Annotated in this window: 39 protein-coding genes, 1 tRNA gene, 1 other RNA gene, 1 pseudogene and 1 riboswitch (2 of these 43 cut by a window edge); of the genes and pseudogenes, 7 read left to right on the forward strand and 35 right to left on the reverse strand. The window is 73.8% G+C overall.

Going from position 1 to position 57,671, the window contains the following annotated elements; all coding sequences use genetic code 11:
* The 3 genes from AB0442_RS15030 to AB0442_RS15040 form a co-directional block, all read right to left on the reverse strand.
* Positions 1 to 1,729: the 5' portion of a DUF2156 domain-containing protein gene (locus tag AB0442_RS15030; RefSeq protein ID WP_366163070.1), read on the reverse strand. 800 nt of this gene lie to the left of the window's left edge; only the first 1,729 of its 2,529 coding nucleotides appear in the window; its start codon is at positions 1,727 to 1,729; its stop codon lies beyond the left edge, outside the window.
* 103 nt (positions 1,730 to 1,832) lie between these two features.
* The gene (locus tag AB0442_RS15035; protein WP_366163072.1) at positions 1,833 to 2,459 is read right to left on the reverse strand and encodes a class F sortase; all 627 of its coding nucleotides are present in this window, start codon (positions 2,457 to 2,459) and stop codon (positions 1,833 to 1,835) included.
* Between the two features lie 55 nt (positions 2,460 to 2,514).
* Entirely contained in the window at positions 2,515 to 5,256 is a 2,742-nt protein-coding gene (locus AB0442_RS15040; RefSeq protein WP_366163074.1) for a phosphatidylglycerol lysyltransferase domain-containing protein, read from the reverse strand.
* Positions 5,257 to 5,479: 223 nt separating this feature from the next.
* Here AB0442_RS15040 and AB0442_RS15045 point away from each other — a divergent pair, with 223 nt between their 5' ends.
* Positions 5,480 to 6,745 carry a hypothetical protein gene (locus tag AB0442_RS15045; RefSeq protein ID WP_366163076.1) on the forward strand — a complete coding sequence of 422 codons (1,266 nt, stop codon included), beginning with the start codon at positions 5,480 to 5,482 and terminating at the stop codon, positions 6,743 to 6,745.
* 58 nt (positions 6,746 to 6,803) lie between these two features.
* Here AB0442_RS15045 and AB0442_RS15050 read toward each other — a convergent pair whose 3' ends face one another.
* Both AB0442_RS15050 and AB0442_RS15055 read right to left on the reverse strand, forming a co-directional pair.
* Positions 6,804 to 8,282: an MFS transporter gene (locus tag AB0442_RS15050; protein WP_366163078.1), complete on the reverse strand. Its 1,479-nt coding sequence runs from the start codon at positions 8,280 to 8,282 to the stop codon at positions 6,804 to 6,806.
* A gap of 95 nt (positions 8,283 to 8,377) precedes the next feature.
* Positions 8,378 to 8,692, reverse strand: a complete 315-nt coding sequence (locus AB0442_RS15055; protein ID WP_344623426.1) for an SMR family transporter — start codon at positions 8,690 to 8,692, stop codon at positions 8,378 to 8,380.
* 50 nt (positions 8,693 to 8,742) lie between these two features.
* Positions 8,743 to 8,805: riboswitch (guanidine-III (ykkC-III) riboswitch) on the reverse strand.
* A gap of 286 nt (positions 8,806 to 9,091) precedes the next feature.
* Here AB0442_RS15055 and AB0442_RS15060 point away from each other — a divergent pair.
* A tRNA-Cys gene (locus tag AB0442_RS15060) sits at positions 9,092 to 9,166 on the forward strand.
* 154 nt (positions 9,167 to 9,320) lie between these two features.
* Here AB0442_RS15060 and AB0442_RS15065 read toward each other — a convergent pair.
* The 9 genes and pseudogenes from AB0442_RS15065 to AB0442_RS15105 all read right to left on the reverse strand — a co-directional run bounded on the left by AB0442_RS15065 (position 9,321) and on the right by AB0442_RS15105 (position 19,995).
* Positions 9,321 to 10,784 (reverse strand): WXG100 family type VII secretion target, encoded by a 1,464-nt coding sequence (locus tag AB0442_RS15065; protein ID WP_366163080.1) that lies wholly within the window; start codon positions 10,782 to 10,784, stop codon positions 9,321 to 9,323.
* A gap of 1 nt (position 10,785) precedes the next feature.
* Positions 10,786 to 11,115 carry a hypothetical protein gene (locus AB0442_RS15070; RefSeq protein ID WP_366163082.1) on the reverse strand — a complete coding sequence of 110 codons (330 nt, stop codon included), beginning with the start codon at positions 11,113 to 11,115 and terminating at the stop codon, positions 10,786 to 10,788.
* Positions 11,116 to 11,235: 120 nt separating this feature from the next.
* A complete protein-coding gene (locus tag AB0442_RS15075; RefSeq protein WP_366163084.1) occupies positions 11,236 to 12,537 on the reverse strand; it encodes a S8 family serine peptidase in 1,302 nt (433 codons plus the stop codon).
* Positions 12,538 to 12,683: 146 nt separating this feature from the next.
* Positions 12,684 to 14,954 carry a xanthine dehydrogenase family protein molybdopterin-binding subunit gene (locus tag AB0442_RS15080; protein ID WP_363545170.1) on the reverse strand — a complete coding sequence of 757 codons (2,271 nt, stop codon included), beginning with the start codon at positions 14,952 to 14,954 and terminating at the stop codon, positions 12,684 to 12,686.
* A gap of 719 nt (positions 14,955 to 15,673) precedes the next feature.
* Positions 15,674 to 16,138: pseudogene (locus AB0442_RS15085) on the reverse strand ((2Fe-2S)-binding protein); the annotation flags it as partial.
* 38 nt (positions 16,139 to 16,176) lie between these two features.
* A complete protein-coding gene (locus AB0442_RS15090) occupies positions 16,177 to 17,043 on the reverse strand; it encodes an FAD binding domain-containing protein (protein WP_366163136.1) in 867 nt (288 codons plus the stop codon).
* Positions 17,044 to 17,369: 326 nt separating this feature from the next.
* The gene (locus AB0442_RS15095; protein ID WP_366163086.1) at positions 17,370 to 19,013 is read right to left on the reverse strand and encodes a beta-N-acetylhexosaminidase; all 1,644 of its coding nucleotides are present in this window, start codon (positions 19,011 to 19,013) and stop codon (positions 17,370 to 17,372) included.
* A gap of 60 nt (positions 19,014 to 19,073) precedes the next feature.
* On the reverse strand, positions 19,074 to 19,352 hold the full coding sequence (locus tag AB0442_RS15100; protein ID WP_344623420.1) for a DUF3039 domain-containing protein: 279 nt from the start codon (positions 19,350 to 19,352) through the stop codon (positions 19,074 to 19,076).
* 73 nt (positions 19,353 to 19,425) lie between these two features.
* A complete protein-coding gene (locus AB0442_RS15105; RefSeq protein WP_344623419.1) occupies positions 19,426 to 19,995 on the reverse strand; it encodes a YqgE/AlgH family protein in 570 nt (189 codons plus the stop codon).
* 305 nt (positions 19,996 to 20,300) lie between these two features.
* Between AB0442_RS15105 and murA the strand changes: the two genes are divergently transcribed.
* Entirely contained in the window at positions 20,301 to 21,641 is a 1,341-nt protein-coding gene (murA, locus tag AB0442_RS15110; protein ID WP_263105159.1) for a UDP-N-acetylglucosamine 1-carboxyvinyltransferase, read from the forward strand.
* A gap of 85 nt (positions 21,642 to 21,726) precedes the next feature.
* On the opposite strand, the gene AB0442_RS15115 is transcribed toward murA, so the two are convergent.
* From AB0442_RS15115 to ftsE, 10 genes are all read right to left on the reverse strand, one after another.
* Entirely contained in the window at positions 21,727 to 22,008 is a 282-nt protein-coding gene (locus tag AB0442_RS15115; RefSeq protein WP_030271959.1) for an HU family DNA-binding protein, read from the reverse strand.
* 481 nt (positions 22,009 to 22,489) lie between these two features.
* Entirely contained in the window at positions 22,490 to 23,965 is a 1,476-nt protein-coding gene (locus tag AB0442_RS15120; RefSeq protein WP_363545180.1) for an NAD-dependent malic enzyme, read from the reverse strand.
* Between the two features lie 400 nt (positions 23,966 to 24,365).
* Entirely contained in the window at positions 24,366 to 26,654 is a 2,289-nt protein-coding gene (locus AB0442_RS15125) for a UvrD-helicase domain-containing protein (protein WP_366163089.1), read from the reverse strand.
* 118 nt (positions 26,655 to 26,772) lie between these two features.
* A complete protein-coding gene (locus tag AB0442_RS15130) occupies positions 26,773 to 27,960 on the reverse strand; it encodes a uroporphyrinogen-III synthase (protein WP_366163091.1) in 1,188 nt (395 codons plus the stop codon).
* Positions 27,961 to 28,172: 212 nt separating this feature from the next.
* Positions 28,173 to 29,540 carry a nitrate/nitrite transporter gene (locus AB0442_RS15135; protein WP_366163093.1) on the reverse strand — a complete coding sequence of 456 codons (1,368 nt, stop codon included), beginning with the start codon at positions 29,538 to 29,540 and terminating at the stop codon, positions 28,173 to 28,175.
* A gap of 198 nt (positions 29,541 to 29,738) precedes the next feature.
* Positions 29,739 to 30,116, reverse strand: a transfer-messenger RNA (tmRNA) gene (gene ssrA, locus AB0442_RS15140).
* A 147-nt stretch (positions 30,117 to 30,263) separates the two neighbouring features.
* Positions 30,264 to 30,746 (reverse strand): SsrA-binding protein SmpB, encoded by a 483-nt coding sequence (gene smpB, locus AB0442_RS15145; protein WP_363545192.1) that lies wholly within the window; start codon positions 30,744 to 30,746, stop codon positions 30,264 to 30,266.
* Between the two features lie 141 nt (positions 30,747 to 30,887).
* On the reverse strand, positions 30,888 to 32,003 hold the full coding sequence (locus AB0442_RS15150) for a S41 family peptidase (protein ID WP_366163094.1): 1,116 nt from the start codon (positions 32,001 to 32,003) through the stop codon (positions 30,888 to 30,890).
* Between the two features lie 110 nt (positions 32,004 to 32,113).
* On the reverse strand, positions 32,114 to 33,025 hold the full coding sequence (gene ftsX / locus AB0442_RS15155; protein WP_344623413.1) for a permease-like cell division protein FtsX: 912 nt from the start codon (positions 33,023 to 33,025) through the stop codon (positions 32,114 to 32,116).
* Positions 33,026 to 33,084: 59 nt separating this feature from the next.
* Entirely contained in the window at positions 33,085 to 33,774 is a 690-nt protein-coding gene (gene ftsE, locus AB0442_RS15160) for a cell division ATP-binding protein FtsE (protein WP_344623412.1), read from the reverse strand.
* A gap of 337 nt (positions 33,775 to 34,111) precedes the next feature.
* Between ftsE and AB0442_RS15165 the strand changes: the two genes are divergently transcribed.
* A complete protein-coding gene (locus tag AB0442_RS15165) occupies positions 34,112 to 34,306 on the forward strand; it encodes a hypothetical protein (protein WP_263105151.1) in 195 nt (64 codons plus the stop codon).
* Positions 34,307 to 34,368: 62 nt separating this feature from the next.
* Here the strand turns inward: AB0442_RS15165 and prfB are convergent, their stop codons facing one another.
* The 3 genes from prfB to AB0442_RS15180 all read right to left on the reverse strand — a co-directional run bounded on the left by prfB (position 34,369) and on the right by AB0442_RS15180 (position 38,755).
* A complete protein-coding gene (prfB, locus tag AB0442_RS15170) occupies positions 34,369 to 35,478 on the reverse strand; it encodes a peptide chain release factor 2 (RefSeq protein ID WP_363545199.1) in 1,110 nt (369 codons plus the stop codon).
* Positions 35,479 to 35,512: 34 nt separating this feature from the next.
* On the reverse strand, positions 35,513 to 36,772 hold the full coding sequence (locus AB0442_RS15175) for a protein kinase (RefSeq protein WP_366163095.1): 1,260 nt from the start codon (positions 36,770 to 36,772) through the stop codon (positions 35,513 to 35,515).
* A gap of 162 nt (positions 36,773 to 36,934) precedes the next feature.
* On the reverse strand, positions 36,935 to 38,755 hold the full coding sequence (locus AB0442_RS15180; RefSeq protein ID WP_366163097.1) for a serine/threonine-protein kinase: 1,821 nt from the start codon (positions 38,753 to 38,755) through the stop codon (positions 36,935 to 36,937).
* Between the two features lie 289 nt (positions 38,756 to 39,044).
* Here AB0442_RS15180 and AB0442_RS15185 point away from each other — a divergent pair, with 289 nt between their 5' ends.
* Positions 39,045 to 41,792, forward strand: a complete 2,748-nt coding sequence (locus tag AB0442_RS15185; RefSeq protein ID WP_366163099.1) for an FHA domain-containing protein — start codon at positions 39,045 to 39,047, stop codon at positions 41,790 to 41,792.
* Between the two features lie 118 nt (positions 41,793 to 41,910).
* Here the strand turns inward: AB0442_RS15185 and AB0442_RS15190 are convergent, their stop codons facing one another.
* From AB0442_RS15190 to AB0442_RS15210, 5 genes are all read right to left on the reverse strand, one after another.
* Positions 41,911 to 46,851 (reverse strand): NAD-glutamate dehydrogenase, encoded by a 4,941-nt coding sequence (locus tag AB0442_RS15190; RefSeq protein ID WP_366163101.1) that lies wholly within the window; start codon positions 46,849 to 46,851, stop codon positions 41,911 to 41,913.
* A 316-nt stretch (positions 46,852 to 47,167) separates the two neighbouring features.
* A complete protein-coding gene (locus AB0442_RS15195; protein ID WP_366163137.1) occupies positions 47,168 to 48,748 on the reverse strand; it encodes an aldehyde dehydrogenase family protein in 1,581 nt (526 codons plus the stop codon).
* 129 nt (positions 48,749 to 48,877) lie between these two features.
* On the reverse strand, positions 48,878 to 49,537 hold the full coding sequence (locus AB0442_RS15200) for an HAD family hydrolase (RefSeq protein ID WP_366163103.1): 660 nt from the start codon (positions 49,535 to 49,537) through the stop codon (positions 48,878 to 48,880).
* A 30-nt stretch (positions 49,538 to 49,567) separates the two neighbouring features.
* The gene (locus tag AB0442_RS15205; protein ID WP_366163105.1) at positions 49,568 to 50,077 is read right to left on the reverse strand and encodes a hypothetical protein; all 510 of its coding nucleotides are present in this window, start codon (positions 50,075 to 50,077) and stop codon (positions 49,568 to 49,570) included.
* Between the two features lie 131 nt (positions 50,078 to 50,208).
* Positions 50,209 to 51,270 carry a patatin-like phospholipase family protein gene (locus AB0442_RS15210; protein ID WP_366163107.1) on the reverse strand — a complete coding sequence of 354 codons (1,062 nt, stop codon included), beginning with the start codon at positions 51,268 to 51,270 and terminating at the stop codon, positions 50,209 to 50,211.
* Positions 51,271 to 51,584: 314 nt separating this feature from the next.
* Here AB0442_RS15210 and AB0442_RS15215 point away from each other — a divergent pair, with 314 nt between their 5' ends.
* Positions 51,585 to 52,166: an Rv3235 family protein gene (locus AB0442_RS15215; protein ID WP_366163108.1), complete on the forward strand. Its 582-nt coding sequence runs from the start codon at positions 51,585 to 51,587 to the stop codon at positions 52,164 to 52,166.
* 79 nt (positions 52,167 to 52,245) lie between these two features.
* Here the strand turns inward: AB0442_RS15215 and secA are convergent, their stop codons facing one another.
* The gene (gene secA / locus AB0442_RS15220; RefSeq protein WP_366163110.1) at positions 52,246 to 54,999 is read right to left on the reverse strand and encodes a preprotein translocase subunit SecA; all 2,754 of its coding nucleotides are present in this window, start codon (positions 54,997 to 54,999) and stop codon (positions 52,246 to 52,248) included.
* A gap of 267 nt (positions 55,000 to 55,266) precedes the next feature.
* Between secA and AB0442_RS15225 the strand changes: the two genes are divergently transcribed.
* Entirely contained in the window at positions 55,267 to 56,412 is a 1,146-nt protein-coding gene (locus AB0442_RS15225) for a crosslink repair DNA glycosylase YcaQ family protein (protein WP_366163112.1), read from the forward strand.
* Positions 56,413 to 56,428: 16 nt separating this feature from the next.
* On the opposite strand, the gene AB0442_RS15230 is transcribed toward AB0442_RS15225, so the two are convergent.
* Positions 56,429 to 57,166 carry a response regulator transcription factor gene (locus AB0442_RS15230; protein WP_344623458.1) on the reverse strand — a complete coding sequence of 246 codons (738 nt, stop codon included), beginning with the start codon at positions 57,164 to 57,166 and terminating at the stop codon, positions 56,429 to 56,431.
* A gap of 175 nt (positions 57,167 to 57,341) precedes the next feature.
* Positions 57,342 to 57,671: the end of a ribosome-associated translation inhibitor RaiA gene (gene raiA / locus AB0442_RS15235; RefSeq protein WP_344623395.1), read on the reverse strand. 357 nt of this gene lie beyond the right edge of the window; only the last 330 of its 687 coding nucleotides appear in the window; its start codon lies off the right edge, out of view; its stop codon occupies positions 57,342 to 57,344.

A 57,671-nucleotide genomic window follows, 5' to 3' on the forward strand; every position in this document is an offset into this window, starting at 1 on the left:
AGCCCCGGGCGTCGCAGTACCGGGCGAAGCCCGCGACCGCCCGCCGCCGGGCCTCCGGCTCGCCGAACGGGTCCCCGGTGGTGAGCGCCACGGTGGCGATCACCCGGTACGGCACCACGGCCCGGCCGTCCCCGTCGAACCAGTAGTGGTTGCCGTCCCAGGTGGAGATGAAGGAGAGCGTGGAACCGCCGTACTCGGTGAGCAGCGCGCGGGCCCGGGCCGCGTCCTCGGCCTCCGCGTGCACCACCGGGCGGCGGAAGGCCACCAGCAGCGCGGTCAGCGCCACCGCCCAGAACACCAGGCCCACCGCGATCTCCAGGGCCTGCGCACCGCCGCCCGCGGCGATCGGCCGGTCCGGCAGCAGCTCGTCGTAGGCGGGCGGCAGCAGCACCGAGGGCAGGCCCGCGGCCAACCCGGCGGCCGTGGCGTCCGGCTCGTACTGGTCGCGGATCAGCCAGCCGATGCCGACGTACGCGGCGCAGCAGACGGCCAGGGCGCCGCCGACGACCGCGGCCAGCCGGTCGCGCACCCGCGGCGCCGTCCGCTGGTCGAAGCTGCGCCGGGTGACCGCCTGCAGCACCAGCATCGCGACGGGCAGCAGCAGCGCCTCGCCGACGAGTTCGAAGAGCAGGCCGGTGCCGCCGTCGGCGGCGAAGTCGTCGTAGTTGATCGACAGCAGCCAGCAGAGCACGCCGACCCAGGCGAGCTCGGTGAGCACGGTGAGCCACCAGGCGAGCCGCAGTCCGCGGCGCAGCCCCTCGGCGAGGACGAGCAGCAGGACGGGTACCAGGGCGGCCATCAGCCGGCCCGGGGAGTCGAAGTAGCGGACGGCCGAGTGCGCGTGGGCGCAGGCCCTGGCCGACCCGGCGCAGGCGTCGGCGACCTCCGCCGAGGAGGGGACGTGCGAGAAGTACAGGTCGGCGAGGGTGTTGAACGGGCCGATGGCGTCCCGGTAGAGCGAGGCGACCAGCGGCCCGAGCGCGGTGGCGGCCAGGGTGAGCGCCACCAGCACCCGGGTCTCGGTGTGCGAGGCGCGGTGCGGGCGGTGTCCGCGGTGGCGGTGCATCAGGGTGCCGGCGGCCAGTCCGGCGAGCACCGCGGCGACCCGCTGGACGCCCTGCAGGTAGCCGACGTAGAGCATCAGCACCAGCGGCACCAGCACGACGACCAGCCGCAGCCGGCGCCGCCACAGCGCGGTCAACCGGAAGCTGACGACCGCGCCGAGGGCGAACACCCCGATGGTCGGGCCCACGGCGATCTGGTCCTGGATCGCCTTCGTCCAGCCGAGGTCGGCGGACACGCCGAGCCGGACGGCGGCGGTGCCGAGCAGGGTGCCGGCGATCTGCCCGCCGAGCAGCACGGCCGCCGCGAGCGCGGTGCCGAGCCGCAGTTCGGCGAACGGCCCGAACACCGCCAGCAGCAGGGTGGTGACCACGTACGAGCCGATGCCGGAGCACCAGAACAGCGAGCTCACCGGTGTCCACCAGTGGCCGTCGGCGAGGCTCGGGATGCCGACGCCGACGTACGGCAGCAGGGAGTCGGACGGCCCGGTGCCGAGGCTGCGGGTGGCCGCGCCGACCACCCAGAGCACGGCGATCAGCGCGAGGGTGAGCGGTGCCCTGCGCAGTTGGGCGAGGGCGGCCGCGGCGAGCCGGGCGGGGCGGCCGCCCGGCTCGGGCGCCGGCCGGACGGGGGCCCGGTCGGTGTCCGCGGTGGTGGGGTCGGTCATGTGATCAGTCCCGTCTGCTGGGCGAGCCAGGTCACGTTGTCGGCGAGTCCGGCGCGGAAGGTGTTCCAGTCGTGGCCGCCCGGAACGGTCATGGAGCGGGCCTTCAGGCCGCGGTGGCGCGGACGAGGTGGGCGTAGACGACCACGTTGCCGTCGTAGCCGTGCTGCCGGGTGAAGCCGCCGCCGCAGGTGATCAGCCGCAGTTGGGCGTTGGGCGAGGCGCCGTAGACCTTCCGGTCGGGGAAGTCCTTCTTCGGGTAGACCTCCACGCCGTCGACGGCGAAGTGGGCGGTGGTGCGGTCGGCCCGGACGACCTCCACCTGGTCGCCGCGGTGCAGGGTGCCGAGCCGGTAGAAGACGGCCGGGCCGTCGGCGGTGTCGACGTGTCCGGCCAGCACGGCGGTGCCGCTCTCGCCGGGGGCGGTGCCGGCCGCGTACCAGCCGGCCAGGTCGTCGTCGTCCTCGGGCGGCGGCTGCAGCCGGCCGTCGTCGTCGAGGGCGAGGCCGGTGACGGGCGCGTCGACGCCGGCGCTGCGGATCCGGATCCTGGTCGGCGCGGAACGGGGCATCGGCGGGGCGACGACCATGGGCAGCCCGAGGGCGTCGACGCCCTGTTCGGCGGTGGGCAGCGGGGGCAGGATGCCGCCGCCGTGCAGCATCCAGGCACCGAGCACCAGGGCGGCGCCGGCCGCCAGCGTGCCCGGCCAGGGGCTCCTGCGCTGTCCGCCCAACCCGCGCTCCCGTCCGTCGGTCCGCCCTGCGCGGCCCGTCTCAAGTGAAGGGCCGTCAGCCGCCCGGGGCATCCGCCGCTGCCCCGCCCGGGTGAGGCCCGTTCCGGCGGCGGCGCACGGCGGGCAGCCGCGGGCGGGTGACGAAGCCCTCGGCCATCGCGTTGGCCAGGCCGATCGCGAACAGCTCGGTGGACTTCTCGTAGAGCAGGTAGCGCGGCTGCCAGTCGGGCCGGTACTTGGCGTTGGCCCGGTACAGCGACTCCAGCTGCCACCAGCGGGAGAGGAAGCGCAGGACGGCCCGCCACAGCCGCAGCACCGGCCCGGCACCGAGCCGGCCGCCCTCCTCGAAGACCGCCCGGAACATGGCGAAGTTCAGCGAGACCCGGGCGACCTGCAGCTCGCCGGCGGCGCCGCGCAGCAGCAGCTCGGTGACCATGAACTCGACCAGGCCGTTGTCGGACTCCCGGTCACGGCGCATCAGGTCCAGGGAGAGCCCGTGCCCGCCCCAGGGGACGAAGCTGAGCAGGGCGCAGGTGCGGTCGTTCTCGTCCCGGCACTCGACCATCAGGCAGTCGCCGTCGGCGGGGTCGCCGAGCCGGCCGAGCGCCATCGAGAAGCCGCGTTCGGTGCGGCCGTGCCGCCAGGCGTCGGCGAGCCGGATCAGGTCGGCCATCTCGCCGTCGGGGATGTCGCGGTGGTGGCGGACGACGGCGCGGTACCCGGCCTTGCGGACCCGGCTGTGCGCCTGCCGCAGCGGCCGCATGGCGCGGCCCTCCAGGGTGAAGCCGGCCGTCTCGACGACCGCCTCGTCGCCGAACTCCAGGGCGCGCAGCCCGGCGACCCGGGTGTAGGCGGTGGCGGCGGCCTCCCCGGCGCCGGTGACGGCCGGGATCCAGCCCTGCTCGCGCAGCCGGCGGTGCCAGACCTCGATCGCCTGCGGCCAGGCCTCCGGGTCGCCGATCGGGTCGCCGGAGGCGAGGGCGACGCCGTTGACCACCCGGTGCAGCACGGCGGCCTTGCCGGACGGGGACCAGCAGACCGCCTTGTCGGGGCGGAGCGCGAAGTAGCCGAGCGAGTCGCGGGCGCCGTGCCGGGCGAGCAGGTCGCGCAGCCGCTGCTCGTCCTCGGGCTGCTGCGCGACGTGGCCGCGCGGGGAGCGGAACAGCACCCGCAGGGCGATCAGCAGCAGCGCGGCGCCGAACAGGTTGATCCCGAGGTCGACCCAGCCGGGCACGTCCACGTCGGCGACCTGGACGACCCCGGAGAGGGTGAGCAGGCGCAGCAGCACGTACAGCGAGGCGTCGACCCAGTCGGGCGGGGTGTCGGGGTAGGTGGCGCGGACGACCGCGGCGCCGAGCACGGTCAGCAGGGCCCCGCCGGCCACCAGGACGACGGCGGCCAGCACCACGTTGCCCCGGGTGCCGCGGGCGGTGAAGACGGGCCGGCCGATCAGCAGCGCGACGAGCAGGGCCACGGTGATCAGGGCGGAGATCCAGTTGAAGGGGTGTTCGCTGTAGTCGACGTAGGCGAGCGCCCAGCCGAACAGCGCGGTGTAGATCGCCACCAGGACGGTGGTGACCGTCCAGGCGGCCCGCTTGCGGCGGCGGAGCATGACGGCGAGCAGCCCGGCGAAGAGCGCGCCGGTGAAGCCGGAGGCGACCAGGACGGGCGTGAAGAAGTCCCCGCGGTTGGCCCGCTGGACCTGCTGGCGGAAGGGCTCGATCAGCCCGGCGACCAGGTTGAGCAGCGCGACCACCCGGACGTACCACTCGGCGCCGGCGGCGAACCGGCGGCGCCAGAGGGGCACCGGCGGGGCGGGCCCGGCCCCGGCCCCGGGCGCGGCCGCCCTGCCGCGGTCGCGGTCGGGCGCCGGGGCCTTCGGCCCGGGCTCCGGGGCCGGGGCCGGCTCCGGGCGGGGGGCCGACGGGGCGGGCGGGGCGGGCGGGCCGTCAGCCGGTGCGGCGCCGGCGGGCGGGGCGCCGGCGGGCGGGGCGCCGGCGGGTGCGGCCTCGGCGTCGGGGGCGCCGGCCAGCACGTTGTAGAAGGAGGTCTTGGCGGCGACGATCCGTCCGTGGATCCGGGCGTCCCGGCGTTCGGCGCGGGCCATCCGCTTGGGCCGGGTGCGGTAGCGCCAGCGCGCCCAGGGGCTCTGCGGCCGGGCCAGCCGGACGGCGCCGACCATGGCCAGCGGCGGCAGCATCACCCCGAGCAGGCCGATCCAGATCTTGCCCTTGAAGAGACTGATCCCGACCAGCAGCAGCAGGATTCCTGCGCCGACGAACTGTCCGGCCGTCAGCCGGGAGCTGAAGCCGCCGAGCGGCAGCTCGCCGACCAGCAGCAGGGCGATGACGGCGACCGCCAGGATCACCGCGTCCACGGACTTGCGGCCCTGCTCGCTCCAGTAGACGTCCTGGAGGTGCAGGACGAGCGCGAACTCGTCGAGCACCAGGCCGGCGCCGATGCCGAAGCCGAACGCGAGGACGTTCCACAGCTGGCCGCCGTTGCCGCGGACGGTGAAGGCCCCCACGCCGCAGATCAGCACCAGGGCCTGGCCGAACACCACGTGGTGGATGTGCAGGCCGCCGGGGGTGACGTTGCCTGGCCACCAGCTGGTGCCGCGCCGGATCATCCGGACGCTGAAGCGGATGAAGAGGAAGGAGGCCAGCAGTCCCACCAGCAGCAGGAACAGCGGCTCGCGTCCGGTGTCGACGATCCGCTCCCGGTACGCGTCGAGCAGCGACTGCCACATGGCGTACGGGACCTCCGGGAGGCGGCGCGGCGGGACGGTTCCCACCATCTGACGACGGCTCAGCCGGGCTCCGCCACTCGATGCCGCGTGCGATGGTCCGAACGGGCGAGCGTTTCGGGCGACCCAGCCGGGTTCACTCCGCGTTCCCCGGCAGGGGCCCTCCGGCGTGCCATGCTGTGGGCCGCACCCACCCCGGACCGTCCATCCGACTGTCGGACTGTCAGCCCGTGCGGTCCCGCTGCGAACAGACCCCACCCGAACGGAGACGACCATGGACGCTCTCTCCCGCAGGACCTTGCTGGCCGGCGGCGCCGCCACCGCGGCCGCGCTCGCCGCCGGCTGCGCGAGCGGCGGCGGCCGGGGCGGCGAGCAGGCCGGCCCGCCCGTCCGGGCCTCGGGAGCGGCCGACGGCGGCTCGGGCACCCCCAAGCCGCCCGCCTCGCTGATCGGCGACGGGTCGACCTCCGACTCCGGGCCGCAGCCGCACCAGCCCGAGGCGGTGCCGCTGGAGCTGGGCGAGCGCCCCCCGCAGTTCGTGGTGTTCTCCTGGGACGGCGCCGGCGAACTCGACAACGGGCTGTTCTCGCGGTTCCGGCAGCTCGCCAAGGACCACGACGCCAAGATGACGTTCTTCCTCAGCGGCATCTACACGCTGCCCGAGTCCAAGCGGGACCTGTACCGGCCGCCGCAGCACCCGGTCGGCGCCTCCGACATCGGCTACCTGAGCGACGAGCACATCCGCGAGACCATCAGCCAGGTCGGCGACGCCTGGCTGGAGGGCCACGAGATCGGCACCCACTTCAACGGGCACTTCTGCGGCCCCACCGGCGGCGGCCGGTGGTCCCCCGAGGACTGGGACAGCGAGATCCAGCAGGCCATGGACTTCGTCATGAACTGGCGGACCAACACCGGCCTCACCGACCTCCCGCCGCTGCCCTTCGACTACCGCAAGGAGCTGATCGGCGGCCGCACCCCCTGCCTGGAGGGCCAGCGCGGCCTGCTGCCGACCGCCGCCAAGCGGGGCTGGAAGTACGACAGCAGCGGCCCCGGCGGGCTCCAGGTGTGGCCGCAGAAGTTCCAGGGCGGGGCGCTGTGGGACATGCCGCTGCAGTCCATCCCCTTCCCGGGGCACAGCTTCCAGGTGCTCTCGATGGACTACAACATCATGTACAACCAGTCCGGCAACAGCACCAAGGGCGACACCGCGCGGTACGGCGCCTGGCAGACCCAGGCCCGCGACTCCTACCTGGCGGGCTTCGAGCGCGCGTACAACACCAACCGGGCACCGATGATCATCGGCAACCACTTCGAGCAGTGGAACGGCGGCATCTACATGAACGCCGTCGAGGAGGCCCTCAAGGCCATCGCCGGCCGCCCGGAGGTCCGGCTGGTGTCCTTCCGGCAGCTGGTCGAGTGGCTGGAGGTGCAGGACCCGGCGGTGCTGCGCAAGCTGCAGTCGCTGGCGCCCGGCGAGTCCCCGGCCGGCGGCTGGAAGTCCTTCCTCGGCGGGGCCGCCCAGGCGGCGCCCTCGACCTGAGGAGCGGGGCGGTTTCGGCCGGGGCCGGCGCGGAGGGTCCGCGCCGGCCCCGCCGCCGTCAGCCCTCGGCGAGCGCCGGAGCCTCGGCCACCGCCACGGGCTCGCGCCCCGCACCGGTGCGGCCCGACACCAGGGCGCCCAGCAGGGCCACCCCGGTCATCACCAGGAAGATCACCGCGAACGGGCCGGCCGGCGCCGTCGCCCCCTCGGCGGCCGCCACCGAACCGCCGCCGAGCCCGGCGAACAGCACACCCGCCAGACCGATCAGCAGCACGTTGCCGAGCGCGTCGCTCAGCTGGATCGCCGCCGAGTTGGCGCCGGTGTCCTCCGGCGCCGACAGCTTCATCATCAGGACGCTGATGCTGGCCACCGCCAGGCCCATCCCGACGCCGCCGACCGCCCAGAACACCGCCGCCGTCCAGGCCGGCACCGCGGGCACCAGCACCAGCGCGGCCCCGGCGATCGCCACCGCGGTCAGCACGAAGCCCACCCGGATCAGCGCCTCCCGGTGCCGGTCCGCCCACGGCCGCCCCTGCAGCCAGGAGCCGAGCGCCCACGACAGGCCGCCACTGGTCAGCGTCAGGCCCGCCAGGGTCGGCGACAGGTCCCGCCGGGTCACCATCATCAGCGGGACGAAGGCCTCCGCCGCGAAGAACGCACCCGCCGCGACGCCGCGCAGCAGGATCACCGTCGGCAGCCCGCGGGCCGCCCGCAGCGTGCCCGGCGGCAGCAGCCGCACCACGGCCGGCACCAGCAGCGCCGCGCCCAGCGCGGCCGGCAGCAGACCCGGCAGGTCCAGGCGCTGGCCCGCGTACTGCAGCAGCCCGGCGCCCAGCGCCGCCAGCGCCGCGCACCAGGTGCGGCGCCGGTCGAACGGCGTGGGCCGCAGCGGCGGCTGCGCCCGCTCCGCCCGGCGCAGCGCCGGGCCCATCACGGCGAGCGGCAGCAGGATCAGCACCGGCACGGCCAGGAACACCCAGCGCCAGCCGAGGTGCTGGGTCACCGCGCCGGAGACCAGCGGCCCGACGATCGACGGCAGCACCCAGGCCGCCGAGAACGCCGCGAACACCGACGGCCGCAGCCGCTCCGGGAAGGCCCGGCCCACCACGACGTACAGCGCGACGATCACCAGTCCGCCGCCGAGCCCCTGGACCGCCCGGCCGGCCACGAAGGGCCACATGCCGACCGCCGTGCCGGCCACCACCAGGCCCGCCCCGAACACCGCGATGCCGGTGAACAGCGGTGCCAGCGGGCCCCGCCGGTCGCACCACTGGCCGGAGACCACCAGGGCGAACAGCGTCGTCGTGAAGTAGCCGGAGAAGGCGAAGGCGTACAGGCCGAGCCCGTCGAGCTGCCTGGCGGCGACCGGCATCGCCGTGTTCACCGCCGTCGCCTCGAAGGCGAGCAGCAGCACCACCGAGACGATCCCCAGCGTCAGCGCCCGGTACGGCCCGCTCATCACTCCCCCGGTGTCGGGGGCGGTGTCGGGCACGGGCTCGGCGCGGTCGACCGGGGTCGAGGAGGAGGTGGTGGCCATGCCTGCCATCGTAAGGCGCTCGGGCGCCGGTGACTCCTGACCATCGGTCGGTGATCGCCCGGGACCTCCGACCTGGGCCTCCGGTGACCTACGGCTCAGTGCAGCACCTTGAGTCCGATCACGCCGCCGAGGATCAGCAACAGGCAGGTCACCCGGGCCGCGGTCAGCGCGTCGCCCAGCGCCGCCATCCCGTACAGCGCCGTCCCGACCGCGCCGATGCCCACCCAGACCACGTACCCGGTGCCCAGCGGGATGCTCCGCAGCGCGTACGCCAGCCCGCCCATCGACAGCACCAGCGCCACCGCGAACACCGCGCTAGGCAACGGGCGCGAGAACCCCTTGGCCGCCTCCAGCGACACCGCCCAGACGGTCTCCAGCACGCCCGCCACGATCAACACCAGCCACGCCACGACGGCACCTCCGCAGTAGAGGGCGGCAGCTCCGTCGCTGCCGCCGCAGTACCGCGCCGTCTTGTCCTGCCGGGTACGACGCACCTCGTCCGGGGCGCTCGATCACGCCACCCCTCGAACGTAACACACGACGACACACGGAATTCATACTCGAATATTGACGCGCCCCTCCCCGCTCCCCCTAAGATGAATTCACCAGCACGGCGGAGACCGAATACCGGGCCCGCCGCCCACGACAGTGACGACAGGAGTCGGCCATGAGCAGGAAGACGGCGGCGATCGCAGCGCCCCGCACCTGTGCCGCCTGTTGTCCCGGCTGTCGCTGTTCCCGCCGCGCCTGACGCGCGCCACGCTCCATCCCTCTCACGACGGGCCCGCACGGGCGTCTCCGTCGTCCCCGGCCGTGTGCCCGAGTGGTTCAGGGAGCCGCCTGCAAAGCGGTTTACGTGGGTTCAATTCCCGCCACGGCCTCCATTTCCGTACCACCGGACGGCGAATTCCGCCGCCCGGTGGCACGGCATTTCCTTTTCCGCCCGGCGGGGGTTTTCCCGATTTTCTCCGCACATGCGGAACGGCGCGGACCGCCCCGTCGTCCGGGGTGGTCCGCGCCGTTCGGGGTGCGGGACGGTCAGTCGATCACCGGCGGGAGGGCGGTGCCTCCGCGCCAGGTCTCCTCGTCCTCGACCAGGTAGTCGGGGCGCTGGCCGTTGTTGTTCTTGTCCTTCTTCTTGCCCGCCGCACCGGGACCGCCGTGCATGCCGCCGCCGCCGGGGGCACCGTTCTGTCCGGCCCGGCCCTTGCCGATCCCGGAGCCGCCCTCGGTGAACGACCGGCCGCCGGTGCCGCCCTTGGCACCGCCGATCACCCCGCCACCGCGGCGGACCAGGCCGCTGCCGCCCTTGCCACCGGCGCCGGCCCCGGCACCCTTGCCGCCCGCGCCGCCCAGGCCGGGCATGCCGCCCATGCCGGGCGTCCCCTGGCGGCCGGCGCCACCGACACCCGTACCGCCGGCGCCGCTGCCCCCGGTACGACCGCCGGCACCGCCGCCGGGCCCGGTGGCCCCGCCGCGGCCCGCGCCGGACGTCCCGCCGCGGCCGGGCAGCGAACCGCCGCCGAGACCGCCGGGGATGTATCCACCGCCCCCACCGAGGCCGCCGCCACCGCCCAGGCCACCGCCACCACCGAGACCGCCGCCCCCACCGGGGCCGGTCGGCAGCGTGCCGGTGCCACCTCCGCCGGGGGTCGGGTGCGTCCCGACCGGCGGCAGGCTGTCGATCCCCGTGCGCGGCGGAACGACCGGGTGGCTCGGGGTCGGCATCGACCCCGGCGGGACGTCGCCCGGCAGCGGGGTCGGCGTGTGCGGCGAACCCGGGATCGTCTGCTTCGGTCCCTGCGGGTCCGTCTGCCCCGGCTTGCCCGACGGGTCGTCCGGCACGCCGTTCGGGTACTTCGGCGAGGGCGGCGGCGGGGCGACGATCGCGGGCGGAACGGGGTTCTCGGGCTCCGGCGGGAACGGCTTGGACGGGTCGTGCCGGTTCTCCTTCGCCGGCGGCTTCAGGTACCCGGCGGCCTGGTTGTATTGCGGTGCGAGGTGCTCCATGACGCCGATGGCGTACTGGTGGGAGATCTCGGTCGCCGAGAGCTCGCTGTAGTTCTTGTTGACCGCGCTGATCCGGTCCATGCCGCCGGCCAGGTCGGCCTTGAACTGGGCGTCCGAGCGGTCGAAACCGTCGCCGAGCAGCTTCGCGCCGCGGTCGAAGGTGCTGGGCACCTGGATCTGCGCCATGGTGGCCTTGCTCTGCTGCAGGGCGTCCCCGGCGAACTTCATCGCCGAGGAGGTGTTCTGCGCATGGGCGGCCGTGTTGGTCATGCTCGCCTGAAGCGTGGTCGCCCGCTTGGTGAAGCCGTCGGCGGCCGCACCCTCCCAGTTGGCGGTGGCGTGCTGCACCGCCCGCTGCAGATCGGCCACGGCCTGCTCCAGCTCCTGGTGGACGTTGGTCCAGTGCTGGCTGACCTCGTGGAGTCGCTCGGGCCGTGAGTGCTCCAGCATCCGCTTGAGCGGGATCAGGTCCTCGTGTTCGAACTGGCTCATCTCACGCCCTCCCGGACTGCATGGACTTCGTCGAGGCGACGAACTCGTCCTCGCGCGCCCGGTAGGCGGTGTTCACCGTGTGCGTCTTGTCACCGAAGTCGTTGATCAGCGAGTCGAGCTCCTGGATGTGCTGGCTCAGGAACTCCTGCATCTGCGCGTGTGCGGCGAAGAGCTGCTTCGCCTCCGCGAAGTTGGCACCGAAGTCGTCGCTGACGAGGACGGTGTTGTACTTCGCCTTGTTGCCGCACTCGCTGAGGCCCTGCTGGAGGGCCCGCAGTCGCTTCACGACCGCTTCCAACTCGCCGGTGTTGACGCGGTATCCGTCGGCCATCTCACTCCTCCCCCTGGAGTCCGTACTTCCCCGTTGTTGCTGCACCCCGTACGCAACGGGGCATGACGCCCTGACAGGGCGTTCGATCGTATCGCCTCTAGGCCGTGTACTGACACACCGTCATCGCGGCGGGTTACCGCCCTGGTAGGGGTTCTGGTACGGCTGCTGCTGGGGGTACCCGGGAGGCGGCGGCTGGGTGCCGTAGGGCTGCTGCGCGGGCGGCCAGCCGGGGGCCGCGCCGTACGGGGCCTGGCCCTGCGGGGGCACCGGGGCGGCCTGCGGCCGGCGGCGGTTGCGGGTCGCCGCGGCGATCACCACGACGAGCAGCACCACCACGACGGCGAGGGCGCCGAGGACCATCAGCGGCGTGATGCCGCCGAAGACGGAGGTCTTGGTCACGGGCTGCGACACCGGGGCGTCCGAGGCGGCACCCGGTGCGGCCGCACCCCCCGGCGCGGTCAGCGGGCCTTCCTTGCTGCCCGCCGGGATGTCCATGGTCAGCGCCTCGTAGGGCCGGATCACGCCGTACCCGAAGTGCGGGTCGGGCAGCTTGGCACCACTGGCCGACGCCGGGACGGCAGCCGACTTGGCCAGGCGGTTGGCCACCTGACCGGCGGTGAGCTGCGGGTACTTGGCGCGGACGAGCGCCGCGGCAGCGGACACGTAGGCGGCCGCGTCCGAACTGCCACTGCCGATGCAGTACTGGCTGGAGCCGCACTTGCCCGCGGTGACGACGTCGACACCGGGCGCGGCGAGCCGGACCTCCGGTCCGAAGCTGGAGTCGGCCCACACCTCGCCGTCCTTGCCCGCGGCCGCGACCGCGAGCACGCCCGGTAGGTTGGCAGGGTTGTCGACCGCCGAGCCGTTGTTGCCCGCGGCAGCGACCACCAGGACGTCGTGCTGGTAGGCGTACGCGATCGCGGCCGGCATGTCGGGGTTCGCGAAGGACGAGCCCTGCGAGATGTTGATCACCTTGGCGCCGTGGTCCACGGCCCACTTGACGCCCTGCGGGATGGCGTCCGAGTCCTGCGCGTCGGCCTTGTAGACGGGGAGGATCTTGGCGCCCGGGGCCAGGCCGACCACTCCGGCGTTGCTGCCGTGGCCGCGGCCCGCGATCTCCGCGGCCATCCCCGTGCCGTGCGAGTCCGTCGGCCTGGTGTTGAGGTTCTTCCCGCTCTGGTCGTAGCCGGGCAGGACCTGGCCGGTGAGGTCGGGGTGGGTGGCGTCGACGCCGCTGTCGATGACGGCGACGATCACGTTGTCGCCCTTGCTGACGGACCAGACCTTGTCGAGCTTGAAGTACTGGTTGGCCCACTGCCCGTCCCGGACCTGGTCCGCGGACGCCCCGGGGGCGGCCGCCAGCAGGAGTGCACCTGCCAATGTCGTGGTGCCGAGCACCCGCATGGCCCTGGTCAGCGTCATCACTACCCCGTCAGTCGTCTGCTGCTGCCCGTACGTTGTCGCAACGCCCCCGCGTGCACAGGGCGCTTCGATCGTATCGTCTGTCCGGGCGCGGACTGACGCGGCATCGGCCGACCGGCCTGCCGGAACGACACCCGGACGGCGTGTCAGACGGCGGCGATGGCGTCCTCGGGGAGGATCGGCAGGCGGCCGACCGGCATGCCGGTGGCGGCGCGGACGGCGGCGGCGACCGCCGCGGGCGCGACGACCGCGGGCACCGCGCTGACCGCCTTGGCGCCGAAGGTGGCGACCACGTCGCGCTCCTCGAGCAGGGCGGCGATCCGGATGTCGGGGGTGTCGAGGGCGGTCGGCAGCCGGTAGCCGGTGAGCGAGGCGTTGACCGGACGGCCGCCCTCGGTGCGCAGGTTCTCCATCAGGGCGAGGCCGACGCCCTGGGCGACGGCGCCCTCGATGCGGTCCTCGATCTGGCGGGGGTTCAGGGCGCGGCCGACGTCCTGGGCGACGGTGACGTCCACCACCCGGACGGCGCCGAGTTCGATGTCGACGTCGACGACGGCCCGCATGGCGCAGAAGGCGATGGAGACGAAGGCGTCGCCCTGCGCGTTCTCGTCCAGCGGCTCGGTGGGGTGCGGACGGCACTGGGCGGTGGCCCAGAGCTCCTTGCCCTCCAGGGCCTCGGCGACCGGCATGCCGAGCACGCCGTCATAGGAGGTGATCTTGCCGTCGGCGATCGAGAGCAGTTCGACGGACATGCCGAAGTTGGCCGCGATCGGCTGCAGCAGCTGGTGGCGGACCATCAGCGCGGCCTTCTCGACGGCGCCGCCGGACACCCAGGTGTGCCGGCCGCGGGCGGAGGGGCCGGCCGCGGGCTGGTCGCTGTCGACGGGGGCGACGTACACCTCGGAGACGCCGAGGGTGGTCTGCACGATCTGCCGGGCGAGGGTGGCGAAGCCCTGGCCGGCGTCGACGGCGGCGCAGATGACGGTGGCGTGGTCGCCGCTGACCCGCACGGTGGCGGTGGAGACCTCGTCCTCGCCCTCGGCGCCGAGCATGTGCACCATGCCGACGGCGTAGCCGATGCCGCGGCGGACGGCCGCCGGGTCGCCGGCGCCGCCGGGCCCGCCGGGGAGCAGCCAGTCGGCCTCGGGGTCGTCGACCGGGAGGGCGGGCAGCGGGAGTTCGGTGACCGCGTCGAGCAGCGCCTCGACCGGGGCCGGGCAGGTGACGGCCTGGCCGGTGGGCAGCGGGTCGCCGGTGGCCATGGCGTTGCGGCGGCGGATCTCCAGCGGGTCGATGCCGACCTGCTTGGCCAGCTGGTCGAGCTGGGACTCGTGGGCGAAGCAGGTCTGCAGGGCGCCCTCGCCGCGCATCCGGCCGGCCGGCGGGTTGTTGGTGCGCACCGCCCAGGCGTCGACGAAGACGTTGGGGCAGGTGTACGGGCCGACGGAGAAGGCGGTGGCGGCGGCGAGCGCCTCGGCGGAGACGTCCGCGTAGGCGCCGCCGTCGAGCAGGATCTGCGCCTCGACCTTGACCAGCTTGCCCTCGGCGTCGGCGTGGTGGCGGTAGCGCAGCAGGGCGGGGTGCCGGGAGGTGTGGGTGTGGAAGGACTCCTCGCGGGTGAGGGTCATCTTCACCGGGCGGCCGGTGCGCAGGGCCAGCAGGGCGAGGAGCACCTGGAAGGAGAGCGCCTCGCGGTCGGTGGCGGCGCCGGGGACGCCGGTGACGACGGTGCGCACCCGGTCGGGGTCGAGGCCGAGGCAGGCGGCGGTGCGGTCGCGGTCGCCGTGCGGGTCGGTGGTGGAGAGGTGGAGTTCGACGCCGCCGTCGGGGCGGGGCACGGCGAGGCCGGCCTCGGCGCCGATCGGGGCCGGGTCCTGCCGGCCGACCTGGTAGAGGCCCTCGACGACGAACTCGCCGACCGCCTCCGGGTCGCCGGTGCGCAGCGGGAGGTGTCGGAAGAGGTTGCCGTCGGGGTGCAGCGGCGCGGCGTTGAAGGCGGCCTCGGGGTCGGTGACGGCCTCCAGCACCTCGTACTCGACGGCGACGAGGGAGGCGGCCAGCCGGGCGGTGTCCGGGGTCTCGGCGGCGACGGCGGCGATCGGCTCGCCGTGGTGGCGGACGACCTCGGAGGCGAGGACCGGCCGGTCGCCGGGGACGGGGCAGGAGGCCAGGTCGGCGGCGGTGACGACGGCGTGCACGCCGGGCAGGGCGAGCGCGGCGGAGGTGTCGACGGAGACGATCCGGGCGTGGGCGTGCGGAGAGCGCAGCACGGCACCCCAGAGCAGGCCCTCGGCCCAGAGGTCGGCGGCGTAGGGGTAGATGCCGAGCGCCTTGGGGAGGGCGTCGGTGCGCAGCGGGGAGCTGCCGAGGCCGAACGGTTCGGGCGCCGGGGTGTCCTGCTCGGTGGGCGCGGTCATGCGTTCTCGTCCTCGGGGAGCCTGATGCCGTGGGCGGGGGTGGTGCCGTCGTAGCCGGCCGGGCCGGTGTGGCCCGGGTGGCCGTGGTGGCCGGTGGCGGTGTCGTAGCCGGTCTCGTAGACCGGGCTGTCGTAGCCGGCCGGGGTGACGTACACCTGGCCGGTGTCGTAGCCGCCCTCGTAGACGGGGGCGCCGTCGTAGTGGGCCTGGTCCGGCAGCGGGATGCCGTGCGGCGGGGTGGCGCCGTAGGGGGCGGCCTCGTAGGAGGTGCCGTGCGCGGGCGTGGGGATGTACGGGGTGCCGTGCGCGGGCGTGGTGTCGTGGGCCGGGCCGTCGTGGGCGGTGCCGTGGGCCGGGGTGGCCTCGTAGAGCCCGGTGTCGTACGGGGCCGCCTCGTGTCCGGGGACCTGGGCGGGTGCCGGAACGTAGCCGAGGTAGCCCTCGGCGGGCTGCGGCGGCTGGTAGTACCCCTCGGGGCCCGGGGCGGCGGCGGGCTGCTCGGGCGCCTGGGGCCGGTGGGCGGCGGCGTACTGGTCGGCCTCGACCCAGAGTTCGGAGTCGGCGTAGAGCGGGAGTTCGCCGGTGAGCGGGAGGTCGGCGGCGGACTGCTGGCCGGCCGCCGCGGGCGGCGCGGCGGTGGCGCCGTCGGCGGGTGCGGCCGCGTCGGCGTCGGCCTGTTCGGCGGCGGCCTCGGCGGCCTCCAGCTCGGCCTCCAGCTCGGCCTCGCGGGCCTGGGCGACGGTCTGCACGGCGGCGAGGACGCCGCGGTAGCCGGTGCAGCGGCAGAGGTTGCCGCACAGGGCCTGGCGGGCCTCGACGTCGGTGGGGCGGTGGTTGCGCTGGAGCAGGTCGTGGACGGCCATGGCGAGGCCGGGGGTGCAGTAGCCGCACTGGACGGCGCCGGACTCGGCGAGCGCCTGCTGGACGTCGCTGGCGGTGCCGGCGCCGGAGAGGCCCTCGACGGTGGCGATCTCGCTGTCGGCGGCGAGCGCGGCGGGCACCAGGCAGCCGGCGACCAGCTGGCCGTCGACCTGGACGGTGCAGGCACCGCACTCGCCCTGCTCGCAGCCGTCCTTGGCGCCGGCCAGGCCGAGCCGCTCGCGGAGCACGTAGAGCAGGCTCTCGCCGATCCAGGCGTCGTTGACCGGCCGTTCGAAGCCGTTGACCCGCAGCGTGTACGAGGCGCAGGGGCGCACGTCGCCGAGGCCGTTGAGTTCGTCCGTCACTTCAGCGCCCTTCCCAGTGCCCGGCGGGCCAGCACCGCCACGGTACGCCGCTGGCGCACGAGGGTGGCCGCCGCCCCCTCGCCGGCGCCCTCCAGGGCGGCGTCGGGGATGCAGGCGGCGGCGACGTACTCGCCGAAGGCGGCGAGCGCGGCGGGGTCGATGGGCTGGGCGCCGTCCTCGCCGCGGACGTCCCAGTCGATGCAGCCGGCCACCCAGGCCTCGGCCTCGTGCGGGCGCAGCGGCACGGGGGCGACGGCGCCGACGGCGCAGCGCACGGCGCGCCGGGCGGGGTCGAGGACGAGGGCGACGGAGGCGGCGGCGCGGGCGGGGCCGCTGCGGCCGCCGGCCTTGAGGAAGACCTGCGGGGCGTGCAGCAGCGGGACGCGCACCCAGGTGAGGAGCTCGCCGGGGCGCAGCGGGTCGAGGCCGGTGAGCAGGTGGGTGACCGGGACGTCGCGGGTGGCGCCGGACCGGGCGAGGGTGGCGGTGGCCTCCAGCGCGGCGAGCACCGGCAGGGTGTCGCCGACGGCCGCGGCGGTGGCGATGTTGCCGCCGAGGGTGCCGACGTTGCGGACCTGCGGGGGGCCCGCGGTACGGGCGGCGTCGGCGAGGGCGGGGATGAGGGCGGCGAAGTCGGGGCGGTCCATCCGGGCGTGGGTGAGTCCGGCGCCGAGCACGGCGGTGCCGCCGTCCTCGTAGCGCCAGCCGCGCAGCTCGGTGATCCGGCCGAGGCCGATCAGTGCGGCGGGGCGCAGCCGGCCCGCGTTGACCGCCTCCATGAGGTCGGTCGCGCCGGCCACCGGGACGGCTCCCGGGGTCGCGGCCAGCGCGTCGACGGCCTCGTCGACCGAGGCCGGCAGCATGATCGTCCGGTTCACCAGGATTCCACCGTGCTCCACTTGCTCATCAACTGCCCTGCCCTCCCCACCGGCAGTGCGGCCTGGCCCGTAGGGTACGGGCGATCGGGCCGGGTTGGGCAACTCTGGCACACAATGCCGGATGATCACTTGCCGGGCGGTCCGGCGGTGAGGGCAATACCGGACGAATCAGGCCACAAAACCGAGCGAACCGGAAGGGCTCCGCCCGGATGTTCATCGGATATTGACCTGACGCGGCAGCAGGTCCGGCGGGGTCCGCAGGGTGCGGACGCCCCCGCGCACGCGGTTGACGCGCGCGGGGCGCGGCGGCGTCAGGGGCCCTCCGCGGGCCGTCCGGCGACCCCGGGGCGGCGCTGCCAGGGGTGCGGGCCACCGGGCGGCCGGTACTCGACCCCGAGGGCGTCCAGGCGCGGGTAGTGGCCGGCCATCCGGCGCTCGAACCCGGCCCAGTCCCGCTCCGCCGGGTCGCGCGGCAGGTCGGACCAGGCGACCTCGGCGAACGCGGCGAGCCGCGGGAAGGCCCGGTAGTCGACGTCGCGGGCGCTCGTCATGAACTCGGTCCACAGGTTGGCCTGGGTGCCGATCACCCGGGCGGCCGCGGCGCCGTCCAGCTCCGGCGGCACGGGCTCGAAGCGGTAGACGTCCTCCAGGGTGCGGACGTAGCCGACCGGGATCGGCTCGTCCCCGCCCGGGGCCTGCCGGTGGTCGAGGTAGACGTGCTGCTCCGGGCACATCACCACGTCGTGGCCGGCCCGGGCGGCGGCGATGCCGCCCTCGTAGCCGCGCCAGGAGGAGACGGCGGCGCCCGGGGGGAGGCCGCCCTCCAGGATCTCGTCCCAGCCGATCAGGCGGCGGCCGCGGTCGGCCAGCCAGCGGTCGAAGTGGCGGATGAACCAGCTCTGCAGCCCGTCCTCGCCGTCGACGCCGAGTTCGGCGATCCGGGCCTGCGCGGCGGGGCTGGCCCGCCACTGGTCCTTGGGGCACTCGTCGCCGCCGAGGTGGACGAACTCGGACGGGAAGACCTCCAGGACCTCCTCCAGCACCTCCTCGAAGAACCGCAGGGTGCCGTCGGCGACGTTCAGCACGTTGGGGTTGATCCCCCAGTCCGTCCAGACGCCGAGCGCCGAGGTGTCCACCGCGTCGGTGTTGCCGAGCTCGGGGTACGCGGCGATCGCCGCCTGGGAGTGTCCGGGCAGGTCGATCTCCGGGACGACGGTGACGTGCCGGTCGGCGGCGTACGCGACGATCTCGCGCAGGTCGTCCTGGGTGTAGTGGCCGCCGTGCGGACGGTCGTCGCGGTGGTCCGCGGAGCGGTGGCCGACCATGGACCGCTCCCGCCAGGAACCGACCGCGGTGAGCCGCGGGTGGCGCCGGATCTCGATCCGCCAGCCCTGGTCGTCGGTGAGGTGCAGGTGCAGGACGTTCAGCTTGTGCGCCGCCATCAGGTCGAGGAAGCGCAGGACGTCGGCCTTGGGCAGGAAGTGCCGGGCGACGTCCAGCAGCACGCCGCGCCAGCCGAAGCGGGGCGCGTCCTCGATCCGCACCGGGGGCAGCACCCAGTCGGTGCCGGGCAGCGGGGCGCGGCGGTAGATCCGCGGGTCGAACAGCTGGCGCAGCGTCTGCGCGGCGTGGGACAGGCCGGGGCCGGCGCCGCCGCGCAGCACGGCGCCGTACTCGTGCACCGTCAGCGCGTACGCCTCGGGACCGCCCGCGGCCAGCAGCTCCGGGTCCGTCCGCAGGGTGATCGTCTGCCGCAGCAGGCGGCCCTGCTCCTCGGTGCACGCGTCGAGGGCGAAGCCGGTCGCGGCGGAGAGCTCGGCGCGCAGCCGGCGGGCGACGGCCTGCGCCGCCGGGTCGTCGGCGGCGATCCTGGTCCCGGGGTGCAGCCGGAAGCTCCAGGGGCCGGGCGCCCCGTCGTCGGCCTTCAGGTGCCGGGGGGCGGGGATGAGGTCCATGCGGGCCATCCTGCCCCGTCGCCCGGCAGTGGTACAGACCACTGCCGGACCGACTCGGTGCTACTTGTCGTCGCCGCCGCCGTCGCCGCCCTGGCCGAGACCGTCGAAGATCTCCTTGCACATCGGGCAGACCGGGTACTTCTTCGGGTCGCGGCCCGGGACCCAGACCTTGCCGCACAGCGCCACCACGGGGGACCCGGAGAGGGCGCTCTCCATGATCTTGTCCTTCTGGACGTAGTGCGCGAAGCGCTCGTGGTCGCCGTCCCCGTGGGACACCTGGGGAACGGGCTCGACCAGGGTGCCGGTGCCGAGTCCGCGCTCGGGCTCAAGAGTGCTCATGGGTGCCAAGTCTATGGGCGCCGCTCCGAAGCGGGCCAGTAGCGCACCGGACGACCGGCCGCGGCCGCCGGGCTCAGTTCATGGTGGGGTCGTCCGGGTAGGTGGCGAGCATCGCCAGCGGGCCGCGCTGGCGGCGCAGCACCGACCGCCAGAGCCGCTCGGGCTCCGGGCTGGAGACGTCGCCGGGCTCGCAGTCGACCAGGTACCAGGCGCCCTCGGCGATCTCCGCCTCCAGCTGCCCGGGCGACCAGCCGGAGTAGCCGGCGAAGACCCGCATCGCGCCGAGCTCCCCGGCCAGCACCTCGGGCGGCGCCTCCAGGTCGACCAGGCCGATCGCGCCGTGCACCCGCCGCCAGCCGATCGGCTCGCCGTGGCCGGGCTCGCCGGGCACCACCGCGAGGGCGAGCGCCGAGTCCAGCGCCACCGGGCCGCCCTGGAAGACGACCGCGGGCTGGCCGGTCAGGTCGGCCCAGCCGTCCAGGACGGTCGACACCTCCACCGGGGTCGGCCGGTTCAGCACCACCCCGAGGGCCCCCTGGTCGTCGTGGTCGAGCAGCAGCACCACCGCTCGCGCGAAGTTCGGGTCGGTGAGCACGGGCGTCGCGACGAGCAGTCGGCCGGTGTGGGAGGGGGCCGCGGTCATGCCCACATGATCCCGCAGGACGGCCCGGGAGGGGCGTCCCAACACGAAACCTCCTCGCCCCGTCCCCGCAGGCCCGCCGGGACGCACCCGCACCACCCGGACGGCCCTGCCCACCGGGCGCCGGGGAGCCCCCGCAGCCCCCGCGGAACATGATCACCAAAGGGGCACACGGGAACCAATCGCCCACCCTCTACCATCTATGGATGGTGGAAGGGCTTTCGCCGACGGTGGAAGGACCTTCCACTCGCGTCTCCCCCTGCCCCGCAGCCGTAAGAACCCCCTGCGCACCCCGGATTGCGAGAACGATGACCGACGACCTCCTGCTGGTCCACGGCGGTAACCCGCTCGAAGGCGAGATCCAGATCCGCGGTGCCAAGAACCTGGTGCCCAAGGCCATGGTCGCCGCACTGCTCGGCCAGGGCCCCAGCCGGCTGCGCAACGTGCCGGACATCCGCGACGTCAAGGTCGTGCGGGGCCTCCTGCAGCTGCACGGCGTGACCGTCCGCACCGGCGACGAGGACGGCGAGCTGATCCTCGACCCCTCGCACGTCGAGAGCGCCAACGTGGCGGACATCGACGCGCACGCCGGCTCCTCGCGCATCCCGATCCTGTTCTGCGGCCCGCTGCTGCACAGGCTCGGCCACGCGTTCATCCCGGGCCTGGGCGGCTGCGACATCGGCGGCCGGCCGGTCGACTTCCACTTCGAGGTGCTGCGCCAGTTCGGCGCCACCATCGAGAAGCACCCGCAGGGCACCTACCTGGTCGCCCCGCAGCGCCTGCACGGCACCAAGATCGAGCTGCCCTACCCGTCGGTCGGCGCGACCGAGCAGGTGCTGCTGACGGCGGTGCTCGCCGAGGGCGTCACCGAGCTGCGCAACGCGGCCGTCGAGCCGGAGATCGTCGACCTCATCTGCGTGCTGCAGAAGATGGGCGCGATCATCTCGATGGGCACCGACCGCACCATCCTGATCACCGGTGTGGACGAGCTGGGCGGCTACAACCACAAGGCGCTGCCGGACCGCCTGGAGGCGGCGTCCTGGGCGTGCGCCGCGCTGGCCACCAAGGGCGACATCTACGTCCGCGGCGCCCGCCAGATCGAGATGATGACCTTCCTGAACACCTTCCGGAAGGTCGGCGGCGCCTTCGAGGTCGACGACGAGGGCATCCGCTTCTGGCACCCGGGCGGCGAGCTCAAGGCGATCGCCCTGGAGACCGACGTGCACCCCGGCTTCCAGACCGACTGGCAGCAGCCGCTGGTCGTCGCGCTGACCCAGGCCAACGGCCTGTCCATCGTCCACGAGACGGTGTACGAGTCGCGGCTCGGCTTCACCGGCGCGCTCAACCAGATGGGCGCGCACATCCAGCTCTACCGCGAGTGCCTCGGCGGCACCCCCTGCCGCTTCGGCGCCCGCAACTTCCGGCACTCCGCGGTGGTCTCCGGCCCGTCCAAGCTGATCGGCTCCGAGCTGGTCATCCCGGACCTGCGCGGCGGCTTCTCGTACCTGATCGCGGCGCTGGCGGCCGAGGGCACCTCGACCGTGCACGGCATCGACCTGATCAACCGCGGCTACGAGAACTTCATGTCCAAGCTGCGGGACCTCGGCGCGCACGTCGAGCTGCCCGCCGAGCAGCCCGTGACCGTCTGACGGGCCCGCACGGGCACCTGAACGCCGATGGCCGGCCTCCCCGAGGGGAGGCCGGCCATCGCGTCGTCCGGGCTGCTGCCGGGGCTCAGGCGCCCTTGGCGGCTTCCTTCAGCTTGGAACCGGCGCTGACCTTGGCGCTGTAGCCGGCCGGGATCTGGATCGGGTCACCGGTCTGCGGGTTGCGGGCGGTGCGCGCGGCGCGGTGGGTCCGCTCGAAGGTCAGGAAGCCGGGGATGGTGACCTTCTCGTCACCCTTGGCGACGACCTCGCCGACGACCTCGGCGAAGGCGGCCAGCACGGCGTCGGCGTCCTTGCGGGTCACCTCGGCGCGCTCGGCCAGCGCGGCCACCAGCTCACTGCGGTTCATGTGTACTCCTGTGGTCTGTTGCTTGCGGCGTGCGGGGGCCCCATCGGTCGCCCCCTCCGGGGGAACCCGGATGGGCCGCTGGTCCGCACACTGGTGCTCGTTCAGGCGAGGGGTGGTCAGAGGCCGGGCTCCGGCCCCGAAGCGCCGCAAACCGCCCGCCCGGGTACGAATCCTGCCCCGACCGGCACTGAGAAAGCCAATCGGCCACCGGCGGTGTTGACCCGAACAGATCCCGCCCGGCGGAGGTGTGACGCTCCGTCGGCCCAGGAGGGCCGGACCGGGCGGCGGTCGGGACGACACGCCGGAAAGCCCGGAGGGACGTTCCGTACTTGTCGGACACGCCACCCCCGTGCAGGGCTACCGTACGCCCTGGCACCGACAAGCCCAAACACGCCCCTTCCCCTTGTGTCGCAAGGGGAAGGGGCGGTCCGGCGCCCGGCGCACCGTTCGCACACCTGAGCGATCGAGAACGACACTCCGGTCAGATGCCGACGACCGGGAAGGAGGAGGTGTCGAGGGTGCCCACGATGCCCGCGGTCGGGCGCACCGGAACGGGCTCCTGGCCCTCCCGCGCGGCCAGCGCGACCTCGCGCACGGCCGCCGCCACGGTCTTCGCGACGTCCGGGTGGAAGACGCTCGGGATGATGTAGTTGGCGTTGAGCTGGTCGTCCGCGACCGTGGTGGCCAGCGCCCGGGCCGCGGCGATCATCATCGCGGTGTCGACCGTCCGGCTCTGCGCGTCCAGCAGGCCGCGGAAGACGCCCGGGAAGACCAGCACGTTGTTGATCTGGTTCGGGAAGTCGCTGCGGCCGGTGGCGACCACCGCGGCGGTCTGCCGGGCCACCGCCGGGTCGACCTCCGGGTCCGGGTTGGCCAGCGCGAAGACGACCGCGTCCTCCGCCATGGTGGCCAGGTCGTCGCCGTCCAGCACGTTCGGGGCCGAGACGCCGATGAACACGTCGGCGCCGGCCACCGCCTCCTTGAGGCTGCCGGTGCGGCCGGAGCGGTTGGTGTGCTCGGCGATCCAGCGCAGGCTGTCGTTGAGGTCCTCGCGGCCGCTGTGGACGACGCCGTGCACGTCGGCCACGGTGGCGTGCTCCACGCCGGCGGCCAGCAGCAGCTTGAGGATCGCGGTGCCCGCGGCGCCGGCGCCCGACATCACCACCCGGATGTCGGCGATGTCCTTGCCGACCACCTTGAGCGCGTTGGTCAGCGCCGCGAGGACGACGATGGCGGTGCCGTGCTGGTCGTCGTGGAAGACCGGGATGTCCAGGGCCTCGCGCAGCCGGGCCTCGATCTCGAAGCAGCGCGGCGCGGAGATGTCCTCCAGGTTGATGCCGGCGAAGCCGGGGGCGATCGCCTTCACGATCGCGACGATCTCGTCGGCGTCCTGGGTGTCCAGGCAGATCGGCCAGGCGTCGATGCCCGCGAAGCGCTTGAAGAGGGCCGCCTTGCCCTCCATGACCGGCAGCGCGGCCTTCGGGCCGATGTTGCCCAGGCCCAGCACCGCGGAGCCGTCGGTGACCACCGCGACGCTGTTGCGCTTGATGGTGAGGCGGCGGGCGTCCTCGGGGTTCTCGGCGATCGCCATGCAGACCCGGGCGACGCCCGGGGTGTAGATCATCGAGAGGTCGTCGCGGTTGCGGATCGGCAGCTTCGAGGACATCTCGATCTTGCCGCCGAGGTGCATCAGGAAGGTGCGGTCCGAGACCTTGCCGATGCTGACGCCGTCGATCGTCCGCAGCTTCTCGACGATCTCCTCGCCGTGGGCCACCGACGACGCGGCGACGGTCACGTCGATGCGCAGCGACTCCAGGCCGGAGGCGGTGACGTCGAGACCGGTGACCGAACCCCCGGAGGACTCGACGGCCGTGGTGATCGCGCTGACGGCGTTGCCCCGGGCCGGGACCTCCAGCCGCACCGTGATCGAGTTGGAGACACTGGGCACCGTCGCCATCGACGTCCTTCTTCCGTCCGCTCTTGAGGGTCGTTCCGGTCTCGATCGTCGCACTTACCGGTCGGTAGCCAGAAATAAAGTTCATTGAGTGTGCAGAACCCACAAACGGCACGGGCCGCCGCACTGGGCCGGTCGTGTGCTCCGCCGAAAATCTCCCGCCGCGGCCTTGGCGTCCCGAGCCGATGCGTTACATTGGACGGGACACCGGCTCGATCCAAGCCCCCGGGCCCAACCTTCGTCGCTTCGAGCGACCACTTGCCGCGAGGCGAGCATGGCGGGTCGGTGTCATTGACGTGAGAAGGCCCCCACCTCCGGGTGGGGGCCTTCGTCGTACCGCGGCGCCGGCACACCGCCGCGCCGCGGTGCGCCGGCCGGGCGGGCGGCCCGGCCGGCGCCCGCGTCAGCCGTGCAGCAGGGCGGGCACGCCGTCCGCGTCCGGCAGGTCGTCCGGGCCGGAGAGCACCGTGAGGCGCTGGGTGGCCCGGGTGAGCGCCACGTACAGCACCCGCAGACCCGCCTCCGACTCCCCCGCGATGCCGGTCGGGTCGGCGACCACCGTCGCGTCGTACTCCAGGCCCTTGGCCTCCAGGCTGCCCAGCGCCACCACGCGGTCGCCCAGGCCCTCCGCCCAGCCGGCCGCCTCCGCCCGGCGGTCCATCGGCACGACCACCGCCACGGTGCCGTCCACCTCGCCCAGCAGCCGCTCCAGCTCGACCCGGGCGGCCCGGTCGAAGGCCTCCGCCCCGGCCTCCCGGACGGCCGCGAACCGCGGCACGACGCCCGTCGACCGCACCGCGCTCGGCGAGGGCGTGCCCGGCGCCGCCAGCGCCAGCACCTTCGCCGCCACCTCGGCGATCTCGGCGGGGTTCCGGTAGTTCACGGTCAGCGTGTGACGGCGGCGCGGCTTGCCGGCGAGCACCTCGTCCATCGCGGACTGCGCCTCCTGCGGGAACGGCCAGGAGGACTGCGCCGGGTCGCCGACGATCGTCCAGGTCGCCATCCGCGCCCGGCGGCCGATCATCCGCCACTGCATCGGGGTGAGGTCCTGCGCCTCGTCCACGATCACGTGCGCGTACTCGGTGCGCTCCACCGGGACGCGCTCGCGCCGGCCGTAGGAGCGCTCCGCGTACGTGGTGAGCTCGTCCAGCCCGGACAGCATGTCGACGGCGTCCACCTCGCGCACCTTCGGCCGGGCCGGCTCGCCGAGCAGCACCTGCAGCTCGTCCACCAGCGCCACGTCGTGCGCCGACAGGGCGCCCCCGCCGCGGGCGTCCAGGTGCCGCCAGGAAGCGGCCAGCAGCCGGGCCTCCTCCGGGGTCACCGCACGCCGGGCGATCCGGTTGGTGTGCCGCGGGTGGCGCAGGGTCGCCAGCACCCGGCGCGGGGTCACCGGCGCCCACCAGGCGTCCAGGAAGTCCAGGAACGCCGACTCGTCCGAGACGTACTCGTCGAAGGCCTCCCGCTCGTCCTGGCGCTGCTCCCGCTCCGAGTGGGTGGTCGGCTTCGGCAGGTGCCGGGTGAGGTCCTGCCACAGGGCGTCCAGCAGCAGCCGGCGGGCCCTCGGGCGCAGCAGGTTCAGCGGAGTGCCGCCACCGCCGACGACGGTCGCGCGCAGCGCCTTCAGCCGGCCGGCGTCCAACCGCAGCGACTCACCGCGGGCGAAGACCCGCAGCTCGGTCGGCGCGTCCAGCTCCAGGGCCGCCCGGGCCGCCCGGCGCAGCAGCTGGACCATCCGGCCCGACCCCTTGATCCGGGCCGTCTCCGGGGTGTCGTAGCGCTCCGCCTCGATGCCGTCGACCAGGCTGCCGACCGCCCGGATCGCCACCTGTCCCTCCTCGCCCAGCGAGGGCAGCACGCCCTCGGTGTACGAGACCAGCAGCGGGGTGGGGCTGACCACCAGGATGCCGCCCGCGTACCGGCGGCGGTCCTGGTAGAGCAGGAACGCGGCCCGGTGCAGGGCGACCGCGGTCTTGCCGGTGCCCGGACCGCCGGTCACCAGGGTGGCGCCGGCCGCGGCGGCCCGGATGACCTCGTCCTGCTCCTTCTGGATCGAGGAGACGATGTCGCGCATGGTGTGACTGCGGGCCCGGCCCAGCGAGGCCATCAGGGCGCCGTCGCCGACCACCGCCAGCTCCCGGCCGTCCAGGGTGGGGGTCAGGTCGGGGCGCAGCAGGTCGTCCTCGACGCCGATCACCTTGCGGCCGCGGGAACGGATCACCCGGCGGCGGATCACCCGGCCCGGCTCCAGCGGGGTGGACCGGTAGAACGGCGCCGCGGCCGGCGCCCGCCAGTCGATCACCAACGGGCCGTACTCGGCGTCGAGCACGCCGAGGCGGCCGATGTGCAGGGTCTCCGCGACGGCCGGGTCGGCCGGGTCCATCGGGGTCTGCGAGGGGATGCCGTGCTCCTCGGGCGCGTCCGCCTGCTGGAGGTCGATCCGGCCGAACAGGAAGTCCTCGAACTCGCTGTTCAGCCGCTGCAGGTGCGCACCGGCCCGGTAGACCTGGGCGTCGCGCTCGGCGAGCGCGCCGGGGGTGCCGACCTGCACGCGCTTGGCGGCGTCCTCGAGGATGTACTCGGCCTCGGCGAGCTTCTCCTCCAGACGCCGGTAGACGGTGTCGAGGTGGCTCTGCTCCTCGGCGATCTCGCGGTCGCGGACGGAGTCGGTGGTCTCTGGTGTGGTGTGCATGGGCCTCGGGGGGTACGGCGCGGGCGGGAGCGGCGGACGGAAGATCCTACTCCTTGCCGCCCGGGGAACCCGCACAGGCCCGGGCGAGCCCGACCAGGGGCGCCTCCCTTCCCCCGGGCTAGTCCTCGTCGCCGTACTTGGTGTCCGGGGCCGGGACGGGGTCGACGGCGAGGCGGTAGCCGCGTTTGACGACGGTGGCGATCAGGCGGGGCGTGCCGAGGGCGGCCCGCAGCCGCGCCATCGCCGTCTCCACCGCGTGCTCGTCGTCCCCGCTGCCCGGCAGCGCCCGCAGCAGTTCGCTCCGCGGCACCACCCACCCCGGCCGCCGCGCGAGCGCCCGCAGCAGGGCCATTCCGGCGGGCGGCACCGGCCGCAGGTCGCCGTCGACGAGGGCGGCCTGGCCGCGCAGTTCGAGGGTGTGTCCGGCGACGGCGAGCCGGCGGGCCCGGTCGGGGAGTCGGGCGGTGAGGGTCTGCACCATGGCCCCGAGCCGCATCCGTTCGGGCCAGACGGTGGCGATGTCGAGTTCTTCGAGCGGGGCGGCGGTGACCGGTCCGACGCAGACCGGCAGGACGTCGCGCCGCAGCGCGTGCAGCAGCTCGGCGGTCTGGCCGCGTTCGGCGGCGCGGTCGAGGAGGCCGAGGGCGGCGGGGGCGGAGGTGAAGGTGACGGCGTCGAGGGAGCCGCTGCAGGTGGCGTCGAGGAGCCGGTCGACGGGTCCGAGGTCGAGCGGCGGCAGCCAGCGGTAGACGGGGACCTCGACGACCTCGGCACCGGCGGTCGTGAGCGAGTCGACGAAGTCGCGCAGCGGGGCGCCGTGCAGCTGGACGGCGATCCGGCGGCCGTCGACGCCCTGGTCGAGGAGCCGTTCGAGCACCTCGACGGAGGACTCCGACTCGGCGGACCAGGCTTCGCGCAGTCCGGCGGCGCGGATGGCGCCCTTGGCCTTGGGGCCGCGGGCCAGCGTCTCGGCCTTGGCGAGACTGCCGACGAGGTCGTCGAACAGGTTCCAGCCCTCGGCGGCCTCGATCCAGCCGCGGAAGCCGATGCCGGTGGTGGCGACGGCGATGTCCGGCGGGTCGGCGATCAGGGCGCGGGTGGCGGCGAGGAGTTCGGTGTCGTCCGCGAGCGGGACGATCCGCAGGGCGGGTGCGCGCAGCACGGTGGCGCCGCGGCGCTGGAGGAGGGCGGCGAGCTCGTCGGCGCGGCGGGCGGCGGTGATGCCGATGGTGTAGCCGGCCAGTGGCGGGGCGGTGTCCTGCGACGGTACGAGGGCGGCGGTCGCGACGGCGGTGCGGTCGGCCATGGGCTGACGTCCTTCGTGGAGCGCCCCGGGGCCGTCGGCGTGCCCTCGGGGGCGTGCCGCTCGCTCCGGTCCCTGCGGGCCGTGGCGGGCGGCGGGTGGGTGGGTGGACAGTCATCGTCCCGTGCCGGGGTGTCACCGCCGGGTCGGTCCGATTTCCGGCTTGTTTCGCAGGTGAGGGCCGGTCCGCGGTGTGGACCGGCCCTCGGTGGCGATCAGACCCGGGCGAGTGCCGGGGCCTGGGTGCCGGTGGGGGCGGCGCTCGGGCGACGCAGGTAGACCGCCCAGGTGAGGGCGAAGCAGACGGCGTAGGCGGCGAGGAAGGAGACGAAGGCGGGGGTGCCGCTCTTGGTGGTGAGGAAGGACTGGCGGAAGGCGAGGTTGATGAACAGGCCGCCGAGGGCGCCGACCGCACCGATCACGCCGATCGCGGCGCCGGACATCCGGCGGGACCAGGCGGCCGCGTCCTCCGCGGTGTCGCCGGCGGCGATCCGGTCCTGGGCCTTGGCCTCGAAGATGCCGGGGATCATCTTGTAGGTGGAGCCGTTGCCGATGCCGGCGAAGACGAAGAGCGCGATGAAGCCGACGAGGAAGACCGGCAGCGACTTGATCGAGGAGGCGTAGGTCACCACCGAGGCGGCGGCGGCCATCGCGACGAAGTTCCAGAAGGTGATCCGGGAGCCGCCCCAGCGGTCGGCCAGCCAGCCGCCGACCGGGCGGATGACCGAGCCGAGCAGCGGGCCGATGAAGGTGAGCTGGGCGGCCTGCAGCGGGGTGCGGCCGAACTGGTTCTGCAGGACGAGGCCGAAGGCGAAGGAGAAGCCGATGAAGGAGCCGAAGGTGCCGATGTAGAGCACCGACATCAGCCAGGTGTGCCTCTCCTTGAGGATGGCCTTGAAGGTGCCGGTGTCGTTGCTGAGCTGGGCCAGGTTGTCCATGAACAGGGCCGAGCAGAGCGCGGCGACGGCGATCAGCGGGATGTAGATGCCGAGCACCAGGCGGGGCGAGGTGGCACCGGCCCAGGTGATCACGCCGAGGCCGATCAGCTGGATGACGGGGACGCCGATGTTGCCGCCGCCCGCGTTGAGGCCGAGCGCCCAGCCCTTCTTCCGGAGCGGGAAGAAGGCGTTGATGTTGGTCATGGAGGAGGCGAAGTTGCCGCCGCCGACACCGGTGAGGGCCGCGACCACCATGAAGGTGGTGTAGGAGGTGCCGGGGTGCATCACGTACGCCGCGGCGATGCTCGGGACGAGGAGCAGCAGCGCGGAGACGATCGTCCAGTTCCGGCCGCCGAAGCGGGCGACGGCGAAGGTGTAGGGGATCCGGACGAAGGAGCCGACCAGGGTGGGCATGGCCACCAGGAAGAATTTGCCGGCCGGGTCGATGCCGTAGCCCTTGCCCATGAAGAGGACCATGACCGACCACAGGCTCCAGATCGAGAAGCCGATGTGCTCGGAGAAGACCGAGAAGATCAGGTTCCGGTTGGCCACCTTGCGGCCGGTGCGCTCCCAGAATCCGGTGTCCTCGGGCCGCCATTCCTGGATCCAGCGGCCGCCTGTTCTGCGCTGGGCTGTGTCGCTCATCGGTCTCCCCTTGCGTGCCGGTGCCTGCCCTGCCCGTGCTGTCATCGATGACGCTAGGAGCCCATGGTTTCGGGATCGTTGTGGTCTGTGAAGCCTGCGGAACCGTCCTCTCACCCGCCGCCGTCCGTCGGTGTGAGGCTCCGGAGACACACGAAGGCCGCCCTCCGGGAGTGGAGGACGGCCTGGGTGCACATGGGATGGTGGAGATGCCGGGAATCGAACCCGGGTCCGATGGAGTGGATTCAGGACTTCTCCGAGCGCAGTCCGCTGTGCTTTTCTCGGCCCCGGCAGTCACGCGGACAAGCCGCCGACGGGCCCAGCTACTGTTTGGTTTCCCTCCCGTCCCCGTAGCCGGGGCGGTTGGTTGAGTTCCCTAGATTATGCCAGGGTCCGGGTCGGGAACTCCCCGGTCTGACACCCTATTCGCTCGCTGATCAGGCAGCGAGAGCGAACTGCGGGGTATCGCGCTTGGTGTTGGCGATTATTTTTTTGCGACACGTGGTTAACGAGATCATTGCCGCGTTCCTCGGCTCGCTTCTCCTGTTTCGACTACCACCGTCGAAACCGATCATCCCCATGTTGATTTGACAAACAGCTCCGGTGGGCGGGGCCCTCCGGCGGTGCGAGTGCCATGGTACGCGGTCGGCCCCCGGAGGGTCCAGCGCATTACCGGGCGGCGGGGCGGGGCCCCTCCGACGGGCCGGGCCGGAGGCCGGGCCGGGGTCAGACCGCGCGCTGCCTGCGGCGGGCCGCGGCGATCGCGCGGTCCGACTCGCGCCGGTCCTGCTGCTCGCGCAGCGTCTGGCGCTTGTCGTACAGCTTCTTGCCGACCGCCAGGGCGATCTCCAGCTTGACCCGGCCGTCCTTGAAGTACAGGGAGAGCGGGACGAGCGTGTGGCCCGTCTCCTTCACCTTCGACTCCAGCTTGCGGATCTCCAGCTTGTGCAGCAGGAGCTTGCGCTTGCGCTTCGCCGAGTGGTTCGTCCAGGTGCCCTGGGTGTACTCCGGGATGAACAGGTTGTCGACCCAGGCCTCGTGCCCCTGGATGTAGGCGTACCCGTCGACGATGTTCGCCCGGCCCTCGCGGAGGGACTTCACCTCGGTACCGGTCAGCACCATGCCGCACTCGTAGGTGTCGAGGATGGTGTACTCGTGCCGCGCCCGCTTGTTCTGCGCGATGACCTTGTTGCCCTTTTCCTTTGCCATAGCGCCGACATTCTCGCACCTCGGCGACGTCGGGGGCAGTCCTTTTGCGCGCGGGTGGCGGGCGCGCCGGGCCGGCGGGGCCGCCTGAGGGCCGGTACGGGCCACCGGCACGCCGCTGCGGGGCCGCGGCGGCCCGGCGGATCAGCGGCGTGCGCCCAGGCCCGCGAGGACGTGCAGGGCGAGGTCGGCGGCGCCCTCCGGGGCGGCCGAGACGTCGGGCTGCAGGCCGGTGCCGTCGGGCGAGCGGCCCTCGGGGGTGTAGTAGCGGCCCACGGTGAGCTCCACCACGCCGCCGTCCGCCAGCCGGCTGGGCTGCTGCACGGTGCCCTTGCCGAAGGTCCTGGCGCCCACCAGGACGGCCCGGCAGCGGTCCTGCAGGGCGCCGGCGAGCAGTTCGGCGGCGCTCATCGTCCCGCCGTCCACCAGCACCACCAGCGGGGTGGCGGTGTCCCCGCCGGACGCGGCCGCCAGCTCGCGCCGCACCCCGCGGGACTCGTAGGAGGCGACCGGCCCGCCGTCCAGGAAGACCGAGGCGGTGCCGACCGCCTCGTCGACCAGGCCGCCGGAGCTGCCGCGCAGGTCCAGCACGACCGCCCGGGCCCCCTGGGCCGCGATCCGGACCTGTTCGGCCACGCCGCTGGTGAAGGCCCGCACGGCGATCCGCGTCACGCCGTCGGGCAGCCGCTCGACACCGACCTCCTGGGCGGCCAGTAAGGCCCGCCCCAGCACGACCTCGCGCGGGGCCGCCGAGCCGCGCGAGACGGTGAGCGCCACCGTGCGGTCGGTCGGGGCGCCGGCGCTGCCGCGCAGCCGGGCCACCACCTCCGTCACCGGCAGGCCGTCGGCCCGGGCGCCGTCGACCGCGACCAGCCGGTCCCCGGCCGCGATGCCGGCCCGGGCGGCCGGGCCGCCGGGCTGCACGGCGGAGACGGCGGTCGAGCCGTCCCCGCTGCGGTCCACCGAGAGCCCCACGCCGAGGTAGCGGCCGCGGACCAGGTCCGCGTACTGGTCCGGGCTCAGGTAGGCCGCCCAGCGGTCGCCGCTCGCGTCGACCAGGGCCTCGGCCTGCTGCGGGCTGAGGTCGGCTCCGGTGACGTCCCGTCCGGCGGCGAGCCGTGCGGCGGCGTCCATCGAGGGCGGCAGCGGTACCGTCAGCGGCTCGCCCCAGGCGCCGCTCGCGGCACCCGCCATCAGGACGACGCCGAACACCAGGGTGAGCGTGGCTCCCTGGCGTACCCGACGGTGGCTTCCCGGCATGCGACGGAGTCTAGGCGGCACGGCCCCGCCGGGGCGACGGAACGCCCGGGTACGACGAGGGCGGCCCCGGACGGCGCAATGCCGTCCGGGGCCGCCCGGGACCTCGCAGGTCAGACCTTGAGGTACTTGCGCAGGGTGAAGAAGGCCGCGATGCCGGCCATCGCCATGCCGACCACGACCAGCAGCGGAATCACCGTCAGGACCGAGGACAGGCCGATGAACTGGATGAACAGCACCCGCTTCGCCAGCCAGTGCTGGACGAAGAAGTGGCCGAGCAGCAGCAGGCCGGAGGCCATCACCGCGCCGAGCAGGGCGGAGAACGCGGCCTCCGCGATGAACGGCATCTGCACGTAGAAGTTCGAGGCACCGACGAGGCGCATGATGCCGGTCTCGCGCCGTCGGCTGAAGGCCGACACCCGGACGGTGTTGACGATCAGCAGCAGCGCCACGAAGAGCATCAGCACCATGATGACGAAGGCGGCGGTCTGCAGACCGTTCAGCAGGCCGAAGAGGTTCTCCAGGATCCGGCGCTGGTCGTCCACCGACTTCACGCCGGGCTTGCCGGCGAAGGCGCTCTGGATGACGTCGTACTTCGTCGGGTCGCTGAGCTTGACCCGCCACGACTGCGGCATCGCCTCCGGACCGACCGCCGCGAGCAGCGGGTTGTCCGGGTTCGACTCCTTCCAGTGCTTGTACGCCTCGGGGGCGGTCTCCAGGGTGGCCTTCTGCACCAGCGGGGTCATCTTGTCGAGCTGCGCCTTGACCGCGGTCACCTGGTCGTCGGTGGCCGCACCGCTGGCGCACTGCGCCGAGGCCGCCATGTCGAACTTGGTGCAGAACGAGATGCTGACCTCGACCTTGTCGTACCAGTAGCCCTTCATCGAGTTGACCTGGTCGCGGACCAGGAGGCTGCCACCGGCGAGGGCGAGGGACAACGCGACACTGACGATGACCGCGATGGTCATCGTCAGGTTGCGGCGGAGGCCGATGCCGATCTCCGAGAGGACGAACCGGATGCGCATGCTTCTCTCAATCCAGGGTCGGTGCAGGCTGGGCGGTCAGGCGTGACGACGGGTGGCGGCTAGTTCTGGTAGCCGTACACGCCGCGGGCCTGGTCGCGGACCAGCAGCCCCTTGTCGAGTTCGATCACGCGCTTGCGCATCTGGTCGACGATGGCCTGGTCGTGCGTGGCCATCAGCACCGTGGTGCCGGTGCGGTTGATCCGGTCGAGGAGCTTCATGATGCCGACCGAGTTCTGCGGGTCGAGGTTTCCCGTGGGCTCGTCCGCGATCAGCAGCATCGGGCGGTTGACGAAGGCACGGGCGATCGCCACGCGCTGCTGCTCACCACCGGAGAGCTCGCCGGGCATGCGGTCCTCCTTGCCGCCGAGGCCGACCAGGTCGAGCACCTCGGGCACCACCTTGGCGATGGCGCTGCGCGGCTTGCCGATGACCTCCAGGGCGAAGCCGACGTTCTGCGCGACCGTCTTGTTCGGCAGCAGGCGGAAGTCCTGGAAGATCGTGCCCAGCTGGCGGCGCATGTGCGGCACCTTCCAGTTGGACAGCTTGCCGAGGTCCTTGCCCATCACGTGCACGGCCCCGGTGCTGGGGCGCTCCTCGCGCAGGCAGAGCCGGAGGAAGGTCGACTTCCCCGAGCCGGACGAGCCGACCAGGAAGACGAACTCGCCCTTCTCGATCTCCAGCGAGACGTTGTCCAGGGCAGGACGGTTCTGCTTGGGATAGGTCTTGGAGACGTTGTCGAATCTGATCACGGCTGCATCACGGAGGCCATCCTAGGTGGGCCCGTCCGCGCCCCGGACCGGGAGCGGCGGTCGAAGCGGCATCCTCCCCGACCGCTCCAGGTCTGGGACCATACGCGAACCACGGCCCGACCCGCAGTCCCGGGTCGGGTACCGACCGATGATTCGTCAGGGATTGTTCCTGTCTGTCCGGAATTGGAAGGCGGGATTTGTGCGCGCTATCTCACAATCGCACCGGAGAACGCCCCCTCTGCGGGGGCCGAGCGTCCGCGAACCTGGCACAGTGGAGAGACGGACGGAACCATCGGCCCGTCCGGTGCGTTTGCAGTGACAGCAAGGAGGAGATCGCATGACCTGCGACCATCTGGTGTGCGCCAACTGCAACGGCCGCGTGAGCGAGGGCCGGTGCCCGGTGTGCCGCGCCAACCGGGCCCGCATGCAGGAGCAGCAGGGCCCGTTCGCCGCACTGACCCCGGCGACCCTGCTGGCCCTGATCGCGGCACTGTTCGCGGTGGCCCTCATCGCCCGGCAGGCGCTGGCCTGAGACCAGGAACGCCCGAAGGCCCCCGGAGCCGAGCTCCGGGGGCCTTCGTCGTAGATCTGGGATCAGCTGGCGGTCTCCCGCTGCTTGCGCCAGCGGATGCCGGCCTCGATGAAGCCGTCGATGTCGCCGTCCAGGACGGCCTGCGGGTTGCCGACCTCGTGCTCGGTGCGCAGGTCCTTGACCATCTGGTACGGGTGCAGGACGTAGGAACGCATCTGGTTGCCCCAGGAGCTGCCGCTGTCCTTGAGGGCGTCCATCGCGGCCTTCTCCTCCTGGCGGCGCCGCTCCAGCAGCTTGGCCTGGAGGACGTTCATCGCCGAGGCCTTGTTCTGGATCTGCGAGCGCTCGTTCTGGCAGGAGACCACGATGCCGGTCGGCAGGTGGGTGATGCGCACCGCGGAGTCGGTGGTGTTGACGCCCTGGCCGCCGGGGCCGGAGGCGCGGTACACGTCGATGCGCAGGTCGCCCTCGTCGATGTCGACGTGGTCGGACTGCTCGACGACCGGGAGGACCTCGACGCCGGCGAAGGAGGTCTGCCGGCGGCCCTGGTTGTCGAACGGGGAGATGCGCACCAGGCGGTGGGTGCCCTGCTCGACGGAGAGGGTGCCGTAGGCGTACGGCGCCTTGACGGTGAAGGTCGCGGACTTGATGCCGGCCTCTTCGGCGTACGAGGTGTCGTAGACCTCGGTCGGGTAGCCGTGCCGCTCGGCCCAGCGCAGGTACATGCGCATCAGCTGCTCGGCGAAGTCGGCGGCGTCGACGCCGCCCGCCTCGGCACGGATGTTGACCAGGGCCTCGCGGGCGTCGTACTCGCCCGACAGGAGGGTGCGGACCTCGAGCTCCTCGACGGCCTTCTTGACCGACTCCAGCTCGACCTCGGCCTCGGCGCGGGTGTCCGCGTCGTCCTCGGCCTCGGCCAGCTCGAACAGGACGCCCAGGTCGTCGACCCGGCCGCGCAGGGTCTCGAACTTGCGCAGTTCGCCCTGGAGGAACGAGAGCCGGCTGGTGACCTTCTGCGCGTTGGCGACGTCGTCCCAGAGGGTCGGGGCGGCTGCCTCCTCCTCCAGGGTCGCGATGTCGGCCCGGATCTTGTCCAGGTCGAGGACGGCCTCGATCGACCCCATGGTCGTCTCGAGGTTCTTGAGCTCTTCGGAAGGATCGACGGCTGCCACGCCTCAAGCGTAATGGTTCGCGGAGACCGTTCGGCTACACCGGGGGTCCGAGGGCCGCCGCGGGCCCGCCCGCGGCCGCGCGGGCGGGCCCGGCGGCGGGCGGTTCGGCGGCGAAGGCGCTGTACGCGGCGGCGGCGCCGGCCAGCAGCAGCACGGTGGCGATCAGCACGGCGAGCATCCGGCGGCGGCGCACCAACCGGCGGCGCCGGTGGCTGGTGACCGGGGCGGCGGAGCGCTGCGCGCGGGACTCGGCGGCGTAGGAGGCGAGCTCCTGCGGGGAGGGGCGGCGCAGGCTGGTGTGGGTGTCGCGGGTGGAGTCCGGCGAGGGGGCGGGGACGAGCGGCACGGCCGGGCCGCGCCGGCGGCGGTGGGTGCCCGTGCCGGCGTCGACCTCGGCGTACACCGCCTCGCCGGGGGTGGGCACGTCCTCGACCGGGCCGCGCTGGGCGGGGACGGCGAGCGGCGGAAGTCCGGCGAGGACCGGCAGCTGCTCGCGCAGCCGGGAGGCCAGCTCGGCGGCGCGCAGCCGGGAGGCGGGGGCCTTGGCCAGGCACTCGGAGATGATCCGCCACAGGCCGTCCGGCATGCCGGGGACGGGCGGGACGCTCTCGGTGACGTGGCGGCGCAGCACGGCGCCGGTGTGGCCGCCGCCGAAGGGCGTGAAGCCGGCCAGCAGCTCGTAGAGCACGGTGGCGAGGGCGTAGATGTCGACGGCGGCGCGCGGCTCCAGGCCCTCGATGATCTCGGGGGCGAGGTAGTCGGGGGTGCCGATGATCCGGGTGGCCCGGGTGCGGCGGGGGGCGTCGACGAGGCGGGCGATGCCGAAGTCGGTGAGCTTGGCCCGGGGGGCGCCGCCGGGTCCGGGCGGGGCGGCGAGGTCGAGCAGCACGTTCTCGGGCTTGACGTCGCGGTGGACGATGCCGGCGGCGTGCGCGGCGGCCAGGCCGTCGGCGACGTCGGCGATCACCGAGGCGGCGGCGAGCGGGGGGAGCACGCCCTCGCGCTCCAGCCGGGTGCGCAGGTCGGTGCCCTGGACGAGGTCCATGACCAGGGCGAGGTCGCTGCCGTCCACGACCATGTCGTGCACGCCGACCACCCGGGGGTGGTCGAGGCTGGTGAGGGCGGCGCGCTCCTGGACGAAGCGGCCGACCAGGACCTGGTCGGAGGCCAGGTCCTCGCGCAGCAACTTGACGGCCACCGGCCCGTCCGGGCCCTCGCCCAGCCAGACCGTGCCGGCGGAACCCCGGCCGATCACCTGGTGGACGGTGTAGCGGCTGCCGATCTTGCGTGCCAATGCTGCTCCGTGGGCTCGGTAGGTCGGTGCTCGACGACCAACCTACGCGCCCGACGGCCCTCCGGGGGGCGCCGGAGGGCCGTCGGGGACGGTCGTTTCACGGAAAGTTCGTGAATTGTCGACAAAGTGCCAAAATCACTGCCCTGACGGTCCGTCGGCTGCTCACCGACCGCCGTTCAACCCGCTGATCCAGTCGCTCGCGCTGGCGAACCAGCTCTTGACGTTCTCCCAGTACACCGGCAGGTCGGTGAAGTTCCACAGCGCCACCGCGGCGATCGCCAGGATCAGCAGCACCATCAGGCAGCCCTTGAGGCAGCCGAGGCCCGGGATGTACATCCGGTTGCGGCTGCGCGGCCGCGGCTCCCGGCGCGGGGCCGGCTCGCGGCGGGGCGCCGGGGCCGGCTCGGGGCGCCGCTGCGGGGCGGGCTCCTGCCGGCGCTGCGGGGCCGGCGCGGGCGGCTGCGGCGGCGGGTACGCCTGCGGGGCCGGCGCGGCCCGGTAGGGCTGCGGCTGGGCCTGCGGGGGCTGGCGGTAGCCCTGCGGGGGCTGCGGCGGGTTCTGCCGGGCCTGGTACGGCGGCGGGGCCACCGGCGGGCGCTGCGAGTAGCCGCCCGACCCGCGGCTGTTCTGGGGCGGCTGCGGCGGCCGGCCCTGGGGCGCCTGGTACGGCGGCGGGGCCTGGTGGGGCGGGGGCGCCTGGTACGGCTGCTGGGCCTGGTACGGCTGCGGGGCGACCTGCGGGCGGTCCAGCTCCTCCGGGTCGAAGTAGCCGATCTGGGTCTGCTGGTTGCGGTCGCGGGCGGCGCGCAGCTGGGTCTGCCACGGGTGCGGCGCCTCCGGCTCGGCGGCGGGCGCGCCCGGGGGCACCGGCGGCATCACCCGGGTCCGGTCGCCGGAGGCGGCCGGCGGCGGGGCCATCACCTGCGTGCGGTCCTCGGCGCCCGGGGCGGCGGCGACCACCTGGGTCGCGGCGCCCGGGTCGAACCCGCGGGAGGGCAGCACCTGGGTGGCGTCGGCGGAACCGGCCGGCAGCGGGTTCACCGCGGTCGGCGTGGCGGCGGCCAGCGCCGGGTCGGTCACCAGCAGGTCGCCGACGGCCAGCGCGGCCTCGACCGCGGCGGGCGAGGAGTGCACGCCGATCCCGGCCGCGACCACCCGCAGCGCCTCGGCCAGCGCGACCGAGGTCGGCCGCTCGGCCGGGCTCTTGCGCAGGCAGCGCTCGATCACCGTCCACAGCGGCTCGGGCAGCGAGCGCGGGCGCTCCGGCTCCTGGGCGAGGTGGGCCTGCAGCACCGCGATCGGGCCGTCGCCCTGGAACGGCGGACGGCCGGTGACCAGCTCGTACAGCATGATGCCGGCGCCGTACACGTCGACCGCGGCGGTCTGCGGGCGGCCCTCGGCGGACTCCGGGGCGACGTACGCCGGGGTGCCGACGAACTCGTGGGTGCGGGTGATGCCCGGGGAGTCGGCGAGCCGGGCGATGCCGAAGTCGGTGAGCATCGGGTGCATCTGCTCGGAGCCGTCCGGGCCGGCCGTGGTCGCCAGCAGCACGTTGGCCGGCTTCAGGTCGCGGTGGACGACGCCGTCGGCGTGGCTGACCGCCAGCGCGTCGGCGACCTGCGCCATCAGCAGGGCGCCGGCGATCGGGCTGAGCGGGCCGTTGGAGCGCAGGTAGCGGAAGAGGTCCGGCCCCTCGACGAGGTCCATCACCAGGGCGAGCAGCTCGCCCTCCACCACCAGGTCGCGGACCCGGACGATGTTGGGGTGGGTGAGCCGCAGCAGCACCGAGCGCTCCCGCAGGAAGCGCATCACCACGTCGGGGTCGGTGGCCAGCTCCTCGCGCAGCACCTTGACGGCGACCGCGCGGCCCGGCTCCAGGCCCGGAACGGCGGCGTCGTCGCGGACCCGGCCGCGGAAGACCGTACCGGTGGCCCCTCGCCCGAGGCTCTCCTCGATCAGATACTTGCTGCCGACCGGCCGCACCTGTGACTCCTGTGGTCTCTCGTCCTCGCTGCCCGGAGGTCGGACAGGTGGCCACGATTCCGCGGTTTTCGCAAACTCTAACGGTGCCCGGGCGGCTTGCCGAGGCGAGCGCACCGCGAGCTGCGCGGAAGTCTCGGGGGCGTCCCCTAGGGGACGCCCGGGCTGACGTGCCGTCCGCCCGGCCCGGGCGATGATCGCAAGATCGTCAAATCCGGTACCGTGCCCGGACTGTCGCTCCAGGGTGGCAGGATGGCAGGCACCACACGTGTGCAGAAGGGACCCGGGCGAGATGCAGATCCGGCTCACCGTCCTCCGACCGCGCAGCGGCCCGGCCGGCGCCGGATCGTCCACGGACGTGCTGGTCACGGCACCCTCCGGCACGGCGCTCGGCGCAGTCGCCGGCGCGCTCGCGGGCGCGGCGGGCGTGCGCGGCCCGCGGTCCGCCACGCACGTGCAGCTGTACGCCGGGGCGGAACGGGTGGACGACCAGGCGCTGCTCGGCCGACCGCCGCTGATCGACGGCGCGGTCCTCTCGCTCGGCGAACCGGACCCGGACACCGGGCCCGACGAGCTGCCCGCCGCCGCCGAACTGCGGGTCGTCGGCGGCCCCGACGCGGGCGGCGTGCACCGGCTGCACGGCGAGGAGATCAGCGTCGGCCGCTCCAGCGAGGCCGACGTGCCGCTCGACGACCCGGACGTCTCCCGGCTGCACCTCGCCCTCCACCTCGCCGACGGCACGGTCACCGTCCGCGACCTGGACTCCACCAACGGCACCCTGCTCGACGGCCGCTGGCTGCGCGGCGACTCCTCGGAGCTGCCCGACGGCGGACTGCTGCGGCTCGGCGAGTCGACCCTGCAGATCGCCCGCACGGAGATCGGGGGGAATTCCGGGTCGCGGCCCGCCGTGCCGGACGGCGACGGCCACCTCCAGCTGCCCGACCGGCCCGGCGCCCGCACGGCCGCCGCCGTGCCCCCGCCGCCCTCGCAGCCCCCGCAGGTCCCCGGCGGCCGCACCCGCGGCCTGCTCTCGCTGCGCCGCTCCCGCACCGCGCCCCAGCAGCCCGCCCCCGAGGCCGCCGCCCAGCACGCCGCGGCCCGCGCCCGGCAGGCCGCCGCGCAGCGCGAGCGCTGGCCCGACCCGGCCGCCCTGCTGCTCACCGCGCTCGGCCCCGGCCCGAGGCTGTGGGAGCGCACCCCGACCCACCCCGACGCGCTCGCCGTCCGGCTCGGCACCGCCGACCGGCCGGGCGGTCCCGGCACCGCCCCGGGCACCCTGCTGCCCGCCGTCCCGGTCACCGCCGACCTGCAGACCGCGGGCAGCCTCGGCCTCGCCGGGCCGCGGCCGCGGCTCACCGGGCTCGCCCGCGCCGTGCTCGCCCAGCTCGCCGTGCTGCACCCGCCGAGCGGCCTCGCCCTGGTGGTGGTCGCCGCCGACGAGCAGCGCGCGGCCGACTGGGACTGGACGATGTGGCTGCCCCACCTGCGCCCCGGCCAGGGGCAGGACTGCCGGCTGCTGGTCGGCTTCGGCCCCGAGCAGGCCCGGGCCCGGCTCGCCGAGCTGGCCGCCGCCTCGGGCGGCCCCGAGGCCACCGTCCTGCTCGTCGACGGCGACCCGGGCACCCCGGAGGCCCGCGAGGGCCTCGACCTGCTGCTCCGCCAGGGCCCCGCCGTCGGCGTCTTCACGGTCTGCCTCGCGGAGTCCGAGGAGGAGCTGCCCTCCGGGATCGGCGCCCGCGCCGCGGTGACCGGCGAGGTCGCCACCCGGCTCACCGTCGACCTGCCCACCGGCGGCGCCCGCGAGCGGATCGAGGACGTCGCCCTGGACGCCGTCCCGGCCGCCTGGGCCGAACGGCTCGCCCGCGCCCTCGCCCCGCTGCGGGAGGCCGCCCCGGCCGCCCGCGGACCGCTGCCGGACGCCCTGCGCCTGCTCGACCTGCTCCGGCTGGAGGCCGTCACCCCGGCCAAGCTCTCGGACCGCTGGGCCGGACTGCCGGACGGCGCCGGCGCGGCCACCGCCCTGATCGGCACCGCCCGGGACGGCCTGTGCACCGTCGACCTCGCCGACGCCGAGGCCGCCGACGGCCACGGCGCCGAGGGCGGCCCGCACCTGCTGATCGGCGGCGCGGCCGGCTCCGGCAAGACCGAGCTGCTGCGCACCCTGATCGCCTCGCTGGCCGTCGCCGAACGCCCGGAGCGGCTGGAGATCACCGTGGTGGAGTCCCGCTCCCCCGGCGACCGGGACCAGTCGGCGGGCCTGCGGGCCTGCACCGACCTGCCGCACGTCACCGCCCACCTGGACGCCGCCGCGGACCCGCGGCAGGCCCTGCTCACCGCCGAGGCCCTGCTGGACGAGCTGGCGCGCCGTGAGACCCTGCTCGGAGGGCGGGACTTCACCGCCTGGCACACCGCCCGGATACTCCGCAAGGCACCCGCCCTGGTGACCGCCGGAGGTCCGACCGCGGCCGCGGCCGCGGCGGCCCGGGTCGTCGAGCAGCGCACCGCACCGGACGCGGCCGCCGCCCCGCAGGTGCCCGCCCGGATGGTCGTGGTGGTCGACGACCTGGACGCGCTGTACGCGCCGACCTCGCCGGCCGGCCGGCCGCTCTCCCGGGCCCTGGCCGCGGTCGCCGAGCGCGGCGGCCGGCTCGGCGTGCACCTGGTCGCCGCCACCGGCGCGCCGGAGCGGACGGCGGGCACCGAGATCGACGAGGCCGCCCAGGTGCGGATCGCGCTGCGCACCGACCACCCGGCCGAGTCCGACCAGCTGATCCACCTGCCGGACGCCGCGGCGCTGCCGGAGGAGACGCCGGGCCGCGGCTACCTGCGGCGCCCGGACGGCGGGGTGACGGCCTTCCAGACCGCGCGGGTCAGCGGCCGGATCCCGCGGACGTCCACGCTGCGGCCGACGGTCGTGGCGGTGGACCTGATGCAGCTCGGCCTGCCGCCGACCCGCCGCCCCGTCCGCGAACTCGGCAACGGCCCGACCGACCTCGCCCTGCTCGCCAGCGCCCTCCAGCGCGCCGCCGCCCAGGGCTGAGCGCCAGCCGGGACGGCGTGCCACCGCGGCCCTGAAGGTCCGGGGCCGGGCGGCCACCGGAACGCCGCGGGGGCGGACCGTCCGGTTCGGACGGTCCGCCCCCGCGGGAGCTGCCGGGTCAGCGGCCGGTGCGCAGCAGGGTGCGGATGACCCGCATCGCGACCGAGAGGCTGGACAGCTCGTAGTTGTCCGAACCCCTTATGTCGTCGAGGGTGGTCTTCGCGCGGCTGAGCAGGGTGCCGTTGAGGTCCGCCCAGGCCTTGTAGCGGTCCTCCGGCGAGGAGCCGGCGGGGCCGCAGGCCAGCACGTCCGCGGTGAGCGCGGAGTGCGCCGCGAAGAGGTCCTCGCGGATGGCGGCACGGGCCATCGAGGACCAGCGGTCGGTCCGCGGGAGCTCGATGATGCGGTCCAGCAGGTGGGTGATCTGCAGGCGGTCGGCGAGGTCGTAGTAGAGCTCGGCGACCTCCATCACGTCGGAGTCGGAGCGGTCCGCGACGCCGACGATGTCGAGCGTCGGGAAGGCCGAGGAGAGTCCGGCGATCCGGTTGGCCAGTTCGTCCGGCACGCCGGCGGCGGCGAGCTCCTCGTAGACCGCCTCGAACCAGCCGAGGTCCTCGCCGCGGAGCGGCTTGGGCAGGCTCTCCCAGACCTGGTTGACCCGGTCGTGGAAGAACTCGATGGTGCCGGCGATGTCCAGCGGCTGGCGCCGGTTGTTGAGCATCCAGCGGGTGGCGCGCTCGACGAGCCGGCGGACGTGCAGGCGCATCTTGATCTGCACCCGGGCCGCGACCTTGTTGTCCAGGCCCTCGATCTGGTCCCAGAGCTGCTCCAGGCCGAAGACGGCGCGGGCGGCCGCGTGGGTCCGGGCGATCTCCTCCATCGTCGCGCCGGTCTCCTCGCGGAGCCGGAAGGCGAAGGTGCAGCCGCCGCGGTTGATCGTGTCGTTGACGATCAGGGTGGTGATGATCTCCCGGCGCAGCGGGTGGTTGTCGATCGCGTCGGCGAACCGGGCCCGCAGCGCGCTGGGGAAGTACAGGTGCAGCGCGTCGCGGAAGTACGGGTCGTCGGGCAGGTCGGTGGCGAGCAGCTCGTCGGCCAGCGTGATCTTGGTGTAGGCGAGCAGGACGGACAGCTCGGGCTGGGAGAGCCCGCGGCCGGCCTGCTGGCGCTCGCGGATCTGCTTCTCGACGGGCAGGAACTCCAGGGCCCGGTCGAGCTGCCCGTCGGCCTCCAGCCGGTTGATCATGCGGGCGTGCACGTTGACCATGCTGGCGGCCTGGGCCACGGCGTTGGCGAGCACCACGTTCTGCGCGTAGTTGTTGCGCAGCACCAGGCGGCCGACCTCGTCGGTCATCTCGGCGAGCAGCGCGTTGCGCTGCTTGACCGTCATGTCGCCGTCGGCGACGACCTGGTTGAGCAGGATCTTGATGTTCACCTCGTGGTCCGAGGTGTCGACGCCGGCCGAGTTGTCGATGGCGTCGGTGTTGATCCAGCCGCCGGTGCCCTCGGGGCCGCCGCTCGCGGCGAACTCGATGCGGCCGAGCTGGGTGCAACCGAGGTTGCCGCCCTCGCCGATGACCCGGGCGCGGACCTGGTTGCCGTTGACCCGGATCGCGTCGTTGGCCTTGTCGCCGACCTCGGCGTTGGTCTCGGTGGAGGCCTTGACGTAGGTGCCGATGCCGCCGTTCCAGAACAGGTCGACGGGCGCCTGCAGGATCGCCTTCATCAGCTCGGCCGGCGTGATCTTGGCCGCCTGCACGCCGAGCCGCTCGCGGACCTGCGGGGAGAGCTGGATGGCCTTCGCGGTGCGCGGGAAGACGCCGCCGCCGGCGGAGATCAGCGACTTGTCGTAGTCGTCCCAGGAGCTGCGGGGCAGGTCGAACAGCCGGCGGCGCTCGGCGTAGGAGACCGCGGCGTCCGGGTTCGGGTCGAGGAAGATGTGCCGGTGGTCGAAGGCGGCGACCAGTCGGATGTGCTCGCTGAGCAGCATGCCGTTGCCGAAGACGTCGCCGGACATGTCGCCGATGCCGACGACGGAGAAGTCCTCGGTCTGGGTGTCGACGCCGATCTCGCGGAAGTTCCGCTTGACGGACTCCCAGGCGCCGCGGGCGGTGATGCCCATGCCCTTGTGGTCGTAGCCGGCCGAGCCGCCGGAGGCGAAGGCGTCACCCAGCCAGAAGCCGTACGACTCGGCGACGCCGTTGGCGATGTCCGAGAAGGTCGCGGTGCCCTTGTCCGCGGCGACGACCAGGTAGGTGTCGTCCTCGTCGTGGCGGACGACGTCGACCGGGTGGACGACCTCGCCGCCCCTGAGGTTGTCGGTGATGTCGAGCAGCGCCGAGATGAAGGTCTTGTACGAGGCGATGCCCTCGGCCAGCCAGGCGTCGCGGTCCACCGACGGGTCCGGCAGCTGCTTGGCGACGAAGCCGCCCTTGGCGCCGACCGGCACGATGACGGTGTTCTTGACCATCTGGGCCTTGACCAGGCCGAGGATCTCGGTGCGGAAGTCCTCGCGGCGGTCGGACCAGCGCAGGCCGCCTCGGGCGACCTTGCCGAAGCGCAGGTGGACGCCCTCGACGCGCGGGGAGTACACCCAGATCTCGAAGGCCGGGCGGGGCGCCGGCAGGTCCGGGATCGCCTTCGGGTCGAACTTCATCGACACGTAGGAGTGCCAGTCGCCGTCGTCGGCGTGCTGGAAGAAGTTCGTCCGCAGGGTGGCCTTGATGAGGTGCAGGAAGGAGCGCAGGATGCGGTCCTCGTCGAGCGAGACGACCTCGTCGAGCGCGCCGTCGAGCTCCTCCATGAGGCCCTCGGTGAGCTCGTCGGCGCCCAGCCGGTGGCTGGGGCTGAGCCGGGCCTCGAAGAGGTTCACCAGCAGGCGGGTGGTGTGCGCGTTGTTGCGGAGCGCGTCCTCCATGTAGTCCTGGGAGAAGGTGCTCCCGGCCTGGCGGAGGTACTTGGCGTAGGCGCGCAGCATCATGGCCTGGCGCCACGTCAGGCCGGCGGTGAGGACGAGGCCGTTGAAGCCGTCGTTCTCGGCGCGTCCCGTCCAGGTGGCCGAGAATGCCTCCTGGACGCGCTCGCGGGCCTCGTCGGTCAGCTCGGTGGCCTCGCGCAGCCGCAGGCCGAAGTCGTACACCCACGCGGTGGTGCCGTCGGAGCGGCGCAGCGCGTACGGGTGCTCGTCGAGGACCTCGACGCCCAGGCGCTGCAGCACGGGCAGGACCTCGGTGAGCGAGATCGGGCCGCCGACCCGGTAGATCTTGAAGCGGCGCTCGTCGTCGCCGGCGCCGACCGGCTGGTACAGGTTGAGCCGGAAGTCGCCCTCGCCGTGCAGCGCCTCGATCTGCTTGAGGTCGGCGACGGCGGTGCGCGCGGTGAAGTCGGCGCGGTAGCCGTCGGGGAAGGCGTTGGCGTACTTGTGGGCGAGCTCGGCGGCGCGCTCCTCGCCCAGCTCGATGTGGAGCTGGTCGTTGAAGCCGTCCATCCAGAAGCGGGCGGCCTCGGCGAGCTTGGCCTCGATCCGCTCGACCTCGGCGTCGGTGAGCTGCGGCAGCTCGGCGCCGGGGGCGACCCGGACGACGAAGTGCAGGCGGGTGAGGACCGACTCGGTGGCGTACACCGTGTAGTCGATCGCGTCGCCGCTGAGCTCCTCCTTGAGGATCTCGGTCAGGCGCAGCCGGATGCGGGTGGTGTAGCGGTCGCGCGGCAGGTAGACCAGCGCGGAGAAGTAGCGCCCGTACTCGTCCTGGCGGAGGAACAGCCGCAGCCGGCGGCGCTCCTGCAGGTAGAGGACGTTGGTGGCGATGGCCTGGAGCTCCGCCGCCGGGGTCTGGAACATCTCGTCCCGGGGGAAGGTCTCCAGGATCTGCAGCAGGTCGCGGCCGTCGTGGCTGTCGCCGGAGAAGCCCGAGGTGGTGATGACCTCCTGGACCTTGCGGCGGACGACCGGGATGCGGGTGACCGACTCGGTGTACGCGGCGGAGGAGAACAGGCCGAGGAAGCGGCGCTCGCCGACGACCTCGCCGTTGGCGTCGAACCGCTTGACGCCGACGTAGTCGAGGTAGGCGGGGCGGTGCACGGTGGCGCGGCTGTTGGCCTTGGTGAGCACGAGGAGCTTCTTCTCGTGCGCCTTGGCGCGGACGGGGGCGGAGAGCCGGCCGAAGGCCTCGCTGACCGGGTGGTGGTCGCTGTCGTGGCTCAGCGGGTCGGCGCGCAGGATGCCGAGGCCGGTGCCGGCGACGGCCTTGAGGACCTCTTCGCCCTCGTGCTCGACGAGGTCGTACTCGCGGTAGCCGAGGAAGGTGAAGTGGTCGTCGGCCAGCCAGCGCATGAGCTCCCAGGCCTCGCCGACCTCCTGCTCGGGCAGGTGGGCCGGGGGCTGCTCGGCGAGCTCGTCGGCGAGGCGCAGCGCGGAGTCGCGCATCTTGGACCAGTCCTCGACGACCTCGCGGACGTCGCCGAGGATGCGGCGCAGGTTGGTCTCGATGGAGCGGAGGTCGGCGCGGTCGGTCTCGCGGTCGATCTCGATGTGCATCCAGGACTCGACGACGGCGTCGGCGGGCCACTCGGTGCCGGCGGCCTGGCTGCGCGAGCAGGCGTCGATGTCGAGGATCTCCAGCAGCTTGCCGGTGATGTCGCGGCGGACGGCGAGCTGGGGGTGGACGACGAGGTGGATGCCGCGGTCGAGGCGGGTCAGCTCGTTGGTGACCGAGTCCACGAGGAAGGGCATGTCGTCGGTGACGACCTCGACCACGGTGTGGCCGCAGCTCCAGCCGTTCTCCTCGACGGTCGGGGTGTGCACCCGGACCTCCGCCGTCCCCTGCGGGCGCTTGAGGCCCAGCCGGTAGTGGGAGGCGGCCGCGCCGTAGACGTCGACCGGGTCGCGGTCGACCAGGTCCTCGGGCGCGGTGTGGAGGTAGTAGTGGTGCAGGTACGCGGCCAGAGCACCGTTGCTCAGACCCTCCCCTGGCGCCGCTCCCCCCACCTGGCTGTTCTCAGCGGCTGCTGCTGCCTTGGTGAGCAGTTCGGCCTTGGCTGCGTCCAGCTTGGTCTGCATGACTGTTTGGCTCCTGTCGCGCGCCGTTGCGTGACTCGGTGATGGCTGGGTGTGCACCGCCGGGTCTGTCCGCAATGCTCCCGCATCCCGGGGGCGAAAACCGCTCGTGCCACGCATGAGAAGCCCTGCACCTGGGTACGACAGCTCGTTTGGCCAGCGGGGGAAGGCCCGGCGACGCCAGTCAGCCTAACCTGATGAAACGAAGGTGTCAGGGGACACGGAGGAGCAATCCTGCAGGATGCCGACGCCCTACTGGACACCTTGTCCAAACCGGCGGGTCACTTCATGTCAGCCCCTGTCAGCTGTTTCCGTCCCGTCACCCCGGGTGCGTCCGGCTGTCACCGGCGGGCGCCCCGAAGGCCTCCTCGACCGCGCGGACCGACGTCCATCGGAGCAGGTCGGCGGTGGCGCCGACGCGGTCGCCGGTGCCGCCCGGCCCGCCGTTGACGCGGAGGCCGGCGGCGGCGAACCGCAGCCGGTCGACGGCCTGCGCGGTCGCGTACCGGTCCCGGGCGAGCACCGAGCCGGTCGGTGCCTGCGGGGCGTCGGTGCACACCCGGTGCAAGGCGGCTTCCCAGTCCGCGTCCTCGTACACCCGGACGGCCAGGACCGGGCCGGGGCAGTCCGTCCGGAAGACCTCGCCGCGGCCGTCGGCGCAGTCCAGCACGGTCGGGCGGACGAACCAGCCGATGGCGTCGTCGTACTGGCCGCCGGCCGCGAGCTCCGTACCCGGGTCGCGTCCGGCCCGTTCGATCGCGGCGCGGGTCCGCTCGTAGGCCGGTCCGTCGATCAGCGCGCCCATGGCGGTGCCGAGGTCGGTGACGTCGCCGACGGCCAGCGCGTCGACCTCGGCGAGCAGGTCGGCGCGGATCCGCCGCCAGAGGGTGCGCGGCAGGTGGGCGCGGCCGAGCGCGGAGCGGCCCTGCCCCTGGTGGGCGAAGGCGCCGTGGACCAGCGCGGTGCGCAGCAGGTCCGGGTCGGCCGACGGGTGGGCGAGCAGGAAGCCCTTGCCGCCGGTCTCGCCGGTGATCCTCGGCCGGTTGCGGTAGCGGTCGAGGTGCGCGGCGATCTCCGTCCACAGGCCGTGGAAGGCCGCGGCGGCGCCGGTGAAGTGCAGTCCGGCGAGGGCGGGGCTGGCGAGGGCGACCTGCGAGGCCGCCCGGCCGTCGCCGGTGACCAGGTTGACCACGCCGGGCGGCAGTCCGGCCGCCTCCAGCAGCCGCATGAGGTGGTGGGCGGCGAAGGTCTGGGCGGGCGCGGGCTTCCAGACCACGGTGTTGCCCATCAGTGCGGGGGCGGTGGCCGCGTACCCGGCGGCGGCCGTGGAGTCGAACCGGGTGAGCACGTAGGCGAAGCCGTCCAGCGGCCGGTGGTCGGCGCGCCGCCACGTCCCGGGCGGCGAGGCGGGCTGTTCGGCGAGGATCCGCCGGGCGGTGTGCACCCCGGACCGCCAGAGGTCGGCGAGGGCGCAGACGGCGTCGAGTTCGGCCTGCAGGGCGGTCTTGGACTGGCCGAGCACGGTGGCCGCGGCGAGGGTCTCCCGCCAGGGGCCGGCCAGCAGGTCGGCGGCGCGCAGGAGGACGGCGGCCCGCTCGTCGAAGGGCAGGGCCCGCCAGTCCGGGGCCGCGGCGAGCGCGGCGTCCACGGCGAGCCGGGCGTCCTCGTGGGTGGCGCTGCCGAGCACGCCGAGCCGGGCGGCGCGGTGGTGCGGCTGGACGACGTCGATCCGCTCGCCGCCGCCGAACCGCTGCTCGCCGGCGATCGTCATCGGCAGCGGCACGGGTTCGGCGGCGAGCTCGTCCAGCCGGCGTTCCAGTCGCTCCCGCTCGGCGCTGCCGGGGGCGTGGCCGCGCGCCGGCTCGCCGAGGGGGACGGGGACCCGGGTGACGGCGTCCAGGGGCATGCGGGGCTCCGCTCGTTCCGGTGACGGCTGCCCCACCAGGTTGACCGCCGCCGCCCGGATCCGGGCCCGCCGACACGCCTGCCCCGGCCGCACCCGCCGGGCCGGGCCGGCCGGGTCGGCGGGTCAGCCGGTCAGTTCCTCGGCCACCGCGACGGCCTCGGCGAGGGAGTCCACCACCGGCACGCCGACGACCTCCAGCTTCTCCCGGGTGTGCGAGCCGCCGGTGTACAGCACGGCGTGGATCCCCGATTCCAGGGCGGCCTGCGCGTCGTCCACGGCGTCGCCGATCAGCACCGTGCGGGCGGGCTCCAGGCCCGGGCCGAGCGCCGTGAGGTGGGCGGTCAGGAAGCCGGCCTTGCGGCCGCCGGAGGCGCCGGTGCGGCCGTCCACCCGCAGGAACCGGTCCGTCAGCCCGAAGGCGTCCACCACGGGCACCAGCCGCTCGTGCTCGTACATCGACAGCAGCGACTGGCTGCGGCCGGGCCGGGCCAGCCAGCCGTTCAGCAGGTCCGGGACGCCCGTGGCGAGGCCGCAGTCCGGGCTGAGTTCGCGGTAGCGGTCGTGGAACGCGTCGTCCAGCGCCTCCCACTCGGCCTGGCTGGGCACCCGGCCGAGCAGCCGCTGGTAGAAGCGCGGGATCGGGATCTCGTAGAGCTCGCGGTACTCCTGCAGGGTGAGCGGGTCCAGCCCGACGGTCGCGAAGGCGGCGTTGCTGGCGCCCAGCACGGCCTCCATGTCGTGGAAGAGCGTGCCGTTCCAGTCCCAGACGATGTGCGTGCGCATCCCAGGAACGCTACCTGCCGACGCCGACGGTCAGGCCAGCAGGCCCGGGATCTCCTGGGTGGCGAACCAGAGCAGCTCGTGGTCCTCGGCGCCGTCGACGGTGAACTGGGCGTCCTCGTCGCCCTTGTCGGCCGCCTCGATCGCGCCGGCCGCGGCCGCCACGTCGGCGACCACGTCCGCGTCGGCGACGTCCGCGTGCACCGCGGCGGCCTTGGCCAGCGGCACCGGGCCGTGCAGCACCACCCGGCCGAGCGAGGCCTGGTCCTGGTACTCGTCGCCGGCGAACGCGCCGACCGCGGAGTCCGCGACCTCCACCGCGACGACGACCCGCCGGCGCGGCGCCGCCGGGTCGGCCGCCAGCAGCCGCACGGAGGCGTGCGCGGCACGGTTCAGCGCCGCGTACTCCAGCTCCTCGATGTCGTCGCTGACGTACCACTCGCGCAGCGCGGTGGTGACGGCGTAGGCCGCGACCTGCTCCAGGACGCCGCCGGGGTACGCGGCCGCCAGGCCGGTCAACGTGGTGGGCACGTACACGCGCATCGCTGGCACTCCGCTCCTGGGTGGTGTCCTGGGTCGTGCGGACCGTCGGGCCGCGACCGCCGCGCCCCCAAGGATACGGGCCCGGTGATCACCGCACGGCCCGGACGGCGGAGACCGTGCGCACCGGTGGGTCAGCGCGGCGCGCCGAGCGCCCCCAGGGTGGTGCGCAGCGCCGAGTCCAGCACCTCGGGCCGGCGGGCCGGGTCCATCATGTTGGGGCCCATCACGGCCAGATCGGCCAGGGTCGGGGCGAGCAGCTGCACCCGGGTGCCGGAGGAGCGCAGCAGTCGCGCCTCGCGCATCATCTGCCGGGTGACGGTGCGTCGGTAGCGGCTGACCAGCTGGGCGAGCATGCCGCGCGGCCGGTCCCGGGCCCGCCACTCGCGCAGTGCGGCGACCGCGCCCCGGCCGGGCTCGGCGCGCCCCTCCGGGTGCAGCCGCAGGGCCATCGGCGCGAGCACGTAGATCTCGTCCAGGCCGCGTCCGACCATCAGGTCCGCGTTGGTCGCCGACCAGCAGCCGCCGTCGACGTAGGGGCCGCCGGCCACCTCGACCGGCGCGAACCAGCCGGGGATCGCGCAGGACGCCATCACCGCGTCGGCCATCGGTGCGGGCGGCGCCCCGGCGTCGCCGAAGACCACCCGGCGGCCGCTGCGGTAGTCCACCGCGACCACCCGCAGCGGGGAGCCGTCCGGCCAGCCGTCCCCGCCGGGCAGCGCGCGCACCAGCTCGCCGACCGGTGCCACCGAGCCGCGCCCGGGCGGGACGACGGCGGAGACCATGGTGAGGAAGGGGTACTCGCGCGGGTGCCGGACGGCGTCCCGGAGCAGGCCGGGCGAGCCGATGCCGGGTGCGGGCCGCGGCGGCAGCGCGCCGCCGGCCGCCGTGTCGTAGTCGAACGCGACGCCGGCCAGCGGGCCGGTGGTGATCGGCAGCCCGTGCTGGTGGTCGCGGAGCTCGCCCGGCCGGACGCCGGCCGCGAGCAGGGCGCCGAGGATGGCCCCGGCCGAGGTTCCGAGGACGACGTCCGCCGAGCCGGGCCGCCAGCCGGTGGCCTCCTCGACCGCGCACAGCGCCCCGACCGTCCAGGCGGCGCCGAGCATGCCGCCGCCGCCGAGCACCAGCCCGCGCCGGGGCCCGCCCGCCCGCTGCGCCGCGGCCGGTCCGCCGCCGGTGGTCACCTCGGTCGCCATGCCGCCTCCCTGGGCTCGTCCGCCTGCCGATCCTCCGCCCTACCGGCCGGTAGGTCCGGCCGCCCGGCCGCCGTGCACCGAGGTTTTCACCTGCCCCGGCCGTACTCCTTCGTGCACCTCCGGGCCTTCCCGCACGTCAACCGGCCGCACGCCGGACCGCTCCGACCGGCCCGGCAGCACGGGCCGCCTCACCCGGATAGGTGACATCGCGGCGGTCCCCCGGCCGCCGGCGGCGGGTCCTTCAGCGGCGCCGCGGACGGTCGATAGCAACAGCAGCAGACCCCGCCGGAACCAGACCGACAGGAGGCCGGCCGATGGCCGAGCACCGCGCCACCGCCCCCGTCCACGCCGCACGGCACGCCGCGGACCCTGCGGCGCTTCCCCTGGTCCGGCCGCTGGTGCACGGGCCGGGACGGGTACAGCCGCGCCGGCCCGTCCGCCACCCGCACCCGGGCCGGCACGCGGCCGCCGGGCACGCCGGCACCCCGGACGCCGCCGCCCCGCGCCCGGGTGCCGGGGAACCGCGCCCGCCGCGCCGTCCGCGGTCGCAGTGCGCCCCCTCCCGGGGTGCCGGGCAGGGCGATCTGGCGGTCCGCTTCGCGCACCGGCTGGTCGAGGTGCTGACCGGGGTCCGCCCGGTGGGCCAGCTGCAGCGGCACACCACGCTGCAGGGCTACCAGCAGCTCGCCGTGCTCGTCCGGACGGGACCGCTGCGCCCGCGCGGGCGCGCCCCGCAGCCCCGGCTGGGCCGGGTGCACGACTCGGCGCCCGCACCGGACGCCCTGGAGGTCTGCGTCCGGGTGGAATTCGGGCCGCGCCACCACATGGTGGCCTTCCGGCTGGAGCGGCACCGGCGGACCGAGCAGTGGCAGTGCGCGGCGGTGGAGGCCCGCTGAGCGCGGCCGCCCCGGGAACGCCGCAGGGCGCCGCACCCCGACTCGGGGTGCGGCGCCCTGCGGGCGGTCTCGCTGCGGGTCAGCCCTTGCGGCGCCGGCCGCGGCCGGCGGCCTTGGCGGCGCGGCGGCGCTCGGCGCGGGTCATCCCGTCGCCCTCGTCGGCACCGGCGTCGTCGAAGTCGCCCTCGATGACGGTCTCGTCGCCGTCGACGGTCGGCGCGGTGTAGTGCAGCCGCTGGCGGGTCGGGGCCTCCAGGCCCTTGGCCTTGATCTCCGGGCGGGCGTCGGTCTTCTCCAGGACGACGGCGTCCTCGGCGACCGGGACCTCCTCGACCTGCTGCTCGACCTGGACCTCCAGGTTGAACAGGTAGCCGACGGACTCCTCCTTGATGCCCTCCATCATGGCGGAGAACATGTCGTAGCCCTCGCGCTGGTACTCGACCAGCGGATCGCGCTGGGCGTAGGCGCGCAGCGCGATGCCCTCCTGAAGGTAGTCCATCTCGTAGAGGTGCTCGCGCCAGCGGCGGTCCAGCACGGACAGCACCACGCGGCGCTCCAGCTCGCGCATGATCTGCTCGCCGAGCTGGTCCTCGCGGCGGCCGTAGGCGGCCTGGATGTCCTCCTGGATCGACTGGGTGAGGAACTCGGGGGTCAGCCCGGCGGTGCCGCCGGCCTCCTCCTCCAGCTCCTCCAGGTCGAGGCCGACCGGGTACAGCTGCTTGAGGGCCGTCCAGAGCTTCTCGAGGTCCCAGTCGTCCTCGAAGCCCTCGCCGGTGGCGGCGGTGACGTACGCCTCCACGGTGTCGTCCATGAAGTGGCCGACCTGCTCCTGCAGGTCCTCGCCCTCCAGGACGCGGCGGCGCTCGCCGTAGATGACCTCGCGCTGGCGGTTGAGGACCTCGTCGTACTTGAGGACGTTCTTGCGGATCTCGAAGTTCTGCTGCTCGACCTGGGTCTGCGCGGAGGCGATGGCGCGGGTGACCATCTTCGACTCGATCGGCACGTCCTCCGGCACGTTCGCCATCGACAGGACGCGCTCGACCATGCCGGCCTTGAACAGGCGCATCAGGTCGTCGCCGAGCGACAGGTAGAAGCGGGACTCGCCCGGGTCGCCCTGGCGGCCGGAGCGGCCGCGCAGCTGGTTGTCGATCCGGCGGGACTCGTGGCGCTCGGTGCCCAGCACGTACAGGCCGCCGAGCTCCTGGACCTCCTCCTGCTCGGCCTTGACGGCCTCCTTGGCCTTGTCCAGGGCGCTCGGGAAGGCGGCCTCGTACTCCTCCGGGGTGTCCTCCGGGGTGATGCCGCGCTGGGCGAGCTCGGCGGCGGCCAGGTGCTCGGCGTTGCCGCCGAGCATGATGTCGGTGCCGCGGCCGGCCATGTTGGTGGCGACGGTGACGGCACCCTTGCGGCCGGCCTGCGCGACGATCTGCGCCTCGCGCTCGTGGTGCTTGGCGTTCAGCACCTCGTGCGGGATGCCGCGCTTGCGCAGCTCCTGGGAGAGGTACTCGGACTTCTCGACCGAGACGGTGCCGACCAGGACGGGCTGGCCCTTCTCGTGCTTCTCGGCGATGTCCTCGACCACCGCGGCGAACTTCGCCGGCTCCGACTTGTAGATCAGGTCGGGCTGGTCGATGCGGCGCGGCGTCTTGTTGGTGGGGATCGGCACCACGCCGAGCTTGTAGATCTGGTGGAACTCGGCGGCCTCGGTGGTGCCGGTACCGGTCATGCCGGAGAGCTTGTCGTAGAGGCGGAAGAAGTTCTGCAGGGTGATGGTGGCCAGCGTCTGGTTCTCGTTCTGGACCTCCACCCCCTCCTTGGCCTCGATCGCCTGGTGCATGCCCTCGTTGTAGCGGCGGCCGGCCAGGATGCGGCCGGTGTGCTCGTCGACGATCATGACCTCGCCGTTGATGACGACGTAGTCCTTGTCGACCTTGTAGAGCTCCTTGGCCTTGATGGCGTTGTTGAGGAAGCCGACCAGCGGGGTGTTCACCGACTCGTAGAGGTTGTCGATGCCGAGGTAGTCCTCGACCCGGCCGACGCCCTCCTCCAGGATGCCGACGGTGCGCTTCTTCTCGTCGACCTCGTAGTCGCGCTCGCGCTTGAGGCGCTGCACCAGCTTGGCGAAGTCGTTGTACCACTTGGTGGCCTGGTCGGCCGGACCGGAGATGATCAGCGGGGTGCGGGCCTCGTCGATCAGGATCGAGTCGACCTCGTCGACGATCGCGAAGTTGTGGCCGCGCTGGACGAGCTCGTCCTGCGCCCAGGCCATGTTGTCGCGGAGGTAGTCGAAGCCGAACTCGTTGTTGGTGCCGTACGTGATGTCCATCCCGTACTGGCGCTTGCGCTCGGCCGGCGACATGTTCGCCAGGATCACGCCGACCTCGAGGCCGAGGAAGCGGTGCACCCGGCCCATCCACTCCGAGTCGCGCTCGGCGAGGTAGTCGTTGACGGTGATCAGGTGGACGCCCTTGCCGGTGAGCGCGTTGAGGTACGCGGGCAGGGTGCCGACGAGGGTCTTGCCCTCGCCGGTGCGCATCTCGGCGACGTAGCCGAAGTGCAGCGCGGCGCCGCCCATGATCTGCACGTCGTAGTGGCGCTGGCCGAGCACGCGCTTGGCCGCCTCGCGGACGGTCGCGAAGGCCTCGGGCATGATGTCGTCCAGGCTCTCGCCCTCGGCGATGCGGGCCTTGTACTCGTCGGTCAGCGCGCGCAGCTCGTCGTCGGTGAGGTTGACGAAGTCCTCTTCGATCGAGTTGACCTGGGCGGCAATCCGCTGCAGCTTGCGAAGGATCTTGCCTTCGCCTGCGCGCAGGATCTTGTCGAAGACGGACACGTGAGCGGGCTCCTTGCCTGGATCGGCTCTGGACGACAGTCGGCGAGACCTACCCCACCGTACGGGTCATCGTATGCGAGGAGGACAAGCCGCCGGGAGGTCCGTCAGCACGGTATTCCTGTGTCACCCCCAGGGGCAAAGCGCTGTGAAGCACCGGGCCCGGGGCAAATCGGTCACCGCGCCTCCTCACCACGACAACCTCCGGCGGGCCCGGCGGGTTCCCGGCGCCCCGTCCGGTTGTCGGTGGCAGGGCCTACGCTGCCCGGCATGACCGTTGTGCTCTCCGCCGACCAGGCCCGCCGGATCGCCCTTCGCGCCCAGGGGCTGCTGGGCGCCCCGGACCGCCGCGCCGGGGTGCGCGGGGTGCTGCGGCACCTGGGCGCCGTCCAGCTGGACACCATCTCGGTGCTGGCCAGGTCGCACGAGCTGGTCCCCTACGCCCGGCTCGGCGCGGTGGGGCGCCCCGCGGTGGAGGGCGCCTACTGGGGCTCGGAGACGACCTTCGAGTACTGGTCCCACGCGGCCTGCATCCTGCCGATGGAGGAGTGGCCGCTGTTCGCCTTCCGCCGCCGCGCCTACCGGGCGCGCGGCAACCTCTGGGGTCACCCGGTCTCCCCGGAGACGTACCGGTCGGTGCTGGACCGGCTGCGCGCCGAGGGGCCGCTGACCTCGACGGGCCTGGGCGGCGCGAAGCGCACCGCGGAGTGGTGGGACTGGTCCGACACCAAGATCGCGGTGGAGCGGGCGCTCGCCTTCGGCGACGTGGTGTGCACCGAGCGGCGCGGCTGGAAGCGGGTCTACGAGGCGGCCGAGCGGGCCGTCCCGGCGGAGCTGTTCGAGACGGACCTCTCCGACGAGGAGTGCCTGCGGCGGCTGGTCGCGCAGGCGGGCGCCGCGCTCGGGGTGGCCACCCGGGCGGACCTGATGGACCACCACCGCCTCAAGGGCGCCCAGGTCGACGCGGTGCTGGAGGCGTCCGGGCTGGTGCCGGTGCAGGTCGAGGGCTGGCCGGCGGCGGCCTGGGCCGATCCGGCGGCGCTGGCCTCCGAGCCGCGCGGGCGGCACCGCACCACGCTGCTGTCGCCGTTCGACTCGCTGATCTGGGACCGCGCCCGCACCGAGCGGATCTTCGGCATGTCGCACCGGCTGGAGGCGTACACGCCCAAGCACAAGCGGGTGCACGGCTACTTCGCGATGCCGCTGCTCGCCGGCGGCCGGCTGGTCGGCCGGGTGGACCCGGCGCGCGAGGGCCGCACCCTGGTGGCCCGTCAGGTCTCCCTGGCGGGGCCCGCGTACGTGGCGCCGCTCGCCGAGGCGCTGCGCGAGGCGGCGTCCTGGGTGAGCTGCGACAGCGTCCGGGTGGAGCTGCTGGCGGACGAGCGGATGCGCCCGGCCCTGGAGGCGCTGCTGTGAGGCCGGCGGCCGGCGGTCAGCCTATTTCGAGGATCTTCTCGCGCATCGCGTAGACCACGGCCTCCATCCGGGAGTGCAGCTGCAGCTTCTCCAGGATGTTGCGGACGTGGTTCTTCACGGTGTTCTCGCTGATGAAGAGCTCCTTGGCGATCTCCCGGTTGTTCATCCCGGTCGCCACCAGCTTGAGCACCTCCAGCTCCCGGTCGGTGAGCCGCGGGGCGGGCACCAACTCCCGGTCGTCGGAACGGCGTTGGATCATCGACTTGAACTCGGTGAGCAGCTTGGCCGCCATCGAGGGGCTGATCTGCGACTGGCCGTCGGCGACCGCGCGGATCGCGGTGGCCACCTCGTCGGTGGAGATCTCCTTGAGCAGGTAGCCGGTGGCGCCCGCCTTGATCGCCTCGTAGAGGTCGGCCTCCTCGTCGCTGATCGTCAGCATGATGATCTTGGCGCTGGGCACCACGTCCTTGATCGCGGTGCAGGCCTCGATGCCGCTGCGGCGGGGCATCCGGACGTCCATCAGGATGATGTCCGGCAGCAGGTCGGCGGCCTTGAGCACGGCCTCCGCGCCGTCCCCCGCCTCGCCGATGACCCGGATGTCCTCCTCCTCGGCCAGCACGATCTCCAGGCCGCGGCGGAACAGCGCGTGGTCGTCGACCACCAGCACCCGGATCGGTTCGGCGCGGTGGCCTCCGTAGCCCGGCGGGCCGTCGGCCCCGCCGTCCGCGCCCGGACCGTGTGCACCACGGCCGATGGGCTCGCCCATCCGCTCCTCCCCCCGGTCGCCGGTCGATGTCGGCTCCATCATTCCATGACCGCAGGGGCGTTGATCACCCTCCGACACCGGACCGCCCAGCTGGGTGACCCCGGCGGCGCGGGCCGCCGGGGTCACCGGTCGATCGATCTGTCGTACGGCCGACGGGACGGGATCAGTCCTCGTCGAGCGCGTTGATCGCGCCGCCGGCGCCACCGCCGATCGCCGTCGCGTCCTCCTTCAGGTGGATGACGCCGTAGTGGTAGCCGTGCCGGCGGTACACCACGCTCGGCAGGCCGCTGTCCTTCTCCACGAACAGGAAGAAGTCGTGGCCGACGAGTTCCATCTCGTACAGCGCCTGGTCCAGCGACATCGGTGCTGCAGGGTGCGTCTTCTCGCGGACGACGAGCGGTCCGTCGCCCTCCACCTCCAGCGATCCCATCATGGTCTTGCGGGCCGACCCGTTGACCGGGCCCTCGGTCTGCTCCGTCGCGGGCAGGTTGGC

Origin of the sequence: Kitasatospora sp. NPDC085895 (assembly GCF_040702125.1) — a bacterium.
GTDB classification, from domain to species: Bacteria; Actinomycetota; Actinomycetes; order Streptomycetales; family Streptomycetaceae; genus Kitasatospora; species Kitasatospora arboriphila.

Coding starts and splice junctions, on each gene's coding strand:
- AB0442_RS15135 (WP_366163093.1), bottom strand. CDS start 29,540: ATGAGCGACACAGCCCAGCGCAGAACAGGCGGCCGCTGGATCCAGGAA.
- AB0442_RS15095 (WP_366163086.1), bottom strand. CDS start 19,013: ATGGACCTCATCCCCGCCCCCCGGCACCTGAAGGCCGACGACGGGGCG.
- AB0442_RS15065 (WP_366163080.1), bottom strand. CDS start 10,784: ATGAGCCAGTTCGAACACGAGGACCTGATCCCGCTCAAGCGGATGCTG.
- AB0442_RS15150 (WP_366163094.1), bottom strand. CDS start 32,003: ATGCCGGGAAGCCACCGTCGGGTACGCCAGGGAGCCACGCTCACCCTG.
- AB0442_RS15105 (WP_344623419.1), bottom strand. CDS start 19,995: ATGACCGCGGCCCCCTCCCACACCGGCCGACTGCTCGTCGCGACGCCC.
- AB0442_RS15050 (WP_366163078.1), bottom strand. CDS start 8,282: ATGGCCACCACCTCCTCCTCGACCCCGGTCGACCGCGCCGAGCCCGTG.
- smpB (WP_363545192.1), bottom strand. CDS start 30,746: ATGGCAAAGGAAAAGGGCAACAAGGTCATCGCGCAGAACAAGCGGGCG.
- AB0442_RS15075 (WP_366163084.1), bottom strand. CDS start 12,537: ATGACGCTGACCAGGGCCATGCGGGTGCTCGGCACCACGACATTGGCA.
- AB0442_RS15045 (WP_366163076.1), top strand. CDS start 5,480: ATGGACGCTCTCTCCCGCAGGACCTTGCTGGCCGGCGGCGCCGCCACC.
- AB0442_RS15125 (WP_366163089.1), bottom strand. CDS start 26,654: ATGCACACCACACCAGAGACCACCGACTCCGTCCGCGACCGCGAGATC.
- ftsX (WP_344623413.1), bottom strand. CDS start 33,025: ATGCGCATCCGGTTCGTCCTCTCGGAGATCGGCATCGGCCTCCGCCGC.
- AB0442_RS15210 (WP_366163107.1), bottom strand. CDS start 51,270: ATGGCGACCGAGGTGACCACCGGCGGCGGACCGGCCGCGGCGCAGCGG.
- AB0442_RS15070 (WP_366163082.1), bottom strand. CDS start 11,115: ATGGCCGACGGATACCGCGTCAACACCGGCGAGTTGGAAGCGGTCGTG.
- AB0442_RS15165 (WP_263105151.1), top strand. CDS start 34,112: ATGACCTGCGACCATCTGGTGTGCGCCAACTGCAACGGCCGCGTGAGC.
- AB0442_RS15225 (WP_366163112.1), top strand. CDS start 55,267: ATGACCGTTGTGCTCTCCGCCGACCAGGCCCGCCGGATCGCCCTTCGC.
- AB0442_RS15040 (WP_366163074.1), bottom strand. CDS start 5,256: ATGGTGGGAACCGTCCCGCCGCGCCGCCTCCCGGAGGTCCCGTACGCC.
- AB0442_RS15080 (WP_363545170.1), bottom strand. CDS start 14,954: ATGACCGCGCCCACCGAGCAGGACACCCCGGCGCCCGAACCGTTCGGC.
- AB0442_RS15185 (WP_366163099.1), top strand. CDS start 39,045: ATGCAGATCCGGCTCACCGTCCTCCGACCGCGCAGCGGCCCGGCCGGC.
- AB0442_RS15130 (WP_366163091.1), bottom strand. CDS start 27,960: ATGGCCGACCGCACCGCCGTCGCGACCGCCGCCCTCGTACCGTCGCAG.
- AB0442_RS15205 (WP_366163105.1), bottom strand. CDS start 50,077: ATGCGCGTGTACGTGCCCACCACGTTGACCGGCCTGGCGGCCGCGTAC.
- AB0442_RS15100 (WP_344623420.1), bottom strand. CDS start 19,352: ATGAGCACTCTTGAGCCCGAGCGCGGACTCGGCACCGGCACCCTGGTC.
- AB0442_RS15090 (WP_366163136.1), bottom strand. CDS start 17,043: ATGCTGCCGGCCTCGGTCGACGAGGCCGTCGACGCGCTGGCCGCGACC.
- AB0442_RS15200 (WP_366163103.1), bottom strand. CDS start 49,537: ATGCGCACGCACATCGTCTGGGACTGGAACGGCACGCTCTTCCACGAC.
- AB0442_RS15120 (WP_363545180.1), bottom strand. CDS start 23,965: ATGGCGACGGTGCCCAGTGTCTCCAACTCGATCACGGTGCGGCTGGAG.
- AB0442_RS15115 (WP_030271959.1), bottom strand. CDS start 22,008: ATGAACCGCAGTGAGCTGGTGGCCGCGCTGGCCGAGCGCGCCGAGGTG.
- AB0442_RS15190 (WP_366163101.1), bottom strand. CDS start 46,851: ATGCAGACCAAGCTGGACGCAGCCAAGGCCGAACTGCTCACCAAGGCA.
- AB0442_RS15215 (WP_366163108.1), top strand. CDS start 51,585: ATGGCCGAGCACCGCGCCACCGCCCCCGTCCACGCCGCACGGCACGCC.
- murA (WP_263105159.1), top strand. CDS start 20,301: ATGACCGACGACCTCCTGCTGGTCCACGGCGGTAACCCGCTCGAAGGC.